We start from the raw sequence: 57,671 nt of genomic DNA on the forward strand, positions 1-57,671 counted from the left end.
CCTCATCCAGATCCGAACCCCGGAACAGCTCCCAAATGATCCTTTAATCACTGGAAAAGCCCGCCCGGGATGCGCGATAGTCACCCCGTGACGCAGGCAGGGGGGCCGGAGAGCGGGGGTGGGCGCCCGCTGTGGCGCGATCGCAACTTCAACGTCTTCTGGGTCTCCCAGACGCTCTCCGTCGCCGGGGACTCGTTCGCCTACATCGCCATCCCGCTGCTGGTGCTGAACGTGACCGGGTCGGTCGCGCAGATGGGCCTGCTGACCGGCGTGGCCGGTGCCGCGTCGGTCTTCGCCGGGGTCTTCGCCGGCATCCTGGCCGACCGGCTCGACCGGCGCACCCTGCTCATCTGCTGCGATCTCGCCCGTCTGGCGCTGTACGGGCTCATCCCGCTCGTCTGGGCGTTCGGCCCGCAGGTCTGGCTGCTGTACGTGGTGCTGCCGCTCAGCGAGGCGATCGGGATGGTCTTCCAGGTCACCTACGTGACCGCGGTGCGCAACCTGGTCGAGGGCGACCGCATCACCGAGGCGAACGGACGGCTCTACGCGACCGCGGCGGCGGCCGGTGTCGGCGGCCCGCTGCTCGCCGGCGTGGTCTCCGGGCAGTTCGGCCCGACCGCGGCGATCGCCATCAACGCGGCGAGCTTCGCGCTGTCGGCGGCGGGTCTGTACTTCGTCCGGTTCAGGCGGCCCGAGGCCGGCGCGGCGCCGCCGCGCCAGCGGCCCTGGCAGGAGATGCTGGCCGGTGCCCGGTTCCTCTGGCGGCACCCGGTGCTGCGTTCCCTGACGATCCTGCTCTCCTTCTTCATCTTCTTCACGCTCGGCATGACCGACGTGCTGATCTACCACCTGAAGCACGACCTGGGCCGCTCCGACGGCACCGTCGGCACGGTCCTCGCGGTCGCCGCGGTGGGCACGATCGCCGGGGCCGTGCTCGTGGCGCCCGTCCGCCGCAGGCTCGGTTTCGGCGTGACCTGGATCGGCGCCCTCGCGACGAGCGGGCTCGCGATGGCGGGCGTCGGACTCTCGGGCCGCGTCCCGGTGATCGCCGCCCTGATGGCCGTCTATCTCTGCGGCGTCAGCGTGGCCGGGATCTGCTCGATGTCCCTGCGCCAGCAGGTGACTCCCGACCATCTGCTGGGCCGCGTCACCTCGGCGTTCTGGACGATCCACTTCTCCCTGGGCCCGGTGGGCGCGGCCGTCCTGACCTGGGGCGCGGGCGGCTACGGCGTCACCGTGATCTGCCTGCTCGCGGGCACCGCCTGCCTCCTGCTCGCGACGGTCGCGCTCTTCACCCCCATCCGCCGGCCCGCCCCCGAACGCCCGGGGCCCGCCACCTCATGAGGCATGCTCCCCTCGACAGGGCGATCTCGCCCTGTCGAGGGGAGCGACGGATCAGCCGTTCGCCGCGGTGAACGCGGTCGCCCCGCCGACGAGCGGCAGCGTGACCGTGCTCTTCGTCGTGTCGAGGTGCAGCTTCGCCCCGGGGGTGGGCCGGATGGTGTACTCGTAGTCGCTCGACAGCAGCACGACGCCGATGCGGTGCCCCGCCGCGAACACGTAGTCGTGCGGCTGCATGTCGAAGTCGAGGCGGTACGGGCTGCCCGGCTTGACCGGCTCGGTCTTCGAGATCGACTTACGGTTCTGCGGGTCCGTCCAGCCGCGAGTGATGATCTTCGCCTTGCCGTTCTGGTCGTAGTCGACGAGCAGCGCCGTGACGTTGGCGGCCGGCTGGCCGAAGGACATCCGCAGTGACACCTGCGGCGTGCCGCTGAGCCGGACAGCGTCGGTCAGCGCCCCCGACTTGTAGGCCAGGCGGTTGGGGGACGTCACGGCGTCGGCGAGGGCCAGTGCCCGCTTCGAGGCGTCGTCGACGATCGTCTCGGTCACCGGCTTGCCCTGGCGGGTCTTGTCGGCGGTGAGGACACCGGCGGTGCCGTCCGTGCTGGGCGCGAGGTTGAGCTCGGTGTCCGCCGCGGCCGGTTCCGGCCACTCGGGGTATTCCACCAGCGTCCTGTTCTCGCGCTGGATCAGCGCCCGCTGGTCGTTCTCCACGCCGTTCTGCTGGCCCCACAGGTAACGGGTGAACCAGCGGTTGAGCACGTTGACGCTCGGGGAGCCGCCGTGCCCGCCCTGGTGCAGATAGATCTTGTGCGGCACTCCGCGCGCCTTGAGCGCCTCGTACCACTGCGCGGCGTGCTTGGTCTTGACGTTCCAGTCGTTGAGCCCGTGCGCGACCAGCGTCGCGGCGCGGACCTTGTCGACGTCGTTCAGGTAGTTGCGCTCGTCCCAGAAGGCGCTGTAGTCGCCGGTGACCCGGTCCTGCTCCTTGGCGAGCTCCTCGATGACGCTCCGGCACACCTGCCTGTCCGCGCGGGTGTAGACGTACTCCGCGAGCACGTCGGCGTCCTCGCCCTGGTAGCCGCCCGGCGCGACGACGGCGCCGTTCGCGCGGTAGTAGTCGTACCAGTTGGAGATCGCCGAGATCGGCACGATGGCCTCGAGACCCTCGACGCCGGTGCTCGCGACCGCGTTGGGCAGGGTGCCGTTGTACGACGTGCCGATCATGCCGACCTTGCCGGTCGTCCAGGTGGCGCTGACCTCTCTGCCCGCGGCGTCGTACGCCTTCGCGCGACCGTTCAGCCAGTCGACGACCGCTTTCGCGCCGATGGTCTCGTTGCGCCCACCGGTGGTGGGACAGCCGTCGGACTTACCGCTGCCCAGCGACTCGGCGTGTACCACCGCGAAACCGCGAGGCAGCCAGTTGGCCTCGTGGCTGGTGCTGATGACGGGCTGCGGCCCGGTGCCCGTGACGGCCTCGTCACCCCTGGCCGCCTCGGCCACGCCGGCGGCGGCGAGCCGCTCGTCGGCCGCCGGGTCCTTCACCGAACCACCGCGGTTCATCCAGCCCTTGCCCGGGCGGAGCGCCTCGTGGAGCTCGTGGTCGACGTTGTGGTTCGCGACCGCGTTGCCGCCCGCGTAGTAGGGGCTCACCTCGTACACGACGGGTGATTTCAGACCGGCGGTCTCCGTCTCCCGCAGCCGGGTGACCTCGGCGTGTACCCGGTCGTTCCGCCCGTCGCCGTCACTGTCGATCGAGGTCTCGACCCACATCTCCTCGCGGATCCAGTCGTTGCGGTTCGACGAGAACACCGGCTGGGCCATGCCGTCCACGAAGACCGGTCCGACGGAGGGGTCGGCGGCCGCGCCGACGGAGGCCGAGGGCGCCGCGACCCCGGCCAGGGTCATGGCGACGGCGAGACCCAACGCCGCCGCGCCACGACGCGTCGATCTCGAACTGCGGAGGTTGGCCGGCGCCCCAGGGCCCGTCGCCAGAGGTGGTACAGACATCAAAAACCTTCCAGAACGATCAGTTCGGGGCGGGAAAAAACCCCGACCAAAGTTCAAGGGACAGTAAAGACTGCCCCAAGAAGGCTTGATGTTATGGGTCGGAAGTACGAAATGTCTATGGATGAGCACCCTGTCTTGATCAGGATAATTTCGACATCTATCGAGCTAGATATTGGTGAATCGACCACCTCCGCGGAGACCAGGAACCGGGCGGCCCTGGAACATCGCAGGGCGCGCGGCGCACCCTTGAACCATCCACCAAGCGAGCGAGGCCCCGGTTCGGCAGGCCGTCGCCGCTTCCCGGGCTCAGACACGGGGTGGGCGGCACCCCCGATCATCGGATCGAGGATGCCGCCCACGGGATGGGGCGATCAGCCGCGCAGCCCTTTCAGGCATCCGTAGACGGCCACGGCCAGCACCGCCTGCGGGTCGGTCAGGTCTGTGCCGAACCTGTTCCAGACCTCGCTCACGGCACCGGTGGCGCACCTGCCCGCCTTCCACCACACCCACTCGCCGGCGGCCTTCGCCGCGTCGACGATCTGGCGCCAGAACCTCTTGACGAACGCCACGATCGCGCTCCAGGAGCGGGGGGCGTCCTGGAACTCCTCGTCGGGGAAGCGGTACTCGTCCTGCGGGTCGCTGCTCACCAGCGACATCGCCATGGAGCGGGCCGTCGCCTCCGAGACGCCCGCGGCCCGCGCCGCGGCCGCGAGCTCCCGGGAGAACGAGGTCGCGCCGGCGGGAGCGGGAGCGGCGGTGACCATCACCGCCGCCGCGATCACCGCCGCCACGATCCCGGTTACGCGCTTGAACATGAGATGCCCTTCCTGTCGCGTGAGGATCAGCGGGACATGTCGCCCCGCCGTCACACACCGTTCCGCGGGCCACTCACTCGACGGTCACTTCGCGATTACCCAGAGTCACACTTGACCTTCGCGGGAGCCTGTCACGCCAAACGATTGCCGCGCATTCAAGGCGCATTTGACGTACACCCCTGATCACGAGCGGCGATTTTATGATTACATTGAGTAATGGAAACGGGAGGCTCGGATCTCGAGTTCAGGATTCTGGGGCCGTTCGAGGTGCTGCGGGACGGCGTCCCGGTGCCGATCCGGGCGGCCAAGCTGCGGACGTTGCTCGTCTCGCTGTTGCTCGACGCCAACAAGACGGTCTCCGTCGAGACGTTGACGAACCATCTGTGGGGAGACGACCCGCCCGGAGGGGCGAGAAACACCCTGCAGAACTACGTGTTGCGGATCAGGCGCCTGCTGGGGTGCGCCGGGGACGAGGGTCCGCTGCTCACCTGCCCGCGAGGCTATCTGCTCAGGGTGGCCGACGACCGGCTCGACCTGCACCGCTTCGAGGCCCTCACCCTCCGTGCCAGGGCCGCCTTCGCCGCGGACGCGACGGAGCGGGCCGCCGCGCTGCTGGCCGAGGCCCTGGGGTTGTGGCGCGGGGAGCCACTGCAGGACGTGCCGTCCGAGACCCTGCGGCGGGAGGTCGCGCCCGTGCTGGCCGAACGCGGGCTGGACGCGCTCCAGTCCCGCATCGAGGCCGACCTCGCACTGGGCCGCCACGAGGAGGTGCTCGCCGAGTTGCGCCGACTGACCGCCGCGTATCCGCTCAGAGAGCGGTTCTGGGCGCAGCGGATGCTCGCGCTGTGCAGGTCGGGACGCCAGGCCGAGGCTCTGCGCTGCTACCAATCCCTCAGCGAGGTCCTCGCCGAGGAGCTCGGCGTCGACCCCGGCACTGAGGTGCGGAAACTGCACCAGCGGATTCTCGACGACGATCCCGCGCTCACCGCCAGGAGATCTTCCGGCAACCTCCCCGGCGAGATGACCACGTTCGTGGGCAGACAGCGGCAGCTCGACGACGCCGCGCGACTGCTGGAGACCAGCCGCCTGGTCACGCTGACCGGGGTGGGCGGAGTCGGCAAGACCCGGCTGGCGCTGCGACTGGCCGCGCAGGTGTCGCCCACCTTCCCGGGCGGAGCGTGGATCGCCGACCTCGCCCCGCTGACCGACCCCGCTCTGCTCGACCGGACCGTGGCCCAGGCTCTCGGAATCCGCGACCACTCCGCGCGCCCCTGCCTGGACATCCTCGTCGAGCACCTGAGCGACAGCAGGACACTGTTGGTGCTGGACAACTGCGAGCACCTGGTGAACGCCGCCGCGACGCTGGTGACCGCGCTCCTGCGCTCGGCGCCCGGTCTGCGGGTGCTCGCCACCAGCCGGCAGCGGCTCGGCGTCCAGGGCGAGCACGTCCTGCCGGTGCCGCCCCTCTCCGTACCGCCCACGACATCGGCGGACGCGGACGCCGAGCCGGCGCTGACCCACTACGAGGCGGTGAAACTGCTCGCCGACCGCGCCGCGGCCTCGGCACCGGACTTCCAGATCACGCGGCACAACCGCGACGTCGTCGCGCAGCTGTGCGGACGACTGGACGGCGTGCCACTCGCGATCGAGCTGGCCGCGGTCCGGCTGGGAACGCTCTCCGTCCAGGAGATACTCGACCGGCTGGACGACCGCTTCCGGCTGCTCGCCGACACCGACGCCGAGAACTCCCCACGCCACCACCGGACCCTGGGCGGCGTCGTCGACTGGAGCCACGACCTGTGCACCCAACACGAACGGCTGCTGTGGGCCCGGTTGTCGGTCTTCGCCGGTGAGTTCGACCTGGAGGCGGCCGAGGTGGTGTGCTCGGGGACGGGCATCGACCGCCACGACGTCCTCGACCTCCTCACGGGCCTGGCGAACAAGTCGATCCTCGTCGTGAACGGCCAGGACGGCAGGACGCGCTACAGCCTGCTGGAGACCATCCGCCGGTACGGCAGGCGGCGCCTGATCGACCTCGGCCAGGAGACCGTGATGCGGCGGCGTCACCGTGACCACTATCGGAGCACCGCCGCACAGGCCGCGGCCGACTGGTGCGGCCCTCACGAGGTCGGATGGCTGTCACGACTGCGGCAGGAGCTCCCCAACCTGCGGGCGGCGTTGGACTTCTGCCTCACCGAGCCCGGCGAGGCGAGGAGCGGTCTGGAGATCACCGTCAACCTCACCAGGACCCGGTTCTGGTTCTTCAACAGCACCATCGGCGAGGGCCGTCACTGGCTGGAGCGCGGGCTCGCGCTCTCCCCCCGCCGGCCGGATCCCCTCCAGGTCGGCGCGGTGGCCATGGTCGCCTGGATCGCCCTCTGCCAGGGCGACAGGCAGGGTGCCGACGCCTTCATGGCCCGCTGCCGCCGCCTCGCCGCACAGCTCCCCGACACCGACGTCCCCGCCGCCGTCACCTGCGTCGAGGGCGCCCACGCGATGCTCGTCCACGGCAGCCCTCGCTCCATCCCGCTGCTGGCGCAGGCGAGAGATCGGTTCCTCGCCGACGGCGCGATCGGTGACGCCCACATGGCCACCATGCTCTGGGCGATGGCCTGCGCCTTCCTCGGAGACCGGGAGCTCGCCGTCACCGCCGCCGAGGCCTACCTCGCCGACGCCGAGGCCCTCGGCGGGACCTGGGCCCACTCCTGGGCGCTGTGGGGCCTCGGTCTCGCCGAGTCGCGCCACGGCGACCCGGTACGGGCCGCCACCCTGTTCCGCGACTCGCTGCGCCGCCAGTACGACATCGACGACCGCTGGGGACCGGTTTGGGGCCTTGAGACACTCGCCTGGACCGTCGCCGCCACCGGCCGTCACGACCGTGCCGCCGAGCTACTCGGCGCCGCGCACCGGCTACGGCGTACGACCGGGGTGGCGCTCATCGGCCTGCGGCCGTTTCACGACGCCCACGCCGAGGCCGAACGGCTGATGAAGAACGCGCTCGGGGCGTGTGGATACTCCCTGGCCTTCGAACGGGGGGCGAGGAACACCGACGTCATCGGCCTCGCGTGCGCGCCCCCGTGACCCGCGGCTCCAGGGGTTGCCACAGGCTTGCGGGCCACGGGGGAATCGATTCTCGACGCCTCCCGGTCAGCGGGAGGCCAGGCCGGTGAGCAGGAGGGCGAGCCAGCGGGCGCGGACGGGCTCGGGCTGGTCGGTGGGAGCGGTGGAGAACAGCAGGTAAAGATCGTCCACGGTGAAGTCGCCACGCAGATCCCCCTTCGCCCGCGCGGCGTGGATGAGCTCACCCAGGGCACGGGTGGCGCGGACCTCGTCTTGCCGCGCGGCAGGATCGGTGGCGCCCAGGGTGCGGGCGGCGGCTTTGACGGCGTGGTCGTGGGCGGCGGCGTCGACCAGGCGGGTCAGGAAGCCGGTGATCTCCTCCAGGGCCGGTGAGCCGTCGTCGGCACGGCGCAGGGCGGCTTCGGCGTCGTCGGCGACCGCGCTGATCGAGGCGGCGACCACGGCGGCGACCAGGTCGGTCTTGGTCGGGAAGTGCTTGTACAGGGTGCCGACCGCGAACCCGGCGGCCGAGGCGATCTGTTCCATCGACACCTCTGGCCCGTGCGCGGTGATCTGCTCGTGCGCGGCCGCCATGATCTTGGCGCGGTTACGGACGGCGTCGGCGCGCTGCGGCCGTGACGAGGTCATGTGCTGCTCCCGGGAACGATTTGGCACAAAGTGAATTGTGCTTCACTATAGAAGGTGAAGCACAATTCACCTTACGGGAGGATCCTGTCATGACGAGCACGAAGAACAAGACGGCACTGGTGACCGGGGCGTCCTCGGGGATCGGCGAGGCCACCGCACTGAAACTGCTCCAGCTCGGCTACGACGTCTACGGCGCCGCGCGCCGCGTCGACCGGCTCAAGACACTCGCCGACCGCGGCGTCCGCCCCCTCGCCATGGACGTCACCGACACCGGCTCCATGACCTCCGGGATGGAGGAGATCATCGCAGCGACGGGCCGGATCGACGTGCTGGTCAACAACGCCGGCTACGGCTCCTACGGGGCGGTCGAGGACGTGCCCATGAAGGAGGCGCGCACCCAGTTCGACGTCAACGTGTTCGGCGCCATCGAACTCACCCGCCTGGTCCTGCCGCACATGCGCGCCCAACACTCGGGGACGATCGTGAACGTCACCTCCATGGGCGGCAAGATCCACACCCCGCTCGGCGGCTGGTACCACGGCACCAAGTTCGCCCTGGAGGCTCTCAGTGACTGCCTGCGCCTGGAGGTCAAGCCGTTCGGCATCGATGTGGTGGTCATCGAGCCCGGAGGCATCGCCACCGAATGGGGCGGCATCGCCGCCGAGAAGCTCAAAGAAGCCTCCGGGACGGGCCCGTACGGCGCGCAGGCCGCCGCCGTCTCGAAGTCACTCTCCTCCCCCGCCAACGCCCGCCGCAACTCCCCACCCACTGTGATCGCCGACACCGTCGCCAAAGCCGTCACCGCCCGCCGCCCCAAGACCCGCTACACCGCCGGATTCGGCGCCAAGCCCCTCATCCTCACCCGCCGGCTCCTGCCCGACCGCGCCTTCGACGCCCTCATCTCACGAGCCACCGGCCTGCCCCGCACCTGACCACCCATCCCCGGCGCACCGGAACGCGACAAGCGGCAAGTCCGCCGGCAGGCCCCGTCCCGGTCTCCCCTCTCAGCCTTTCCGGATCCGGTCGCGGCTCAGACGAGTCCGCCGTTGACCCGTAGCACCTGGCCGTTGACCCAGCGGGCGGGGCCGGCGAGGAAGGCCACCGCCTCGGCGATGTCCGCGGGCCGGCCCAGCCGTTCCAGCGGCGGCTGGGCGGCCAGCCTGGCGACGGTCTCCTCGTCCTTGCCCTCCAGAAAGAGATCGGTGGCGGTGGGCCCGGGGGCGACCGTGTTGACCGTGACGTCCCTGCCGCGCAGCTCGCGGGCGAGGATGAGGGTCAGTCCTTCGACGGCGCCCTTGGATGCGGCGTAGGCGCCGTAACCGGGAGAGGCCAGTCCGATCACCGAGGTGGAGAAGGTGATCAGCGCGCCGCCCTCGCGCAGCCTCCTGGCGGCCTGCTGGGCCACGGCGAAGGTGCCGCGTACGTTGACGCGGAGCACGCGGTCCAGCACGTCCAGGTCGAGTTCGGCGACCGGGGTGGGCGGATTCATGATCCCGGCGGCGTGCACGACGACGTCGACGCCGCCGAAGGTCCGCTCGGCCGTGTCGAAGAGCTCCGCGACCGCCCGCTCGTCACCGACGTCGGCTCGGACCGCGATCGCCCGGCCGCCCTCGTCGGCGACCTCCGCGACGACGGCCTTGCCCTCGGTGTCGTTGCTCGCGTAGTTGACCACGACCGCGTAGCCGTCGGCGGCGAGCCTGCCCACGACCTGGCGCCCGATGCCGCGTGAGCCTCCGGTGACGACGGCGACGCGGGCTGCTGTGCTGCTCATGATCGGTCACTCCTCCAAGAACTTATGTACACTATGTATATATATGAATGTAAACACAATGTCCATATATTCCATGGAGGTGGATGGTGACGCAGCAATCCCCCGCACCCGCGCGTCGCGGACGCGGACGCCGCCCGGCCGCCGAGGTGCGCCGCGAGATCCTGCGGGCGGCCGGCGAACTCCTGCTCACCGAGGGGATGGCCGCCTTCACCATCGAACGGGTCGCGGCGCTGGCGGGCGCGAGCAGGGTGACGCTCTACAAGTGGTGGCCGTCCAAGGGGGCGCTCGCGCTGGACGGCTACTTCGACGCCGTCGGCCCCACCCTGGCCTTCCCCGACACCGGCGACATCGCCGCCGACCTCACCGCGCAACTGCGAGCCTTCGTCCACCTGATGCGCGACACCCAGGCCGGGCGCGTGATGCCCGAGCTCGTCGGCCACGCCCAGACCGACCCCGAGCTGTCGGCGCTGCTCCGCGAACGCTACTCGGCACCGCGCAGAGCACTCGCCGTCGAAGCGCTGGAGCGCGCCAAGCGGCGCGGGCAGCTACGCGAGGACGTCGACCCCGAGGTGGTCGTCGACCAGCTCTGGGGCGCCTGCTACCACCGCCTCCTCATCCCCGACCAGCCTCTCACCGACGAGTTCGCCGAAGCCCTCGTCCGGAACCTGCTCGCCGGGATCGGCAGTGCCCGATAAAACGGCTTACGGGAAACATCAGACCGATAATGTACGTTTCGCGGCCTCGATAATGAGTCCAAGATCCCGGAGCGGCATGGGCGCTCTGACAGGCTGACCCGCCATCCGCAAGTGTGCGACAAGTGGGGGCCGCCAGGCTGGGCATCGGTCGCAGGCGGAAGAGGGGCATATGTTTGGGATCGTTCGCCCATGCAGGCACGGGATGTGCGGCGGGCTGTTCAAGGAGTGGATGGCGCACCTGTGCGGGCTCTGCCTGGCCCTGCGGGATGAGCACGGGCACGCCTCCCGGCTGGTGACCAACTACGACGGCCTGCTGGTGTCCGTGCTCACCGAGGCACAGGCCGCGGCCCCCTCCCCGTACCGGCGTGCGGCCGCCTGCGCGCTGCGCGGGTTCAAGGGCGCGGACGTCGCCCAGGCCGAGGGGGTACGGCTGGCCGCCGCGGTCTCGCTGATCCTGGCCGCGGGAAAGGTCAAAGACCACGTCGAGGACGGCGACGGCGTCTACGCCCGCCGGTTGGTGGCGGCCGGCGCGGGGCGGGTGGCCGCGCGCTGGTCGGCCGCCGGATCGGGTACGGCCGCCGCCCTCGGATTCGATCCCGCCCCGCTCCTGGCCGCGGTCGAGGAGCAGACCCGGCTGGAACGGCTGCCGAACCCGAGCCTGCTCCAGCTCACCGCCCCCACCGAGGCCGCGGTCGCCGCCGCCTTCGGGCACACCGCCGTACTGGCCGGCAAGCCGCACAACCGGGAGACCCTGCAGGAGGCCGGACGCTACTTCGGCCGCCTGGCACACCTGCTCGACGCCGTCGAGGACCTCGCCCGCGACCGCGACCACGGGGCCTACAACCCGCTGACGGCCTCGGGCACCGACCTGGCCGCCGCGCGGCGGCACTGCGACGACGCCGTGCACGGACTGCGCCTCGCGATGGCCGAGCTGGACCTGGAACGACGTCGCCTGGTCAACGCCCTGCTGGTCGCCGAGACCGGCCGTGCCGTCGACCGGATCTTCGCCGAGGCCGAGCGGGAGAGCCCCGAGGCCCCCTCTCGTGACCCGCACCTGAAGCCCGATCCCGGCGGGTTGCTGTCGCTGCTGTGCATGTCGGCGGCCTGCTGCACCTGCGGACTGTACCGGCCGCCGTGGGACGAGGACCGCTACCGGTCGTGCGGCGAGCGCTGCGACCCCACCGGCTGCGACGCCTGCGGGCAGTGTTGCAACGGCTGCTCCGGGTGCTGCGACTGCTGCGAGTGCTGCAACTGCGACTGCGGCTGACCGCACCGGCGAACTCGCCGGATCCACCTCACCGGTGGCGTCGTCGCTTTCCGACGCCTCCACCCGCTCGGCGACCCAGTCCGTTCCCGCCAGGGAGGCGAGCCGGATGAGCCACCGTACGAACTTTTCCGCCGCCGTGGAATCGAGCCCGAGGTTCTGGGCGGCGTAGGCGATGAGGTCGGTGCCGCACATCGGGACGTCTGCGGAGATGCCGCTCAGCAGCAGCCGGTGGTGAACATGCCGGTCCGCCGCGCGCTCCCCGGCGAGCAGCATGGTCAGCGTACGACGGGCCAGCTCGGCTTCCTCGTCGTGGATGAGAAGGTCCTCGGGCGACGGGCTCGACGCGGGAGACGACTCGGTGAAGAACGCCCCCCGCTCCAGGTGAACGGTCACGTTGACCTGGTAGAAGTCGGGCCGCAGCGCGCGGAGTCTCTCCAGCGCGGCGCGAAGCGAACGCACCGCGATGAGCGGGTCGAGTCCGTGACGACCGACGGGGATCTCGTAGGGGTCACGGGCACCGTTTCGCAACCGGGTCAGGGCGTCGACCAGCAACTCGAAGGCGACCTCGTCCTCACGCAGCGGCGAGGCCCACTTCGACGTCCTGAGATCCCGTTCCGGCTTGGCGGAGGCGCCACGGCTCACCGCGATCTCGCGCCGTACGCGTGCCTCCAGGCTCTTCAGCGGATGGTGAACGAGTTGGGCGCGGGCCGCGCGAAGCCCGGCCGGCTCCCCGGCGGTGGGACGCCCGCGAAGACGGCGGGCCGCGGGACCGACCTCTTCGGTGATCGCCTGGGGCGAGGTGAGCCATTCGACGATCAGCTTCATCTCACGCACCGGCTCACCGGACCGGGTCAGGAGCGGCGAGCCCGCCAGGGCCTCGTTCAACCTGGTGTGCACGCCGAGCAGGATCTCGTTGATCGTCACCTCGCACTCGTCACACCAGCGCGTCCTCCCTTCGACTCCGGCACAGTGCCCACCGTCGTGGCGAGCCCGGCGCAGCGGTCCGCGCGCGAGGTCACGCACGGCGGGAGCGACCAGGGCGGAGAAGGCGGGAAACGAGATCTCCGGGTGAGGGGAGGCGACGGCGGCGAGGTTCATCATGCGGCCCTTCCGAGGCGTGGCGGAAGAACGCGCCGTAAGACGCGTTCTCATCACATCGGCCTCGAAAACCGAGGCCCTCAGAAGGAGCGGTCATGAACCACTCAAGCTCGCGGGCATCGCCGTTGAACGGAAACCAGGCTGTCAGGAGGCGCGAAGAGGGTCAAGCGGTTTCCCGATACATGGCATCAAGCACGTTTATTACCGATTCATGGTGAACAATGAGTGCGTTGTCGTTTTCGGCCGGCCCTCCCAGCTCCCGCACCGCCCGCTGTAGCAGGTCCCGAACGTCCGCGTGGCCGCGCGCACGGTGCTCCCCGCGCTCTCGCTGGTCCAGGGCATGCCCCTGCAACGCCCCGTTCGCCCGCCTCCCGAGGTCCTTCAGGGCGGGACGCTCCTTGCACAGGCGTTTCCACGCCTCCCACCCGAAGAGCGCGGGACGCAGGGCCGCCACCGCGAGGTACGCGGCCAGCGCCGGGCGGTCACCCCACACCTCGACGACCAGCAGCAGCCGCCGCCGGGCGACGGTCGGCAACTCTCTTTCGCTCCAGCCGTCCTGCCTGGGGCCGAACAGGTCGTTCTCCAGCCTCGCCAGCGTGGGCAGCACCTCGCGCAGCGTGTCCGAGCCGCGCTCGATCAGGCGGCGGGCCGTGCGCAGGTCCAGCCGTCTGACGGCGTCGGCCGCCAGACCGGCCAGCACCCGGTCCGCGCCGAGACGCGCCACCACTGGCTGGCCGCTGCGCAGCTCGGACCGCCCTACCTGGCTGCGGACCAGCTCCGTCACCCAGAGCGGGCACGCGGCGGTCAGCGACCACTCCACCGCCGCCGCGATCATGCCGTAGTTCGTCAGCGGCAGCCCGGGGTTGAGCACCAGCACCACCTCGTCGACGTCGCGCAGGCTGCCGGAACCGGGCCGTCCGGTGGGGACCGCCTCGGATCGCAGCGCGGCGACCAGGGCGTCCCTGATCGAGCCGAGATCCTCCGAGACGATCTCGATCACCCACACATCCACGTCCGCCGCACCGTCGAAGGACGCGGCGAGCCGGCGGGCACGTTCCACGGTCTCGGCGCTGGCCAGCAGGCGCAGCCGCAACCTCCCCCGGTGCAGCAGCGACTCGCGCCGGGCGTGCAGCTCATTGAGGACCGTCGTCACCGCCAGCCAGTCCTCGCTCTCCCTGCCCTGCCGCTCCAGCCCGACGGCGAGCAGGCCGAGGACGTCGCCGCTGCCCAGCAAGGGCCAGCCGACCCTGCCCGTCTCGGCGACGAGTTTGACCCCGGGGTCGCCCCGCTCCCACTGGGCCGCCGCCTCCAGCAGGGTCGGCGGCAATGGCCCGGCGTCGAGGCGTTCCGGCTTCAGGTGCGCCCGATGGCTGGAAGCCGCCCGGTACAGCGAGGTGAGCTCGGCGTCTTTGATCATTCTGGCGCTGGCGCTGGTGATGTCGCTCATGACGGCGCGAGCCGTCGTCGCGATCCGCTCGGCCAGCCTGCCCTCCCCCTTGGCCCGATCGCCCAGGTCGGCGACGAGGTCTCCGATCTCCCGCTCGGTGTGCGGCGACAGGACCTTCCTGCCCCGTTCGTCTCTTTTCTCCTGCTCGACCTCGAACAACCTCCGGAGATGCTCGGCGAACCAGGCGCGGAACAGACCGTAGTCGGCGGCCTCTCCGCGGCCGAGCCGTTCGAAGAGCGCCGCCCGCACGGTGAGCCACGGCCGGGTGAAGTCATCGATCTTTCCCGGGGTGAGACCCGGCACCTCAGGGACCGAGGGGCGTTTCTTCAGTCTTCTGGCGGTTTCCGTGTCCCCGGCCTGCCTGGCCGCGAGCAGTTCCCAGAGCGTTCGGTTATCCGGGTCCACCTCGGCTAACGCGTCCCAGAACCGGTAGCGAAGCAGCCAGGACTCCAGATGCGCATCCATGTCCCGTGGCCGGTCCAGCGAGTACGGCCGACCCGGATCGTCGATGTGCACGATCCGAGCCGGACGGCGGGTCTCCAGAGCAGCGCACAGAGCGCCCGTGCTGAGCGCGAACGCCCCCGACCCGCAGGTGACCAGGATGTCCTCGGGATGACGCTCCGCCAGCCAGCGGCTCAGCGCCTTCGAGGTCTCCTTGAGCCGGGGAGCCTCGACCCGGACGACGAAGACAGCCTCCGGGTCGAAGCGCGCACCGCACAGTCCCGTCTCCGAGACGAGCCGCGCCCGGATCTCGTCGGCCCAACCGGCGAAGGTCTCGCCTCCGGAGCCGTACGTGTTGGTCGTGCCCAGCAGGACGACCATGGAGACCGGGAGGTCCGCCGCCGCCAGACCTTCGAAGATCTTCCGCAGCGGACGGCGGTCCTTGCCCGACGCGCCGGGATCGCCTTCGAAGTCGGGGGTGACCCCGGCGAGGTTCCGCTCCCCCGCGAACCCCAGATCCCCGCCGCCGATCGCGTGCACGAGCAGCGTGCCCTCGGTCTTGTTCACCAGCGTGTCCCTCTGCGTAGCAGGCGAAAAGGAACCAACCGGGTTAACGGTAAGTCATCTCCGATGGAACTCAGGGTGAAATCGTGAGATAAACAGCGATCAGCGGCGAATGTTGTCCATGGGATTTCTCACCCATCGGTCCGGTGGACGTGATCACGAGTGGTACTGAATGTCAGTACCGTTTCCTGCCACCGCTTTTCTGCCCTTTTTCTCCCCATTTGTAATGAGAGGCGCCTTTGCCGGTCCTATTTCCCTTCTTCGGCTGCTCGTCTTCCTTTTTGACCGGGTAGACGACCAGCGGCGTGGCGGCCTCGCCCGGAGCGGGCAGCGACCGTCCCCTGTCCGGGGCGATCCTCCTGCCCTCCGATCTCTCGTTCTCGGTGAACCACGCATAGTTGCCGCCGCGCGGATCCGGCGGCGCGGGAACGCCCTCCTGCACCCAGTCAGGGCGCGTACGGGGATAGTGCACCGGGAGTTTCGGATTACCACGCGCGACGGCGAGCATCGCGTCACGAACCTTCCTCAGGGAGTCCACGCCCTCGACCATCCGCTCGAACGTCTCCCTCGCACCGATCAGCCTCTTCACGCCGTCGGTGTCCGGAAGGGTGCCGGAAAGGCTCCGGTAGTGGTCCGCGTACTCCGCGCCGGAGTGCAGTTCGGTGCTCTCCTCGTCGATGTCGAGCCGTACGCTGCCGAACCCGAGCGGCCGGCCGAGCCCGAGCCGGTGGAAGTGCCCGGGCGGCAGGGTGAGCAGCCAGGCGAGCGCTCCCAGCTCGTGGTCGTCGAGATCGCGGACCTCGACGACGAACCTGAAGGTCGTGCCCGGCCGCACCCATCCCTTGATCGACCGGTTCTGCGTGTCACGCTGCTCGGTCTCCTTCGTCCGGTAGCGCTTTCCGTCGGGAGTCGGAGTGCCCTTGTCGTCGTACGGGGCGCGGGGGCGCCGGTATTCGCGGTAGTAGCCGTTGATCCGGACCTGCGTGGGGTCGTGTGTTCCCTGCCCCTCGCTCCAGTGATCTCGCCGGTTCAGCCCGGCGTGGTGCCAGTACACCTTCCGGCCGCGCAGTCCCTGACCGGGCCGATACAGCTTCTCCTTCGATGTCCCGTCCTTGATCGGCCGATCGGGCTCCTCCATCGACTCCGCGAGATAGAAACGTCCCTGCTGGGGCTTGGGCCGCCCCAGGATCGCCAGCGGAAGACCGTCGCCGCCGAACCGCTCCACCGCCTCGTCGGCGTCCTGCTCGCAGGTGACCGGACCGACGCGCAGCCGCCCACGGTAGGCCGAGGGCCGCACGCCCTTCCCGTCAGGTGCGACCCAGCCGAACACCCGATCTGCAGGGGAGAGCTCGCCGATGTGGGCGGCGGGGAGGAGCGACTCGTCCAGCAACTCGGCCGGGGAGGCGTGGTAGAGGTCCCGAGGGATCAGGACCGGGTAGAGCCGGTCGACGCGGCCTTCTTTCCTGAGACGGTCGGCGCAGTCCCTGTTACCACCGTCGCATTCGAGGCGGCCGGCGCAGCGCCGCTTAACGCGGTCATCGCACACGAGACGGGCATAGCAGAGCCTTCCACCCTTTATATCCTTCCTGCTCTCGTCGTGCAGGTGAGGGCTCCAGGCGAGTTGGCCGGGACCGTCGCCGATCCGCTCCCCCGGTCCCGCGATGCTTCCGTCGGGTCGCTCGCGGTCGTACAGTTCGGCGGGTTTGTGCGCCTTTCCGTAGTCGGCGATCAGGTCGTTCCACTGCTTCTCGATCTCGCTCCACGCCCTGGCCGGCGGAATCCTCCGCGGCTCCGGCCCGTCCAGATAAAACAGGCGCTCGGAGGTCTTTTTCTCGATGTTGGGGCCGGTGATGAAGGCGATCCCCTCCACCACCCGTTCCCCGTCCGCCACGACCAGCTTCTCGGGACCACCCTTACGGACGAATCGCACCACGCTGGTCGCCCCTCCCTTGCTCCTGATCACGGCTTGGAGCCGCTCCAGATGCCGGGGGGCTTCCTGGCCGTCACGGGGATAGACGCTCTCGCCGGAGTCACGGTCGTACATCTCCAGAGCCGCCTGCTCGAACCCGTACACCACCCCGCCGGATCCGACGAGCACGGGCACCATGCCCAGCGCGTAGTCCGCGCCACGACGGAAGCCCAGCCGCGTGTCATGTCCGTCGAAGACGCCGAACCGGGAGTTGGTGACGGCCTCGTACGCGGAGCGCAGCATGCCCTTGAGCGAGGTCGCGGCCAGATGGGGACGCCCCCCGCGCACCTGGACGGGATAGACCCGGTGGGCGTCCGCCCCCTCGGACAGCGCCATCGTGCGCGCGGTGTCCAGTAGGAGCAGCGGCGTCTCCACGATGAGCCTCACCCCGATCCTCCCGGTCCAACGGTCCGGGTGCAGCCGGTCCCTACCGGCCCCCCGCCCCGCCTCTCCGTCGAGCGGCGATCCGTTGCCGAGCGGCTCCGGCAGGTCTTTCCTGGGAAACGCCGGGACGAATGTGTAGGGATTAAGAAATTTCATGTCATCGCTCATCGCGCGTTCTCCTCCGGCGCGTACGGTTCGAATCCCATCAGGCGTTCCTCCGCGACATAGGCGTTGCCGTGCGTCTCGTCCGCGACGACGTACTCGCGGGCCACCAGCCGCACCCGGTGCTTCACCGGGGAAGGCGGCATGGGCACCGTCAGGGTGCCGATCCGGGCGGTGCGGAGCGTGACCCAGCCCGGCGCGGCGCCCTCCGCCTTCCCCGAGGCCCGTCCGGAGTCGCGCCCGCCCCGCGAAGCGGGCGCACCGGCCTCACCCCAGAGCAGGTAGTGGGCGTCCGGGGTCGCCACGGCGGACAGGGGGTCGACCGGTTCGTCGAAGAACGCGGGCAGCAGACTTTGATCCTCGGTCAGCAGGACCGCGTACCCGGCCTCCACCCAGCGCAGCTCCACCTTCGGGGTGAACACCCGCGCCTCGTAGACGCAGGACAGATCGACAGGACCGGCCGGGGTCACGCAGCCGTGCTCCTCGACCCGGGCCACGTGGTAGGCCGAGGGCGCGGTCAGCAGGGCGCATCCCCCCGCCAGTCCGGCCGCCTGGACCGCCCGTGGCAACGTGACGCCGACGGCCGCGCCGCCGTACAGGATGGTCATCGAAGTCCTTCCCGCGCGGGGGTCTCCACGAGCTCCCGCGCCAGGTAGTCGGTCCATGCCTGGGCGATGGCCGAGATCTCCGGGGAGCCCAGTGCCCCGGAGAGCGTGACCGGCTCAGGCCACGGGCCGCCGGTCAGGATGATCTCGGTGACGTCGATGTCGCCGAACCCCCGGTTGGTGAGGGCACCGAGTGGGATCCGCCCGGCGGCGAGATCCCTGAGAGTGAGCAGCAGCAGGGCGAGCGCGCTGTCGCGCTCGCTGTCGAGCCTGGTGAGGTCGATGGAGAGCCGGATCGGCTCCCAGTTCACCGCGTGCGGTTCCAACACGCTGAACAGGCGACCGTCGGCCGCTCCGCCGGTCCAGCGGTCGAGGGCGACGTGGTCGGCCTGCGCCATGCCCAGGTCCTCCAGCCGGTCGTGCACGGACTCGGTCAGCTCGGGGTGCCGGTCGTCCGCAGGTCCCTCGGCCCCGGTGACCTGGTCCCAGAGCGCTTCGGGGATGATCGTCTGGGCGATGCACTCCTCGGCGCGCACCGCGCCCGCCCGCCGGTCCGCGCCGTCGTCACGGGCCGAGCCGAACAGCGCCCGTACGGCGGGCAACTGGTCGAGTTGCGCCCTGAACACCGCGCTGTGCCTCCCCGCCGAAGCGTCGGGATCGGCGGAAGGCGCGTCGATTCCGCGCGCCGTGCGCTCCACCAGCTCGGAGTGGCCGCGCAACGCACCCTTGATCGATCCGCCCGGCAGCACCAGCGTGAGATGACGGCGATCGACGCGCGTGGTGAGCGGCAGAGTGTCGACGACCAGACCTGCCGAGCTCGCCCGGACCATCACCGGCGCCCTCGGACTCCACACCACGCGCACGTCGAGCAGTTCGCGCCGCGCCGGGAGCCCCGCGTCGCCCGACCGCAACGACGCCACCGACCGGACGCGAACAGGATCGTTCCTGAGGACCGCGAGCAGGCCCGCCGGCGAGTCGAACCGCTCCACGACCAGCTCGAACGGGTCGTCGAGCAGCCGCACCGCTCCCAAGCCCCTGCCCGTCGCCGCGCCGATCCGCACCTCCCCCGCGCACAGGGCCTCGATCAGGGCCCCCATCCTGGCCTCGTCGGCGGGACCGTCCTCGTCGGACTCGATGTCCATCTCCAGCCTGAGATGACACCCGGCGGGCACGACGGCCCTGCCGTACAGGAACTCCTGCGCCGCCGCACCGGTCGTCCGGTCGATGCCGACCGACTGCCGCAGCTCCAGGCGGGCCGGGTCCAGCGGGCTGGCAGGCAGGCCGCGATCGTCCAGCCTGGCGTCGGAGGTGATCAGGGCATCGGCGACGACCACCCGGCTGGCCCGGCCTTCGTCGTCCCTGCCCTTGGATACGAAGCCCCAGAGCGAGTCGAGGTCCGTGGACTCCGGATCGGCGCCGCGCGACCAGTTCCGCAGCACCCCGGCCAGCGTGGTCCCGGGGACGTAGAGACGTCCCAGACCGTCCACCGCGATCGGGAGCGGTTGCGAGGGGTCATGGCCGAGACCCCCGACATGCAGCGGCGACTCGGTGCGCAGCCAGCCGCGCGCCCGGACCCTGCTGGTCACGCGCCGTCCCACCCTGATGCTCATCTCGTGCTCCTCACCGTCGAGGCACCCTCACGACCGCGCCCCGCTTCACCACTAACGGGTACGAGACCGACGTCACCACCGATCTCATGACCGTTCTGTCCTGTCCTGGCACCGGCACCCGCGGCCTTGTCACGGCTGTGCGCTGCCAGGCACGCGGTGACCAGCACCCGTACCGCCTCGTCGCGGAGTTCGGCGCGCAACGTCGTGACGCCATCCGCCGTCACCGTCAGCTCCTCCTCGGGAAGGCCGAGCAGTGTCCAGATCGGGTCGGCGTCGACGAGCAGTGCGCGCAGCCGCTCCACCGCCTCATCGGGCCAGGCCGGTCTGCCGGCCCTGTTCCCTGCGAGTCGTTCCAGACGTCTCCCCGCCCGTCCGGAGGGGAGGTCATCGACGATCTCTCGTAGCGCGTTGAGCTGGGTGTTGGACACCCTGTCGGGAATGATCCGCCTCCGCGTCCCCCGGTTCCCCCTGATGCGTTCGCAGGCACGGTGGATCTCCGTCCGCCAGGCCGCCCGCTCGAAGATCCGCGCGTTCTCGTACCCTTCCTCGTTCGGCGCGATGGGCTGAGACGTCCCGGCCGCGACGTGCGGAACCGAAGAAGCGTCAGGCGAGCCGGTCCCGATGACACCGTCCGCGTCAGCGCCGAACTCCTGCCCGGAGGCGGCACCGGACCCCGTATCGGCCGAGTCGGAGGCCGCGACGGGCCGCAGCAGCAGGTCATGGTCGAACTCCACCTGCCCGAACCCCTCGGCCCTGCGCTCCCCCACCCCTGCGGCCCGCACCTCCGCGAGCACCTCCGGATCGATGGGCCCGCCGGTCACCGTGAAGGTGAGACAGCTCCCGGCGGCCAGCCCGTACAGGGTGGAGCGAGGCAGGCCCCAGCCCCGGTGCCAGCTCTCCGTCCGGTGGACGCCGAGCGCGACGCTCACCCGCCCGTCCCTCGGCTCGGTCACCGGAACCAGGCGTACCCCGGTGGCTCCGGCCGCGACCAGCGCCCGCTCCAGCGCTCGTCCGGCGTCGACGACCTCCGTACTGGGACGCAACCGCACATCACGGACCAGCAGGTCCGACAGCAGCCACACCCGGAGCAGGTCGCCCTCCGCACCGGGCCGCCGCCGGTCGGCGGCCGGACGCGCCTTCACCTCCACCTGCCCGTAGTCGTCCTTGGAGGAGCGGCCGACCCGCCACCGCCCGTCCAGCCGCCGTTCCCACCCCTCCTCAAGCATTCCCGCCCTGACCCGTACCTCGGCGCGGAGCACGGTCCCCGCGGCGAGCGCCCGATAGACGTAGACGCCGCCGATCTCCCTGATGGGTCGCTGCACCCTGTCATCGACGCTGTTGTGCATGCGCACCGTGAGCGCCGGGTTCACCACCTCGGGAAACCTCTCTCCCCCGGCGGTGACGTACCCGTCCCGGTACGGCTTGCCGGACGCCTCGGCCTCGGCCATCCGGTTGCCGACGATCGCCGTCCCGCCCTTCTCGTGGACGAGGACCCTGGGCACCGGCAAGGTCCGCCCGCCCTCCCCCGCCTTGGGGGTGGCGGCCGTGACCAACAGGTCCCCGGTACGGACCAGGGCGTGCGCGGCCCCGCCGAGCCGTCGGGCAACCTCCGGCATCAGGCACCAGCCGGGAAGGTGGGTCGCGCCCTGCACCACGTTGCCCATCACGGTGGCCGCGACGAGCACGGCCTCCCGCACCGTGATGACCAGCTCCGCGCGCTCCCAGCCCGACCGCGCCGTCCGGTCCGCGGGCACGGGCCGGTCGGCGACCGCGTACGGAGAGACCGACGGGGGCGCCTCAAGCTCGTCCGGCATCGTCCAGCCGGGAGCGAAGCCCTCCCCTTCGACGGTCATCCTGCACCGCCCCGCCCCCCGGCGCCGCTTGCCGCCGACGCTCTCCAGCAGCCGGGCCCCCGCGTCCAGCAGCGCGACGGCGACCTCCCGCTGGGCGTGGCTCAGCTCCGCGAACCCGTCGATCCGTCCCCGGCCCCTCAGCGTGACCCCGGCGCGGGCCATCTCCTCGAACCGCAGCATGTCCGCCCTGGCGGTGCCGGTACGGGCGTCGATCGCCACCCCCGCCTTGCGGAACGTCGTCGCCCTGGAGACCAGGGGCTTCTCCCGCAGCAGCTCGGCCAGCCTCTCGGGAAACCTGAGCGGTCCCTCGACGACGAGTGCGGCGGGCCGCAGCGCGCCCGTGGCCGTGGCGTACTGCCCGCCGAACAGAAATCCCAGCCAGTCGTGCCACACCCCGGCGGGCCCGCTGTCCAAGGCGTGCGCCGCCAGCTCGCAGGAGTCGCGCCAGACCCCGATCAGTGTCTTGGCCGGAACGATCGGCGCGGCGAGTGCCCGCGCACTCCTGTCCGCGTCCTTCTCGCCTCGGCGCACGGAACCCGTGTCTCGGCGGACGACACGATCCGCGTCCCGCTGGATGAGACGGTCGGTGTATCCCTGGATGCCCGTTCCGGTACCCACCCGCCAATCACTGATCATGAACAGCGAGATGTCGAACTCGCCGACCTCGCGCGTCTCCCGCACGTCACCGTCCCTCATTCCGTCTCACTCCCGGCCTTCTCGCTCCCGGCCGTGAGGAACTGCAGCGCCACCATCGCGTCCGGCAGCCCCGTCACGGCCCCCTTCCTGCCGTCCAGGTCATCGAGCCAGAGCGACCCGCCTTCCTTCTCCAGCAGCTTCAGCAGCACCTCCGTACGTTCGCGATCGCCCTCGAACCGGCGGCGCAGCAGCTCCAGCCTGGAAGTCGCGACCTCCGCCCCCAGGTGCAGTCCTTCACGCAGGTCGTGGGCGACGCCACGGGGGATGAGCAACTCCCCCGATTCGGGATCGCGCCGATTCAGCGCGCCGACCCGCCGCTCAAGGTCCTCCCAGCGCCGTCCCGACGCCCTATCCTCGGCGCTTCCCGCCCCCACCAGGTAGGGCGAGGCCGACCCACCGGCGCCGCCCGCCTGCCGGATCCGCCTCAGATCGGGGGCCGAACTCTCCAGCAGCACGGCGAACGCCAGCGCCGAACCCCACTCCTTGACCCGCTTGGCCTCGGTGTCGATCAGCTCCTCGGCCAGGTCGTAGGCGAAGTGGAACGGGTAGTTCCGCTTGACGATCGCCACCCCGGCACCCGCGCCCAGTCTCTTGAGACCCAGCTTGCCCAGCACCGGCGTGAGCCTCGCGTCCCTGGCCGTCTCCTCCTCGAACGCCTCCAGGTAGTGCCGGGTGAAGGGCAGCGCCACCTCGCCCTCGCACAGCACGGTTAGATCGTCACCACCGATCACCAGCGGCAACACCGCCGGAGGTACACCCTCAGCGGGGATCCCGGCACTGTTCCCGCTGGCGGTCCGGTCGGCGGTATCGCGGATGGTCTCACGGGCGGTGCGACGCAGCGCCTCCCTGAACGCCTTCTTCGCGCACTCGTCGGCGGCCTGGGAGACGCTTCTCAGCGTCTCCACATAGCCCCGATCGTCCCCGTCCGCGACGACTGCGTCCAAGCCCTTGAAGATCGCACCGAACCCGTTGCCGTCGGCGTGTACCACTCCGACCCAGGAAGCCTCCAGGCCCAGCCGATCGACGATCTCCCGCATCCTCCGCCGGCCGACGCCCCTGTCCGGCTTCCGCCGATCGAGCCAGGCGATCTCGGCCATCCTGTCGAGCGCGCCCGGACAGGCATCCAGCTTCGCCCTCGCAGCCGCCGACCTCGGCCTCGGCTGCTCCTCGCCCTCACGGCGGATCACCTCCGCCGGCAACCCGCTCGACCCGCAGTCCTCGACCGGTGGCAACCGCAGAAACCTCGCCTGCGGCCCAGGCCGTGACTCCCGTACGGCGGCCAGCTCCTTCCGTACCCCGCCCATCTTCTTGGCCAGCGTGCCCGGCTCGTACTCGACCACCACACCGCAGACATCCAGGCCCGGCGCGTGAAGCAGCGCGAGGATGGTCAGCTCGGTCACCAGCCGCCGCCCGGCCTCCCTATCCTTGGTCAGCACGATGACCCCGCCCGCCCCCGCGACCACCAGCTCCGCGTCATGGGTGTCGAGCCGCCAGGTCTCCCTTTCGAAACCGGGAAAAGCCTTCTCCAACGCCTTGTCGGCCCAGGTTCCGTCCACCCGGGTGATCAGGTCGGATGCGCCGACGATCTCCTGCCGCTTGTTGGAGGAGAAGATGTATCGCTGATTACCCGCCGTATTGATCACGACGACGTACATGACTCTCCTTGTCTCGTCTGAACGAATCTCTTGGGGTGCGTCTCTTGGAAGGCACCCCTTATGAGCGCGTCCCGTCACGACGCACCCCGTCATGGCGCGTCTCGTACGGATGCGGAACCACCCGTACCTCGTGGCCGATCAGCCAGCCCAGCGCGAAGGCGACACTGGCCGGAGCGGTGATGAACAACCGGGTGCGCAGCTCGGCATACCGTGGGTGAGCCACCATCCAGGCTCGCCAGGCGGCGTAGACGTGCCGGACGACCAGCTCGAAGTCGGCGGCCGTCTCGGGAAGGTTGGACGGCCCGCCGTCGATGACCAGTGCCGCACGGCACCGCTCCCATCGCCCGCCGGTGTCCGCGCAGCCATCGGCCGCGGCCCGCAACGCCTGGGCGACCATCATCGGATTGTCCGCCAGGTGCACCACGAGGGCGACCGCCCTTCCCTCGGCGTCCCCCTCGAAGTCAGGCTCCTCGACCACCCTCGCCAGCTTCGCCGCCCGCACCGCCTCCGCCGAGGTCAGCGGATCCTTCAACCGGCTGCTGATCCTCACCGACGGAAAGAAGTCCGACTGCGCCCGCTCCGACCGCTGCGGCAGCACCGGCCCGGCACCCCCGCCGAACTCATCCGGCCCCGCTACGGAACTCCCACCGAGTTCGTCAGACTCCGCTACGGATCGCTTCAATCCGAGATCAGGGCTGATCCCCCTCAGATCCCGTTGCACGTTGAACTTGAACTTCGCCCCCAGGTCGAAGGCGTCGGGCAGCCCGGCGTTGACGTAGAGCGACACCGGCGTGGACGGGTCCGACTCCGACAGCTCGGTCAGCCGCGCGCTCACCAACTCGTAGGCCAGCTCAAGCGCATCCTCGCGGGCCTCCCGCGCGGCGACCCTGGTGACCGGATCGGCGCCGGGCACCGCCACCTCGATCTCCCGCCGTACGACGAAGCAGGAATCGTGACCACGCCGAGCGTGATTGACGGCAGCGCTGACCCACTGATCACTCCACGGCCCCCGCCAGTTCTCCCTCGGCAGGGCGATCACGATGCCCACACCCCTGCTGCGCTGCTGCCACAGGTTGATACCGGTGAACACCGCCGCCGCAGCCACGCAGAGCACCGTCAGGAACCATTTCTGGTCCCCCATCCACCCCTTGATCACATCCGGCACGGTCCCCGCGGCCACCGCGGCCGCCACACCCGCCAGCGCCGCCACCGACCACCCCGACGCCCCTTCCCACAGCGCCCTCGCCCGACCACTCCCACCCCGAGAAAGCCGCATCCGCCCTCCTCCCCATCGTGTTTTCCCTTCACCCATCTACAGATGGACGAAGAGAAAACCCCTGGTGGGAGCGATGAGGATTGGGAGTGAGCGGGTCAGGCGCGTCCGAGATCCGGGGTTCCGACCCCTCTCAGGGGCGATGAGGACCTCCGTCTCCGGACAACCCCGGCATGTTCCGCATATTGTTGCGACCCCTCGCAGGGGCGATGAGGACGCCTTACACGCTGCAAGCGTACGGCGCAGAGCTGCGTTGCGACCCCTCGCAGGGGCGATGAGGACGCCGATTCTTGCCCTTCTGGCCGACGTTTTGTTGTCGTTGCGACCCCTCGCAGGGGCGATGAGGACCGGACCCGTGAAACTGATCCTGGAAGTCGCGAAAGGGTTGCGACCCCTCGCAGGGGCGATGAGGACCCCCTGCGATCGTGGCTGGCCTGGTGCGCCCTGTCGGAAGTTGCGACCCCTCGCAGGGGCGATGAGGACCGGCGGTCGTCGGCCTTGCCCGTGGCATCCTCATCTTGTTGCGACCCCTCGCAGGGGCGATGAGGACTCGCAGTTGAAGACGTCCCCCAGCCGGAACAGCTTGTTGCGACCCCTCGCAGGGGCGATGAGGACATGCACAACGGCCGCGAAACCCCCGCCGGGGAGATCCTGTTGCGACCCCTCGCAGGGGCGATGAGGACAAGTGACATGAGCACCGACATCGGATTCAGTGACGCGTTGCGACCCCTCGCAGGGGCGATGAGGACCCCAAGGTAAAGCCCCAGGTCAGCGACCTGTTTACCGGGATGATTCAGCGCTGTTTTGCAGTGAACCTCCGGTAGTGCAGAAAACCCAGGAGGTCTGCTGCAAAACCGTGTGATCACCATGATGCCACGGCGCCTGCAAGATGTCCCTCACCCCTTCAGGAGCGAAGAAGATGGGTACGGCGCGGTCGAACACCTGACATGAAGTTTTTATTGATGAGGATCTGCGATCTCAATGATGTGCAGCGGGTCGTCAAAGGCACGAGCCGCCTCGCGCCAATGAGACTTGTTCAGGGTGAGGATCGGACAGACCGAAGAGTCAGCCAGGGCAGCGACATGGGCATCGCCCCAGTCGAGCCCCGTCCGGTTGATCACAGATGCCACAGCGATCCCATGCTCGGGTTCGCGCGGCCCCGCCACGGTGATCTGCTGCATCGTCGCGATGCCAAGCAAGAGGTCAGCGGCATCCTTCGAGGCGGAGTCGAGCGAGGCACCGGTCATTGCCAGAACGGACATGACCATCGGCTGTCCCTCGGCGTCGAAACGAGCGACCATTTCCAGCAGTGCGTTGTCTCCGCGAGCCAGTTCAATCAAGATCTCAGTATCGAGGATGAGCGGGGGCAGGGTCACCGCGCGGCCTCGTCGGAAAAACCTGGCACGTCTTTGAGTTGCTGCTTGACATGCGCCATCATGCGGTCGACGCGTCCGTGATCAACCGTCTCCCGTGCCCGGCTCACATGCACCTGCAGGAGCGCCTTGCGTCGCCGCTCTTCACGCACGCGTGCGGCGAGGGCGTCGTTCACGTAGGACGACAAGATCAGATCACCGTCACCAAGAGAGTCTTTCACGTAGTCGACAAGGTCAGGGTCAAGAGTGACCGGGACCCTGATACGAGGGCGGCTGCTCATGGGCCACATGCTAATACCGCCAGGCCATGTCGGATGGCTAGTTGCGACCCCTCTCAGGGGCGATGAGGACAGGCCGACCAGCTGGGTGGGCAGATGCAAGGCAATGTTGCGACCCCTCGCAGGGGCGATGAGGGCGCGAGGAACAGCTCGTGGAGCTGGGCGGCGCCTTCAGGTTGCGACCCCTCTCAGGGGCGATGAGGGCGACGTCGCTGTCGGCTGGCGGGCAGTGGGAGGCCGGGTTGCGACCCCTCTCAGGGGCGATGAGGGCCCCAAGGTAAAGCCTGAGGTCAGAGCCCTGTTTTCCCAACGGTTTCAGCGCTGTTTCGCAGTGAACCTCCGGCAGTGCAGAAAACCCGGGAGGTCTGCTGCAAAACAGAGTGATCACCATGATGCCACGGTGTCTGCGAGGCGTCCTGTTTTGTGGTGGAGGTGGTGATCGTCGTGTTCACTGCGGACGTGACAGCGCGGAAGGAGTGTATGGGTTCCGTTGCGGACATCGTGATGATCAAAGGGCGGGGTCGCTGGCAGGTGACGGCATGAGAATGGTGCTCCGCTTCGAGCCCAGGGCAGCGTTTTAGCCGTCCCGGTCGTGTTCAACTGCGGCAGAGAGATCCGTCAGTAGGAGGCGGGCTGAGCGGCGGCCCAGGCGGAGGAGGGGTGGGCAGGTCAGGCGAGTTCCCGCGAGGGTGGGGAGGGCGAAGGCGATGGCCTTGGCGGGGGTGTTGGCGATGAAGGTCGTGGTGGCGTAAGCGCGACAATGCCCCTGGGAGAGTTCGCGGACCAGGATCAGCCCTCGGCCGCTCTCGGCGAACAGGTCCAGGGCGGTCTGCGGCCGGGAGTGGTCAAGGACTGCGGGAATCCACCCCAGATCGGGGTCACTGTCGACGACCTCGCACCAGGTCGGGACACCGGCCAGATTGAAAAGACGGAGCTCGTACGGCGGACGGGCATGCCTTTCGCAGTTGGCGGCGAGCTCGGCCACGATTATCTCCGCGTCGGTGACGTCCCCATCGAGTACGCCGCACTCCTGGAGCGCCTGGCGTACGACCGCGCGTGCCTGGCGAGGGGCGGAGCCCGGATACAGGATCGCCACCAACATGCTGACGTCGGCGCGGGCGTCTCCTGAGAGGGCTCCTCCGGTGGCGAGCCCCTGGAAGAGAACTGCCGAACGGTTGGCGCGGTCGCCGGTCGGGCTCGCCGGGTCGTGGGGAGTTGGCCGCATGTGTGCACTCCATCGCTTTCGGTGACTGTGTCCAGCAGGAAACGTCACCTGATGGATCCGACACAGGCCCAAGCGTCGGCGTTTCCACACCCGGCGCGAGACGCCGAAAGGAAAGATCCCTCCGACTCACCCTCATGGGCGACCTTGCCAGCTGGTCGTTTCCTGGTCGTTTTGAAGGACGAACGGAGATCGAGAGGCACACTCGTTGACAATAAGTTGACGACTCGTAACCCTGGGTGACGGAGGGTGTTATGGACGATGTGGATCAGAATGCGGGACGCCCGGAGTTGGTACGAGCCCGTAAGCGGATGGGAATGAGCCAGGATCAGATCTCGGCGGCGCTGTGGGTGTCGTCGACGACGTGGAGCCGCTGGGAGCGGGGCCATCAGGACATCCGCCCGGTGTATCGGGCACGGATGGCCGAGGTGTTCGGGGTGGACGCGGCCGAGGTCGAGCGATGGATCGAGGGCACGGATCCGGTCGATACGGAAGCCTGGCTGCTGCCGGACTTCAGCGACCTGTCGCTCGGGGCTACCGTCGAGGCCGCCGGACGACTGTGGAGGTGCGACGTGGACCCGGACCGCCGTCACATACTGGCCGCACTACCGTTCGTGCCCGCCGCGCTGGGCGGATGGCTTTCGGAGTGGAGCTACGGCACCCCCATCGCCTCAGTGGCCTATCAGGGGTCCGGCTCAGCCGTGGGACTCTCCGATGTCCGACGGATCACAGAGACGCGGCAGGCGTTCAGTCAGATGGACCACCGCTTCGGGGCCGGGATGATCCGTCCGGCGGTGGTGGACTATCTCTATGGCACTGTGGAGCCGCTGCTGCGCGGCCGTTACAACGATCAGGTCGGGGCCGCGCTGATGACAGCTGCGGCGGGGATGACCTTGCAGGCGGGCTGGACCGCTTTCGACCTGGGACATCACGGCCAGGCCCAGCACTACTTCGGCCAAGCACTCAAACTGGCCAAGGCTGGCAACGACTCACTAACGGGCGCCTGGATATTGACCACCATGACAATCCAGGCGATCTACCTGGAGCAGCCCGCCTGGGCGGTACGACTCGCCCGGGCCACTGTGGACACCGCCCAGCGGGCCCAGGCTCCGCCGCGCGTCATGGCCCAACTATTGAGCAGAGAAGCCTGGGCGACGGCCCTCCAGGTCAAGATGAGCGAGGCAGGCGACGGTCACGGCGTCAAACGAGTTGAGCAACTCCTCGGCGAGGTCGAGCGGCTCTACGCCCAGGGCAGCAGCGACCGCGATCCGTCCTGGACTGAGTGGTACGAGTCAACCGAACCCGTCGCCGAGGCAGGTATCTGCTGGTCCCTCATCGGCGACCACCGACGCTCTGTTGATTGCGTGGAGACCGTCCTGCGTGAGTACGGCGAACGCCGCTTCCGTTCAGCCCAGCTCAGCCGGGTCAGCGTCGCTGACGCTTACCTGGGCCTGGGCGAAATCGAACAGGCCGTGGACTCCGTACGAACCGCCATCCCGATGGCCAGATCGTTGGCCTCCCCTCGCCTACTCGGCCGCATCCGCAAGTTCTCCGACCGCCTGGAACCGTACGCCACAACCATCCGGGTCAAAGAGTTCCGCGCCTACCTGAACAGCGAACTCACCTCCTGAATGTTTTCTCAAAAACACCGTTGTGATCCCCCTCATGGGCGATGAGGACCTGTTCGCCGCGTTCCGCGCGATGGAGGGCGCCACGTTGCGACCCCTCTCAAGGGCGATGAGGACGATACGCCGACTGTGCCCACGCGCAAGCGGATTACGCGTTGCGACCCCTCTCAAGGGCGATGAGGACTACCCACGAGCACCAAGAGCCACCGCCAAATATGTTGCGACCCCTCTCAGGGGCGATGAGGACCCCGCCCGCGCCTCCGCAGGAGCCGGAGACGCCGGTGTTGCGACCCCTCTCAGGGGCGATGAGGACCCGTCTACACGCGCCCCGAGCACGCCCCCGACTACGCGTTGCGACCCCTCTCAGGGGCGATGAGGACGCCGACGTCGCGCGGAGGACCGGCTACCCCGTGATGTTGCGACCCCTCTCAGGGGCGATGAGGACTCGTTTCGGTTCATCGGCACAACCCTCGTGGCAGCCATGTTGCGACCCCTCTCAGGGGCGATGAGGACCTGCCTGCCTCCGCCGATTCCGCGATCTTCCTTCCGCGTTGCGACCCCTCTCAGGGGCGATGAGGACCAGGGACGGGAAGCGGGTTTGCCTGGGGTTCGACCAGGTTGCGACCCCTCTCAGGGGCGATGAGGACCCGTCCAGCACATCGCCAACCGGCACCCGGACTTGTTGCGACCCCTCTCAGGGGCGATGAGGACCCGGGCCGCTCGCCCGTTCTTCAACGCCGGTGTGCTGTTGCGACCCCTCTCAGGGGCGATGAGGACGCCAAGGTAAAGGCGCAGGTCAGTGACCTGTTTTCCGAGGGGTTTCAGCGCTGTTTTGCAGTGAACCTCCGGTAGTGCAGAAAACCCGGGAGGTCTGCTGCAAAAACATGATCAAAACATCTCGGTTCTGGCGTGCGCCTGATGCTGCATGCAGACTAACCCGATCTTTCCCTCGAAGACCACGATTCCGTGACCTCATCTGCACTCCACCCCGTTGACCAGCGCGGACACGGACCAGAGCGCTTCGTCCATCTGTAGTAGGTACAAGCCGAAACAGATCGGAGGAACGCGGTGAGGGTGCGGATCGAGGTCGCCACGGCGGCTACCGAGCTCGCGTGGACCAAGGTGCTCGCGCCTGGACGGTCCCTGGTGTACGACCTGCTCGCCCGGGAGGCGCCGGAGGTCGGGAAGCGATTCCACGGTGAGGGGGCCGGGCCGTACGGGATGGTGCCGCTGGGACACGGGGCGCCGGTGTTCCCGCAGGCGACGCGGCGGCGGGGGGCGTACGCCGTGGGTGGGAAGGGGTGGGTGGAGCTGGGCAGCCCGCTCTTCGAGGTGGTGACCGTGCTGGCCCAGGGGGTGAAGCGGCGTGAGCTGCTGGACTGGGGCGGGGCGGCGTTCCGGGTGCTGAACGTCGTGGCCGTGGAGCCTCCGGGGTTCGAGTCGGGGCGGGGCCGGTTCAGGACGAGTACGCCGGTGGTGATGAAGGGCACCGGCCGCGAGGAGTCAGGGCAGCGAACCACCCGGCAGGCGTGGCTGCTGCCGACCGACCCGGAGTTCCCGGTGTTCTTCCAGCGCAACCTGCGGCGCAAGGCCGAGACCCTGGGCCTGGATCCCGAGGTGTCGCTGACGGAGATCTCCTGGGTGGGGGCGAAGCGTTCCTTCACGGTGGGTCAGGGTGCGAAGCCGGGTGCTCCGATCGAGGTGGAGCTGGCCGGGCCGCCGGAGACGCTCCAGGCGATCTGGAGCTGGGGCCTGGGCCAGGCCAACTCGGCCGGCTTCGGCTGGATCGCCGCGTGAGCGAAACGGTCGGTGTCATAAGCGAGCCGCATCAGCGCGTAGAACCAGGCTGGCACGTGGACGGAAGCGACGACGAGCAGGCGCGGCCGGTGCTGACCGCCCATCCGCTCCAGCGCGTCGGCGCCTACGCGCTGGCGTTGCTCGGCGAGGCGTCGTCGCCGGAGAAGCTCACTCCCAAGATGTTCGGAGACGCGGTGGACAGGGTCACCGAGGACGCCGTCACCGCGGCCCTGGTCCGTGACACGAAGAGCGACCGGGGTTTCTGGCTCAAGTCGAGTCTGTCCTTCTTTCCGAACTCCAAGATGAACCACCTCAGCAACGCGAAGAAGGACAAGGGCACCATCGAAGGTGCCGTGCGGGCCTGGCGGACGCGGCCCGAGGAGAAGACCTGGCCGACGGCGGCGTGTGTGCTGTGCGGGCGTGGCGCGGTGGGGTTCTTCGGGAAGGTGAATGTGCCGCTGGCCGAGAGCGACCTCTACCGCAACAACACGCCGCGCGGACATACGGGAATGGCGCTGTGCTGGCCGTGCCTGTGCAGTTTCTACGCCCTGCCGTACGGCTGTCGCCTGACGGGTGGGCCGTCGATCGCCCTGCACAGCTGGGACGAGCGGTTCATGGTGCGGACGCTGTCGCGGCGGGTGGAGCGCAATCGGCAGTTCATAGCTCTGGGCAGGGCCGACCCCCAAGGGGTTCCCGCACGGGAGGTGCTGGCGCTGCAGGCTCTGCGGCACCACGAGGACCGCCTGACGGCGGGGGTGGATCTGCTGGTCTTCGGCAACAACAACCGGGGCCAAACGCTGGAGATCCAGTCGATGGAGCAGCCCGTCGCCGAGTGGCTGCGGCGCTCGTCGCGGCCTCTGCGTAGGCGTGGCTTTCCGGCTCTGCTGCGTGCGCATGCCACGGCCGACAGGCCGGGCGTCGTCGGGCTGGCCCGTAACGCCTTCCGGTCGCCGGAGCGGATCGCCGGAGCCTGCGGCCGGTATCTGGCCGCGCGGCTGGACCGGGGCGTGATCGGTGACGACACGGCCGACCTGGCCGAACTGTGCTTCTCCCTAGTGATCGAGGTGATGCGGATGAACCAGAACGAGGTAGACGAGGTCAAGGCGGCCGGGGCGCAGGTGGCGGCCTGGTTGAACGCCGAGAACTCCGCGGGGCAGCTCCGGCGGTTCAACGCGACGTTGAAGGAGCAGAAGCAGATGCGGCACTGGCTGATGCGCCGCAACATCGACGCCCTGCTCGACGCAGAAAGCGGGATCGACGGCCCGCTGATCACCGAGAACCAGTTCCGGCTGCTGTTCGACCCCGAGGTGGAGGACGCCTGGTTCCACCGGCAGTTGCTCCTCGTCTCGGTGGTCCAGCGGCTTCACGAGCTGAAGTTCAACCCCGGGGACCGGGCCGAGGTCGCCGCCGAGATGGCGACCGAGGAGAAGGACCACCCCGAGGACATCGAGTACATGAAGGACGAAGCATGAGCTACCTGGTAGGAAAGATCGTTCTGGATGTGGTGGCCGGGGCGCCGAACAACGGCCTGGGCGAGGACAACGTCGCCAGGGTGAAGCAGTTGCGCGTCGGGCGTAACACCCATCCGTACGTCTCAGCGCAGGCGTTCCGCTACTGGGTGCGCGACTCGCTGCCCGCTTCCGAGCCGTCCTCGCCGGTGATCCGGTCGGGCAGCGGTCAGAAGCAGCAGGCGTACACCAACGGCCGTCCCGATCTCTACCTCGACGACGATCTGTTCGGCTACATGGTCGCGGTCAAGGGTGACAAGACCAAGACCTGCCAGCGGGATACGGTGCTGGCCACCGGGACCTTCGTCTCGGTGGTCCCGCGCCGACCCGAGCGGGACTTCGGCACGATGAGCCGGGGCTTCGGTGCCAGGGAGAACCCAGTGCTGCACGGTCACGAGTTCTACAGCGCGGAGCTCGCCGGAGACGTACTGCTGGACCTGCCGAGGGTCGGTGTCTTCGAGACCGACGGGACCGGGGTGAAGGTCGCCCTCCCGGAACCGGCCGCGAAGGAGGCTCAGGACAACGGCGCGGAGCCGGTCGTCTTCAGGGGGTCCTCGGCGCTGCGGCTGGGAATCGCCGAGCGGCGCCGCCGGGCCTCGTTGCTGCTGCGGACGCTGACGGCGGTACGCGGGGGTGCCAAGCAGTCGATGCACTACGGGGATCGCACCCCGGCGCTGATTCTGCTCGCGCCGGTGAAGGGCGGCGTCAATCCCTTCACGCGGGTGCTGGGGGTCCGGGGCGAGCGGGCTCGGTTCGACGCGGGCGTGTTGCGCGCCGAGATCGAGGCGTGGGCCGACGAGTTGGACGGCCCTGTGCTGCTGGGCTGGGCTCCGGGGTTCCTCGGCGAGCAGCGTGACCAGGTGCGCGCCGAACTCGCCGACCTGATCACCGCGGGAAGCCTCGTCGTCGACCATCCCCGGGGGCTGCTGGGCGGCCTGGCCGAGCAGATCGAACGCGGCGAGCGAGACGCCTGGTTCGAGGACCCCAAGGTATGACGGCCAATTCGCGGGAGGCTCTGGAAGTCACGGTGACCGCGCCGATCGCCTCCTTCCGCAATCCGCTGTACGCGGGAGTCCAGGTGGCGCTGCCCTGCCCTCCCCCTGCGACGGTGGGCGGCATGCTCGCGGCCGCGACCGGAGGCTGGGAGGCCGTCGACGAGCGAACCCGGTTCGCGATGGCGTTCCACGCCCGTGGCATGGGGAGTGACCTGGAGACCTATCACCCACTGGACGCCACCGGCAAGAAGGCCGATTCGACCCCTCGGGAGCGCGGGTTCCTCGCCGATGTGACGCTGACGGTGTGGCTCACCGAGGACGTCGAGTTGTGGGAGCGCAGGCTGCGCAGGCCGGTGTGGCCGTTGCGGCTGGGCAGGAGCCAGGATCTGGTCGGACTGGCGACCCGGCGTGTCGCGCTGCTACCCGGTCCCGGCCGCCAGGGCTCCGCCCTCCTGCCCTCGACGATCACCCCGCCACCGGTCGGAACCCTGCTGCGGCTGCCGACCTCGGTCTCGCTCGACCGCCACCGGACGCGCTGGGACGGCTACCACTTCGACACCTCCGGACGGAGTGACCTCATGGTCACCTGCGACTGGGCGGACGAAGAGGGCCAGGCGGTGGCGCTTCTCCCCCCGGTTCATCCCGGCCGGCTCGCGACCGTGGAGGCGTGATCGTGGCCCTGGAGAGAATGCTCGCCAAGAGCGCGCCGAAGGAGAGGCTCACCGCTCACCTCGCCGCCACGCTCGCGGGCGCCGTCGCGCTGCGGCGGCGGGTGGGGCGGGTCGCCCTGCTGGACGAGGTCACCGACGGGATGTTCTGGCCCACGGTCTGCCTGGCCGCGCTGTGTCATGACGCCGGGAAGATCCCGGACGGCTTCCAGGCGATGCTCAACGGTGTCACCAGATCATGGGGAGAGCGGCACGAGGTCGTCTCGCTGGGTTTCCTGCCCGGTCTGATCGACGACGAGCGTCTGCTGCTCTGGGTGGCCGCCGGTGTCGCCACCCATCACCGCTCGCTGGAGGGCGGGCGCGGTTCGCTCAGCCTGGCGTACGGCGGCGCCGGCGAGGAGGAGTGGCGGGAGCGATTCCAGCCGATTCCGGGGGACGTGGCCGTCGAGCTCGCCGACTGGCTCGCCTCCACCGCGAGGGCGGCGGGGCTGCCCGTCATACCCTCGCCTGCGCAGGAGCCGGATGTCGTCGGCGAGGCCCTGCGGATGTTCGCCCGGCTGCTGGACGAGTGGGAGCTTCCCGCAGAACCGGACCGGGGACTTGCGGCGGTGCTGGTGCAGGGGTCCGTCACGCTGGCCGACCATGTCTCCTCAGCTCACGGAACGTTCCACACACGTCAGCCTTTCGACGCCGCCTTCCGGCCGTTGCTGGAGAAGGCGTTCGCCGAGAAGGGCCACACCCTGCGTCCCCACCAGGTGGAGGCGGCCGCGGTGGACGGCCATCTGTTGCTGCGGGCGCCGACCGGCTCGGGCAAGACCGAGGCCGGGCTGCTGTGGGCGGCGGCGCAGACCGTCGCGATCGCCGGGGAGACGGGCGGTGTGCCGAGGGTCTTCTTCACCCTGCCGTACCTTGCCTCGATCAACGCGATGACCGAGCGGCTGGGCGGCCTGCTGAGAGACGGCACGCTGGTGGGGGTGATGCACTCGCGAGCCGCCTCCTACCACCTCGCGACCGCCATCTGCCCGCAGGACGGTGAGGACGAGCAGGCAGAGGCCGCGCGGAAGGCCGTCTCCCGGGCAGCGGCGACCCGGCTTTTCCGGGAGACCGTACGGGTGGGCACGCCGTACCAGATCCTGCGGGGCGTGCTCGCCGGTCCCGCGCACTCGGGAACGTTGATCGACGCGGCGAACTCGGTGTTCGTGCTGGACGAGCTGCACGCCTACGATCCTCGGCGGCTCGGCTACATCCTGGCGACAGCCCGGCTGTGGGAGCGGCTCGGCGGGCGGATCGCCGTATTGTCGGCCACGCTGCCGGACGCGTTGATCCACCTGTTCCGTCAGGCGCTGGAGCAGGATGCTCACTCGGTCCAGGCCGCGACCGAGGGTGCTCCGCTGCGTCACCGCCTCTCGCTGCGTGAGAGGCATCTGACCGACCCTGACTCCGTCGAGGAGATCAAAGACCGGCTCGCGGACGGCGCATCGGTGCTGGTGGTGGCGAACAACGTGGCCGACGCCCAGCACCTGTTCGCCGAACTGGCACCGGAGGTGGACGAGGAGGCCGCGTTCCTGCTGCACTCGCGGTTCCGGCGGATGGACCGGACCGTACTGGAGAAGGGGATCGGCGACCGTTTCGGCGTCGGCCGCCCACGGTTGCCGGGGCTGGTGGTCGCCACCCAGGTCGTCGAGGTGAGCCTGGACGTGGACTTCGACTGCCTGTTCACCTCGTCGGCACCGCTGGAGGCCCTGCTGCAGCGGTTCGGTCGGGTCAACCGGGTCGCGGCCCGGCCACCCGCCGATGTGGTCGTCCACCCGGCGACCTTCGCTCCCCGGCGCAGGGGCGGCGAGGAGGAGTACGCCGACGGCGTCTATCCCCGCCCTCCGGTCGAGGTGGGCTGGGACATCCTCGCCCGCCACGACGGCGACAAGGTCGACGAGGGGCACGCACGCGCCTGGCTGGACGAGGTGTACGACACGGCATGGGGACAAGAATGGTCCGCCGAAGTGCTGAGAAACCAGACGAGATTCACCGAGGCGTTTCTCGGCTTCGCCCACCCCTTCGTCAGCCGGGACGAGCTGACCGAGCTGTTCGACGAGTTGTTCGACGGCACGGAGGCGGTCCTCGCCCAGGACCGCGACGCCTACGAGGCGGATCTTCGCCAGGTGACCGGTGACAGGGCGGCCGGACGCCTGCTGGCCGAGCGCTACCTGATCCCGCTGCCGCACTGGGGCGCTCCCCTCACCTCGTGGGAGAAGAGACTGGGCCTGCGGATCGTCAACGCCGACTACGACGAGCGGCTGGGCCTGGGCGAGATCCACGGCCCGGCCGCCCAGGTCTACCAGGCGGGTGAGGTGCTGTGATCGGCGCCGAGGACGTGGGCGGCGTCCACGTCAAATACCTCTACCACTGCCGACGCCAGCTGTGGCTGTACGCACGCGGGATCCGCCCCGAGCACCTGAGCGCGACCGTCCAGCTGGGCGAAGCCGTCCACGAGACCTCCTACACCCGTAGCTCCCCCATCGATCTCGGTGCCGCGCAACTGGATCATCTCGACGGCGCGGCCTGGGTGCACGAGGTCAAGTCGTCCGCCAAACCCAGCAGGGCCGACGAGGCCCAGGCGATGCACTACTGCTACCGCTTGCACGCCATCGGCATCGCCGCCCAGGGCGGCGTCCTGCACTATCCCAAGACCCGCCGTACCAAACGGCTGCCGTACACCCCCCAGGCCGCCGAACAGGCCGAGGCCGACATCGCCGAAGTCCTGGAGGTGGTCTCCGCGACCACCTCCCCGCCCCTCCTCGCCCGGTCGGGCTGCCGGGGCTGCTCCTACACCGACTACTGCTGGAACGAGTAAATGCCGACTGCCGCCCGGACCTACTGGCTCACCACACCCTGCCGGATCCGCCGCAAGGACCAGTCACTGCGGATCGAGCGGGTCGACGGCTCCCCCGTGCACATCCCCATCACCGACGTCCGCGACATCGTGGCCTGCGACTCCGTCGATCTCAACACCGCCGTGATCAGCCTGCTCAACCAGCACCGGGTCAACGTCCACTTTCTCAGCCACTACGGCGACTACGCCGGTTCGCTGCTGACCTCCGACACCAGCACCTCGGGCCAGACCGTCATCGCCCAGGCCCGGCTCGCCGACGACCCCGCGGCCTCCCTCGTCATCGCTCGCGCGATCGTGGCGAGCACCGCGGCGAACGTACGGCGGGTGATCGACCGCAAGCTGCTGTCCCGGCCAATGTCGGTGCTGGAATCCTCCATCGCAAAGGCGACGACGCGCGAGGAGCTGATGGGCATCGAGGGCACCTTCCGCCGCTCGGCCTGGGCCGTCCTGGACACCCGGCTCCCCGAATGGTTGCGGCTGAACGGCCGCAGCCGCCGGCCACCGCTCAACGCCGGGAACGCCTTCATCGGCTATGTCAACGGGATCACCTACTCACGACTGCTGTCGGCGGTGCGGCTCACCCCGCTGCATTCGGGGGTGGCGTTCCTGCACAGCAACATGGAACGCCAGCGTCACTCGCTGGTCCTGGATCTCGCCGAGGTGTTCAAACCGCTGTTCGCCGAACGGCTGCTGCTCCGGCTCGCCGGGCGAGGCCAACTCAAACCCGCCCACTTCGACGTCGGCAGCAACCAGGCGATGCTGAGCGACTCCGGCCGCAAACTCGTCGTGCAGACCGTACGCGATGAATTGTCGGTGACCGTCCAGCACCGCACCCTCGGCCGCAACGTCGCCTACGACGAGCTGCTCTACCTCGAAGCCCTCCAGCTCACCCGTACCTGCCTGGAGGGCACCCCGTACAAGCCGTTCAAGATCTGGTGGTAAGGCCGCGTGTACGTCGTGGTGGTCTACGACACCCTAGCCAAACGCAACGCCGCCATCCTGCGACTGTGCCGGCAGTATCTGCACCACGTGCAGCGAAGCGTCTTCGAAGGCGCGCTGAGCCCGGCACAACTACGCCGGTTCCGGCACGAGGTCGAGGGGGTGATCGACGCCGGATACGACAGCGTCCTCGTCTTCAGCTTCCCGCCCGGCACCACACCCCAACGTCAAGAATGGGGCATCGCCCAACCCGCCCCCAGCGACATCCTGTAATCTCCGTGCCATCGCGGTGATCACACCTTTTTGCAGCAGACCCCCCGGGTTTCCTGCACGACCGGAGGTTCACTGCAAAACAGCCCCGAACCCCATCGGCAAACAGGCTACTGACCTGGGACTTTACCTTGGGGTCCTCATCGCCCCTGAGAGGGGTCGCAACTCGATCATGTCGGGGTCGCTGGCCGAGTTAGGTTGTCCTCATCGCCCCTGAGAGGGGTCGCAACGCATAGACGTCTCTGACCTGAGGGATCTCGGTTTCAAGTCCTCATCGCCCCTGAGAGGGGTCGCAACCGGTGCGGATGCCCTCCAGCTTGGGCATGAGGTGGTGTCCTCATCGCCCCTGAGAGGGGTCGCAACACAAGGCGCCGATGGACGCGCCGGAGGAGTTGTGCCGGTCCTCATCGCCCCTGAGAGGGGTCGCAACGCGAGGGCATTCACACCTCCCGCTGGAAAATCTCCCCGTCCTCATCGCCCCTGAGAGGGGTCGCAACTTGCGATCTTGGGGGTGGTCCGGAGGGCCAGGACGAGTCCTCATCGCCCCTGAGAGGGGTCGCAACCGGCGTAGCCAGTGCGCGGGGCCGTCCGGGTTGGTCGTGTCCTCATCGCCCCTGAGAGGGGTCGCAACCCAGTGGGGACCGCCCGGCCGTGTGGTTATTCCTCCGGTCCTCATCGCCCCTGAGAGGGGTCGCAACAGCCAGAAGGCTCAGAATCCGGGTGCTGTCCTCCTCGTCCTCATCGCCCCTGAGAGGGGTCGCAACTTTCAGGTCACCACCGATGATGGCGTGACCCCGGTCCTCATCGCCCCTGAGAGGGGTCGCAACCCGTACCGCTCGACCTTCCGGCCGAGGTCATCCTTTTCGTCCTCATCGCCCCTGAGAGGGGTTGCAACGTCAGCTCTACGGGGGTGGTGTTGATCATGGTCGCGTCCTCATCGTCCCTACGAGGGGTCACAACCGGTGTTGGATGGCGCGTTGGCAGGTGCTGACGTCAAAGTCCTCATCGCCCCTATGCGTCGCAACGCCCCTGATCTTGGTTCACTGGGGAGGCCGGGCGGGGCGCCCGAGAGTGGCCTTCGGATCTCCGTTGCCTAAGTATTTCATTGTCTAGATTTGTAGCTATTTGGGCTGTTTGGAGCTTATGTCGGGTATATCGGTAAGAGTTCGCTTTCACAGCGGATCGTATTTCGCGTGAAACCGGAAGGGGGCATGGGTCATGACGAGACCCGCAAGCCTGGAACATCACCCCGATCTCATCGAGATGCGGGAGAGGTACGAACGAGCGGGCTCCAGTTCGGTGGCCCAGGCCATCGAAGGACTGGGCCTTCTGGCGGGCCTGTATCTGGCGATCTCACCCTGGGTGGTCGGCTTCAACGGCCTGTCCAGGCTCTCCGTGAGCAACCTCGTCACCGGTATCGCGGTCGCCGCGCTGGCCCTGGCCTTCGCGTCCGCCTACGGCCGGACCTACGGGGTCAGCTGGGTCGCCCCGGTGATCGGAATCTGGACCATCATCGCTCCCTGGATCACCGGCTCGGCGACGAGGGGCAGCATCTGGAACAACGTCGTCACCGGCATCGTCATCCTCCTGCTCGGTCTGGGAGCGGTGGCGATGGGCACCAAGAAGATGGCCGGAATGTCACACAAGGGAAGCATGTCCCATCGAGGAGACAGCTCCCACAGGACGGACATGCCCGGTCGAACGGACATGCCCAACCGGCCGGACTACCCCAACAGGCCCGACTATCCCAACAGGCCATAGACAGATAGATGTGAGGTCAGCGCGACGGGCGCTCAACCCGGCCAGGGACCGGGTTGAGAGCGCCGTCTCCCGCTAAGCCCGGCCCCGGCCGGGCTTCCGTCGTCTTCGGGGCATCCGTCCTCCGCCACGGACCCCGCCAGGAAGACGGGAGCCCGCCGGGAAGGCCGGGGGGACGGTTCATTCGAACAGGGTGTGCCGCTCACCGCGTCGGCGCCTGCGGGCGATCCTGATCCCGACCACCACGATGTCCACCACCGCGACGGCCGCCAGGACGGCGAGGGCCACGGTGATCAGGGTGAATCCGCCCTGAGCCGCGAACACCGCCAGAACCGTGCAGACCACCAGGCCGAAGATCGCCAGAACGAGCCGCAGGTTCAGCGCGCTCTTCGGGTGGTCGTGCGTACCTGGCTGCTCCTTCATGGGACCACCTCCAGAGCGATGTCGATCCCCCACCTGCTCATATCTATGCGGGGGTATCTTTCAGCCCCTACCCAGGACAACATCCCTCACCATCCACGGCACCAGAGCTCGCCGAGAGGGCGCGGCCCCTGGCTCGATGACCGTTTTCCGGCGGTCACGAAAGCCGCCCGGAACGCGGAAAGACCTCCGCGGGTGGAATCCACCCGCGGAGGTCTTTCCGCGTACTCGCCGTCGAACCGTACCCGAGAGTCCGGGACCCAGAGGTCCGGGACCCGAGGGACCGGCTAGTAGATCGGGCGTGAGGAGGAGCGCAGCCGCTCCAGGGCCTCGGCGAGGATCTGCGCGCCATCCTTGTCGCTGCGGCGTTCCTTCACGTACGCGAGGTGCGTCTTGTAAGGCTCGTTACGCGGCGGGGCGGGCGGGTTCGCCTCGTCCTGACCGGCGGGGAGACCACACCGGGGGCAGTCCCAGAACTCGGGGACGGCCGCGTCGCTGGCGAAACTGGGGCGCGTCTCGTGCATGTTCGCGCACCAGAAAGGCACCCGCACACGGGGGGCCGCCTCGCCGCGCTCCGCCTCCCCCATCGGGCCGGCACCGACACGGCTGCCACGGATCGCGTTGCCACTACCCACGGATGAACTCCTTGCTCGATGGCCCCGCCGCTTGGGGATGCGGGGACTGAACCACTGTCACGCCTGTCGAAGCCAGGTCAGGGCCGCAGAAGCAGGCCCAGCGCGATGATGCAGACGAACCAGACGACACCGGTGATGACGGTGAGCCTGTCAAGGTTGCGCTCCACCACCGAGGAGCCTCCGAACGACGACGAGAAACCGCCACCGAACAGATCCGAGAGGCCACCGCCCTTGCCCTTGTGGAGCAGGACGAGCAGCATCATCAGCAAGCTCGACAGGATGAGGGCGATGGAGATTCCGATTGTCACCGTTGACCTGTTCCCTATGTGCGCGTGACCCGCGTCCGGGCACGACCCTTGTGTACGCCGATGGCGTGACGATTCAAACCTGCTCTAAGAGGGTATGACGTGCTGTCAAGTCGCACCCACCGAATGGCTCAGTCAGTTCGACAATTCGCCAAAACGGCAAATCTTGACGAACTCCCCGGGATCGAGGCTCGCGCCACCGATCAGGGCACCGTCGACATCAGGCTGCGCCATGATGCCCGCGATGTTGTCAGACTTGACCGACCCACCGTAAAGGATACGGACACCGGCGGCCACTTCTGCGTCGTACAGCTCGGCGAGTCGCGCCCGGAGTGCCCCGCAGACCTCCTGCGCGTCGTCCGGGGTGGCCACCTCGCCGGTGCCGATCGCCCACACCGGCTCGTAGGCGAGCACGATGGAGGCGACCTGCTCGGCGCTCACCTTGCGGAGCGCGCCGTCGAGCTGCGCGACGCTGTGGGCCACCTGGTCGCCCGCCCTGCGCACCTCCAGGCCCTCCCCCACGCACAGGATGGGGGTGAGCGAGTGGCGGTAGGCCGCCTGCACCTTGGCGTTGACGACGTCGTCGTCCTCGCGGTGATACTGGCGGCGCTCCGAGTGACCGGCGAGCACGAAGGTGCAGCCGATCTTGGAGAGCATCGCCCCGGAGACCTCGCCGGTGTAGGCGCCGCCGTCGTGCTGTGACAGGTCCTGCGCGCCGTAGACGATCCGCAGCTTGTCGCCGTCCACCAGGGTCTGCACGCTGCGCAGGTCGGTGAACGGCGGCAGCACGGCCACCTCGACCCGGTCGAAGTCCTTGTCGTTCAGCGCGAAGGCGAGCTTCTGAGTGTGCGCGATGGCCTCAAGGTGGTTGAGGTTCATCTTCCAGTTGCCGGCCATGAGCGGCTTACGAGGTGTGCTCATCGTTCGCTCACCACTCCTTGTTCACTGGGCGGGCGGCGTCGGTCGTCGACCGGCCGCTCCGCTCGTCGCGTGCGTTCACTTTCTACCGCTCCAGCGCCACGAGTCCGGGGAGGGTCTTGCCCTCCAGGTATTCGAGGCTGGCACCGCCACCGGTGGAGATGTGGGAGAACCCGTCCTCCGCCAGGCCGAGCCTGCGCACGGCCGCGGCCGAGTCTCCACCGCCGACGACGGTGAAGGCCTCAGAGGCGATCAACGCCTCGGCGACCGCGCGAGTTCCCCCGGAGAAGGCCTCGAACTCGAAGACGCCCATCGGGCCGTTCCAGAACACCGTCCTGGCGTCGGCCAGCTTGCCCGCGAACAGCTCGCGGGTGCGCGGGCCGATGTCGAGCCCCTCGCGGTCGGCCGGGATCGCGGTGGCGTCGACCACCTCGTACTCGGCGTCCTCGGCGAACTCCACGGCCGCGAGCACGTCGACCGGCAGGACGATCTCGACCTCGCGCTTGCGCGCCTCGTCGAGGAAGCCCCGCACCTTGTCGAGCTGGTCCTCCTGGAGCAGTGACCTGCCGACCTCGTAGCCCTGGGCCTTGAGGAAGGTGTAGGCCATGCCGCCGCCGATGAGGAGCCGGTCGACCTTGGTGAGCAGGTTGCCGATCACGCCGAGCTTGTCGGAGACCTTGGCGCCGCCGAGCACCACGGCGTACGGCCGTTCGGTCTCGTCGGTCAGCTTCCTGAGCACCTCGACCTCGGCCAGGACGAGCCGGCCCGCGGCGTGCGGCAGCAGACCGGGCACGTCGTAGACGCTGGCGTGCTTGCGGTGCACCGCGCCGAAGCCGTCGCCCACGTAGACGTCGGCGAAGGCGGCGAGCTTGGCGGCGAAGGCGGCCCGCTCCTCGTCGTCCTTGGACTCCTCGCCCGCCTCGAAGCGCAGATTCTCCAGCAGGGCCACCTGGCCGTCCTGGAGGGCCTCCACGACGGCCTGGGCGGACTCGCCGACCACGTCGGTCGCGAAGGCGACGTCGGCACCCAGGAGCTCACCCAGCCGCTTGGCGACCGGGGCGAGGGAGTATTCCGGGTTCGGCTTGCCCTTGGGGCGTCCCAGGTGCGCGACGACGACCACGCGGGCCCCTCGGCCCGCGAGCTCCTTGATCGTCGGCACCGAGGCGCGGATGCGGCCGTCGTCGGTGATGACGTCCCCCTCCAGGGGGACGTTGAGGTCGGCGCGCACCAGGACGCGCCGACCGTCCACGTCGAACTCGGAGATGTCCTTCATCAGAGGTCGGCGCCGACCAGCTCGATGAGGTCGGCGAGGCGGTTGGAGTAACCCCACTCGTTGTCGTACCAGCCGACGACCTTGACCTGGTTGCCGATCACCTTGGTGAGGGGCGCGTCGAAGATGCAGGACGCCGGGTCGGTCACGATGTCGGCGGAGACGATCGGGTCCTCGTTGTAGCTGAGGTAGCCCTTGAGCTCGCCCTCGGCCGCGGCCTTGATCGCGGCGTTGACCTCCTCGACGGTGGTCTCACGGCCGACCTCGACGGTGAGGTCGGTGGCCGAGCCCGTGGGGATCGGCACGCGCAGCGCGTAGCCGTCGAGCTTGCCCTTGAGGTCGGGCAGCACCAGGCCGATGGCCTTGGCGGCGCCGGTCGAGGTCGGCACGATGTTGATCGCGGCGGCGCGGGCGCGGCGCAGGTCGCTGTGCGGGGCGTCCTGCAGGTTCTGGTCCTGCGTGTAGGCGTGGATCGTGGTCATCAGACCCTTCTCGATACCGAAGGTGTCGTTGAGGACCTTGGCCATCGGCGCCAGGCAGTTGGTGGTGCAGGAGGCGTTGGAGATGACCGTGTGGTTCGCCGGGTCGTACTTGTCGTGGTTGACGCCCATCACGACGGTGACGTCCTCGTTCTTGGCCGGAGCCGAGATGATGACCTTCTTGGCGCCGTTCTCGGCGTGCACGCGGGCCTTGTTGGCGTCGGTGAAGAAGCCGGTCGACTCGACGACGACGTCCACGCCCAGGTCGCCCCAGGGCAGCTTGGCCGGGTCGCGCTCGGCGAACGCCTTGATGGTCTTGCCGTCGACGATGATCTCGTCGGCGGTGCTCTTAACCTCGTACGGCAGACGGCCGAGGATGCTGTCGTACTTCAGCAGGTGCGCGAGCGTGGCGTTGTCGGTCAGGTCGTTGACCGCCACGATCTCGATGTCCTTGCCGCTGGCAGCGACCGCGCGCCAGAAGTTGCGGCCGATGCGGCCAAATCCGTTGACGCCTACGCGGATGGTCACGGTGCCGATCTCCTCGTACGTCGATGCGCCGGTCTCTCGGATCCGGCGACTTGATGCGGGCTGAAACCTCAACCACGAACCTTATCGGACCCAAATTGGCCTAGACCACTTGAGGGGGTGCCCCGTTATTCGCTAACCCACGAACAGGTATCGCACCATTCAAGTAAAGTGCCCGACTCGTCACTACAAACACCCCAACCCCCAGGAGAATCTGCTGTGACAGATAACGACCCACACCTGGCGAACGGCCTCCTACCAGGCATTATCACCGGCCTGCTGGGCACCGCCGTCGGCGCCGGGGCCTACGGCGCGCTCATCGCCTTCAGCGGATACGAGATCGGCTTCGCCGCCATCGGCGTCGGTCTCCTCGTCGGCCTCGCCATGATCGCGGTCAAGCCGACCAGCCCGGTGCTGCCGCCGCTCGCCGCCTTCTTCTCCCTCGCCGGCGCCGCGCTCGGCCAGATCGTCGGATCCACCATCGCCTGGGCGCAGGTGTCCGGCGAGGACTACGGCCCCGCCCTCGCCCGGGTGCTCGACGCCTTCCCCGAGCTCCTGCGCCAGGACCCCATCTCGCTGCTGTTCTGGGTGGTCGCCGCCTACGCGGGCTTCAGCTTCGTGAACAGGCGCGTCAAGGCGGCCCGGGAGGCCCACGACGCCCGCGCCGCCTCGTCCGTCTCGCAGCCGGACGAGGCCGCCGACCACACGAACTACTTCGAGCCCAGGAAGCAGCCCTGAGCCACGGGCCATCCGGCCGAACGACCGCTGCCGGTGGTGCGATCCCGACGACGCCCTAAGGGGCCAGCATGTCGACGGTGAGATTGGCCTCGGTGTTGGGAACGCCGATGTCCTGGGCCCGCTTGTCGGCCATGGCCAGCAGGCGGCGGATACGACCGGCGATGGCGTCCTTGGTCAGGGGCGGGTCGGCGAGCTGACCCAGCTCCTCCAGGGACGCCTGCTTGTGCTCCACCCTCAGTCGACCGGCGATCACCAGATGCTCGGGGGCCTCCTCCCCGAGGATCTCCAGGGCACGCTGGACCCTCGCCCCCGCCGCGACCGCGGCACGGGCCGAACGGCGCAGGTTGGCGTCGTCGAAGTTGGCGAGCCGGTTCGCCGTCGCGCGGACCTCGCGGCGCATCCGCCGCTCCTCCCAGGCGAGCACGCTGTCGTGGGCGCCCAGCCTGGTCAGCAGCGCGCCGATTGCGTCGCCGTCGCGGACCACCACCCGGTCGACGCCGCGCACCTCCCTCGCCTTGGCGTGGATCTTCAACCTCCGCGCGGACCCGACCAGCGCGAGCGCCGCCTCGGGCCCCGGGCAGGTGACCTCGAGCGACATCGAACGCCCCGGCTCGGTCAGCGAGCCGTGCGCCAGGAACGCCCCCCGCCAGGCCGCCTCGGCGTCACAGGTCGCCCCCGCGACGACCTGGCGGGGCAGGCCCCTGACCGGGCGCCCGTGGTTGTCGATCAGACCGGTCTGGCGGGCGAGCGCCTCCCCGTCGCGGTAGACCCGCACGAGGTAGCGCGAGCCCTTGCGCAGCCCGGCCGGGGCCAGGACGAGCACCTCGGCCTTGTGCCCGAAGACCTCGCCGATGTCCTTGATCAGCCGCCGAGCGGTGACGTTGGTGTCAAGCTCGGCCTCGATCACGATCCGGCCGCTCACCAGGTGCAACCCGCTCGCGAACCGCAGCAGCGTCGACACCTCGGCCTTACGGCAGCAAGGCTTCAGGATCGGCAGCCTGCTCAGCTCGTCCTTGACCACACCTGTCATCGCCATGCGTGTTCGTCCTCCCCCATACAGACCCCTTGCGACCCGAGATAAATCGGGCTCACAGAAGTTTCTCGCACTCCTGAGCACCGCTGACCAGGATCAACGCTTCTCACGGAAAATCTCGTCCAGGACGGAGGCAAGACGTTGTGCATCGTGTCGCGGGGAGCCGTCCTCGTCCGCCACGGAGGCGAGGACCAGCCTCCCCCCGAGGTCGGCCGCGGCCTTGTCCAGCTCATCACGGTCGTCGATCACCCCGGTGTCGGCGACGACGACGTCGATCTCCAGGGAAGGCGCGTGCTCGCGCAGCACCTCCAGGTGCTTCTGGGGGGAGAATCCGTCGGTCTCCCCCGCCTGCGGGGCGAGGTTCAGCGCGACCAGACGACGGGCGCGGGTGGCGTGCAGCGCCTCGGCCAGCTCGGGCACCTTCAGGTGCGGCAGCACGCTGGTGAACCAGGAACCGGGGCCGAACACCACCCAGTCGGCGTCCAGGACCGCACGGACGGCCTCGGGGCACGCCGGCGGGTCCTCAGGAAGCAGCGAGATGGCCCGGACCCTGCCGGGCGTGAGCGCGCAGGCCACCTGACCTCGCACCGTGCTCACCTCGCCGTCCAGCTCGACCTCGGCGGCGATGTCGAGCGGCACCGAGGCCATCGGCAGCACCCGCCCGTGCGCGCCGAGCAGCCGCCCGAGCCAGTCGAGGCCCGACACCGTGTCGCCGAGCCGCTCCCACAGCGCCACGATCAGCAGGTTGCCGATCGCGTGGCCGTGCAGGTCGCCCTCGCTGCGGAAGCGGTGCTGGACGACCTCGCTCCAGGTGCGCCCCCACTCGTCGTCACCGCACAGGGCCGCCAGGGCCATCCTCAAATCCCCCGGGGGGAGCACACCGAGCTCACGGCGAAGACGGCCGCTGGAGCCCCCGTCGTCGGCGACGGTCACCACCGCCGTCAGCCGGGAGGTGACCCTCCGCAGCGCCGACAACGAGGCGTACAGCCCGTGTCCCCCACCCAGCGCGACGACCTTGAGACCTTCATTCACTCCCGGCCCACATCCCGATGGCTCACCTGCACCTCCATGCCACCCCTGTCGCGCAGCCGCCCGCCGATCTGCTCGGCCATGGCGACGCTGCGGTGCTTGCCGCCGGTGCAGCCAACGGCGAGCGTGGCATAGCTCTTGCCCTCGCGGGTGTAGCCGGAGGCGATGATGGTGAACACCTCCTCGTAGGCGTCGAGGAGCTCCTTCGCACCCGCTTGGTTGAGAACGTACTCCCGTACGGGAGCGTCCAGTCCGTTCATCGGGCGGAGTTCGGGGACCCAGTGGGGATTGGGCAGGAACCGGCAGTCGACGACCAGGTCGGCGTCGACGGGCAGGCCGTACTTGTAGCCGAAGGAGACGACGTTGACCCGCAGCCCTGGACGGTCCTCGCCGCCGAAGAAGGCGACGATCTTCCCGCGGAGCTCGTGGACGTTGAGGTTGGAGGTGTCGATCACCAGGTCGGCGTTCGCCCGCACCTCGCGCAGTATGCCGCGTTCGCGGGCGATCCCGTCGACCAGGCGGCCGTCCCCCTGCAGCGGGTGCGGGCGGCGGACGTTCTCGAACCTGCGGACCAGTTCCTCGTCACTCGCCTCCAGGAACACCACGCGCACGGCGACGCCGCGCCCCTCCAGCTCCTCGATCGCGCTGTTGAGGTCGCTGGTGAAGGCGAGGCTGCGCACGTCGACCACCGCGGCCACCTTGTCGGCGGCCAGCTTGACCCGCCCCGCCTCCTCGGCCATGGCGAACAGCAACCCGGGCGGCAGGTTGTCGATGACAAACCACCCCAGGTCCTCCAGGGCCTTGGCGGCGGTGCTCCGCCCCGCCCCCGACATTCCGGTGACGAGGACGAACGCGGACTCTCTTTCGCTCATGGGTTCTGCCCCTTCAAGGCCGACACGATCGTCTCGGCCGTCGAGGGGCCGATCCCGGGAACCTCGCAGATCTGTGCCGCGGTCGCCTCCCGCAGCCGCTTCACCGATCCGAAATGCTTGATCAACGCCTGCCTGCGGGCCGGGCCGAGACCGGGAACCTCGTCCAGAGCGCTTTCCTTGACACTCTTCGACCGTTTGGATCGATGGTAGGTGATGGCGAAGCGGTGGGCTTCGTCGCGTACTCGCTGGAGCAGGTAAAGGGCCTCGCTGGAGCGGGCGAGGATCACCGGCAGGTCCTCGCCGGGCAGCCAGACCTCCTCCAGCCGCTTGGCCAGCCCGCACACCGCCACGTCGTCCACGCCCAGCTCGTCGAGCGCCCTGCGGGCCGCCGCGGCCTGGGCGGGACCTCCGTCGACGACGACGAGGTTGGGCGGGTAGGCGAACTTGCGCGGTTTGCCGGTCTCCGGGTCGATGCCCGGTGACGTGCGGGCCGACGGCCCATCGCCCGCGCCCGGCCCTCCGCTTACGCCCTCGGCCGCTTCCTCGGCGGGGCCTGCGGGATCGGCCCCGGTGCCCGCGTCGAGCTCCCCGGTGGCCGAGCGCTCCTCCAGGTAGCGCTTGAACCGGCGGGAGATCACCTCGTGGATGGAGGCGACATCGCCCTCGGTGGAGCGTACGGAGAACCTGCGGTATTCGCTCTTGCGTGCCAGGCCGTCCTCGAAGACCACCATGGAGGCCACCACGTCGGTGCCCTGAATGTGGGAGACGTCGTAGCACTCGATGCGGAGCGGCACCTGGTCCAGGTCGAGGGCGTCGGCGACCTCCTGCAGCGCCCTGCTGCGCGCGGTCAGATCGCTGGCCCGCCTCAGCTTGTGCTGCTTCAGGGACTCGACGGCGTTGCGCTCGACGGTCTCCATCAGCGATCTCTTGTCGCCGCGCTGGGGGACCCTGATCTCCACCCGCGCCCCGCGGTGCTCGCCGAGCAGCTCGGTGACCGCTGCGGCGTCGGGGGGCAGGACCGGGACCAGCACCTCCCTGGGCAACGCCTCGGCGGCCGCCTCGCCGTACATCTGCAGCAGGAACTGCTCGACCAGCTCGCCCGGCGCGGCCTCCTCGACCTTGTCGACCACCCAGCCGCGCTGCCCCCTGATCCGCCCGCCGCGGACGTAGAACACCTGGACGGCGGCCTCCAGCGGATCCTCCGCGAGGGCGACCACGTCGCAGTCGGTGTTGTCTCCGAGGACCACGGCCTGCTTCTCCATCGCCTGCCGCAGCGCCTGGATGTCGTCGCGCAGCCTGGCGGCCCGCTCGTACTCCTGCTCGACGGCGGCCTCGCGCATCTCGCGCTCCAGCCGCTTGACGAACCGGCCGGTGTTGCCCGCCATGAACTCGCAGAAGTCGTCGGCCAGCGCCCGGTGCTCCTCGGCCGTGACCCGGCTCACGCAGGGGGCCGAGCACTTGTCGATGTATCCGAGCAGGCAGGGGCGGCCGATCTGCGCCGCCCGTTTGAAGACCCCGCCCGAGCAGCTCCTGATCGGGAAGACCCGCAGCAGCAGGTCGACGGTCTCCCTGATCGCCCAGGCGTGGGAGTAGGGGCCGAAGTAGCGGGTGCCCTTGCGCTTGGCACCGCGCAGCACCTGGACCCGGGGGAACTCCTCCCCCATGGTGACCGCGAGGTAGGGGTAGGACTTGTCGTCGCGGTATTTGACGTTGAACCGCGGGTCGTACTCCTTGATCCAGGAGTATTCGAGCTGGAGCGCCTCGACCTCGGTGCCGACGACCGTCCAGTCGACGTCCACGGCGGTGGTGAGCATGGTCTGGGTGCGCGGATGCAGGCCCGCGAAGTCGGCGAAGTAGGAGTTGAGCCGCTGGCGCAGGCTTTTGGCCTTGCCGACATAGATGACCCGGCCTTCCGCGTCCTTGAACCGGTAGACGCCGGGGGACTCGGGGATGGACCCCGGCTTCGGCCGGAAACTCACCTGACCACCCACAGATCTCGCCACACTGAAAGCCTATCGGCCCGGACCGACAGGTTTCCTTAGAGCTTTCCGCGCGACCCCGCTGCCCGAATTCCCTCGCCCCTCCGCCGAACCTCCTGCACAGTCCCTGCCCGGACCTCCTCTCGACCGGCGCCGAGCCTTCCGCCCGCAGCCGGTTCACCGCCCGCGTCGCCGCCTCGGGGTCGACCGCCTCACAGCCTCCCACCGAGCGGATCGACGGAACGGGCCGTGGCCAGGTCCCCGCCCGGGACCGGGCCACGGCCTCATGCGACGCCCGTCGCCTCCTGCAGGTGCTTCTGGCCGTACGAGAACCGCCGTGTGAGACGCCCGCCACCGCCGGGACGTTCCCCGGTGGTGGGCTCGCGGCGGTCAGGAATCAGGCGAGGACGATGGAGTCGCCGTCCACCTTGATCGCCTTCTCCTCCAGCGGGTCGGTGGCCGGGCCGTTCGCCACGGAACCATCGGTGATCTTGAACTTGCTGCCGTGGCAGGGGCAGTCGATGGTGTCGCCCTCGATCTTGTCGACGTCGCACCCCTGGTGGGTGCAGACGGAGCTGAACGCCTTGAACTCGCCCGCGGCCGGCTGGGTGATCACGATCTTCTGGTCCTTGAAGATCTTGCCGCCTCCCTCGGGGATGTCCGCGGTCTTGGCCAGGGCGTTCGCGGAGCCGCCCGAGTCGGCGCCCGCGCTCGTCTCGGCCGCCTCCGGCGCCTGCGACGCGGAGGTCGCGGAGGTGTCCCCGCCGCTCTCCGCCGGCTCCCCGTAGCCTCCGCACGCGGTCAGCACCGCGGCCATCCCGGCCCCGCCGGCGCTGAATATCACCGTACGACGTGTCGTCTCAGTCATCTATATCCTCCAGAATCATCATCTTCAGGTACGGCTCGCACCCCGATGACGGTTCAGCTTGCCGCACATCGTGTCAGGGGACTGTGAAGAATTACTCCCTCGGCCCTCTTCACGGACTAACCGGAGAACCCTCGCCAAACCCTCATCACGGGCCTCGGCCCCGGCGAACCAGGCCCGGCCCGGCGGATCCGCGCCTCCCCGGAGGAGAGGTCGGCGCGAACCGTCAGAGCACGATGATCCCGTCGCCCTCGACCTTCAGCGCGTACTGGACCAGCGGCGCCTCCGCCGGGCCCTTGAGACATTCTCCGGAGTCGACCGCGAACTCGCTGCCGTGACAGGGGCAGCGGATGACGCCGTCCCCGATCCTGCCGACCGCGCACCCCCGGTGCGGGCAGCTCGCCGTGAACGCCCTGAACACCCCCGAGGCCGGCTGGGTGATGACGATCTTCCACTTGGTGATCACCTTGCCGCCGCCCACCGGGATGTCGGCGGTCCGTGCGATCACCTTCCCCTTGATCCCCGGCGGCACGATGGCGGCGGCGGACTCCCCGCTCGCGCACCCCGCCAGCGCCGCACCGCACGCCACGGCCCCCGCGGCGGCGATCACCTGCCTGCGCGCGGGCATGGCGGAGGTTTCCTGCATGCTCATCGCGGCCCTTCTCGCAATGTCATCCCCGATCGGAACCGGGCTCCCTCGTCCAGGGTATTGACGGGGGAGCCCGGTCCCGAATCCGGCCCTCAGCTGCCGAGGATCTTGCGCAGGAAGCGGCCGGTGTGGCTCTCGTCGACGAGGGCGACCTCCTCGGGCGTCCCGGTGGCGAGCACGCTACCGCCCCGCGAGCCGCCTTCGGGCCCCATGTCGATCAGCCAGTCGGCGGTCTTGATCACGTCGAGGTTGTGCTCGATGACGATGACCGTGTTGCCCCCGTCGACGAGCTTGCCCAGGACGCCCAGCAGCCTGCGGATGTCCTCGAAGTGCAGGCCGGTGGTGGGCTCGTCGAGCACGTAGATCGTGCGGCCGGTGGAGCGGCGCTGCAGCTCCGAGGCGAGCTTGACGCGCTGGGCCTCACCGCCGGACAGGGTCGTGGCGGGCTGGCCGAGCCTGACGTATCCCAGGCCGACGTCGTTGAGCGTCTTGAGGTAGCGCTTGATCGCCGGAATGGAGTCGAAGAAGTCCAGGGCCTCCTCGATCGGCATGTCGAGCACCTCGGAGATCGTCTTGCCCTTGTAGTGGACCTCCAGGGTCTCCCGGTTGTAGCGCGCCCCGTGGCAGACCTCGCAGGGCACGTAGACGTCCGGCAGGAAGTTCATCTCGATCTTGAGGGTGCCGTCTCCCGAGCAGGCCTCACACCGGCCGCCCTTGACGTTGAAGCTGAAACGGCCCTTCTGGTAGCCGCGGACCTTGGCCTCTGTGGTCTGCGCGAACAGGTCGCGGACCTTGTCGAAGACGCCGGTGTAGGTCGCCGGGTTGGACCGGGGCGTGCGGCCGATCGCCGACTGGTCGACGTGCACGACCTTGTCGACCAGATCCATCCCGTTGACCCGCGCGTGGCGGCCGGGGACGGTGCGCGCGCCGTTCAGCTCCTTGGCGAGCGCGTTGTAGAGGATGTCGTTGACCAGGGTGGACTTGCCGGAACCCGAGACCCCGGTGACCGCGGTCAACAACCCGAGCGGGAACTCCACGTCGACGCCCTTGAGGTTGTGCTCACGGGCGCCCTTCACGGTGATCTGCCGCTTCCTGTCGCGCTTGCGGCGGGTGGCGGGGATCGCGATCGTCCTGCGCCCCGACAGATAGGCGCCGGTCATCGAGTCTTCCGAGGCGAGCAGGTCGGCCACGGTGCCGGAGACGACGACCTGGCCGCCGTGCTCCCCCGCCCCGGGGCCGATGTCGACCACCCAGTCGGCGGCGGCGATGGTGTCCTCGTCGTGCTCGACCACGATGAGCGTGTTGCCCATGTCGCGCAGCCTGATCAGGGTCTCCAGCAGCCGCTGGTTGTCACGCTGGTGCAGGCCGATGGAGGGCTCGTCCAGCACGTACAGCACCCCGACCAGTCCCGAGCCGATCTGGGTGGCGAGCCGGATGCGCTGTGCCTCGCCACCGGCGAGGGTGCCGGAGGCCCGGTCCATGGTGAGGTAGTCGAGGCCCACGTCGAGCAGGAAGCCCATCCGGGCGTTGATCTCCTTGACCACCCGCTCGGCGATGTGCATGTCGCGCTCCGAGAGCTTCAGCCCCGCCAGGAACGTCGCGCAGTCGCCGATCGACATCGACGAGACGTCGGCGATCGAGCGGCCGTCGACCGTGACGGCCAGCGAGACCGGCTTGAGCCTCGCCCCCTTGCAGGCCGGGCACGGGATCTCCCGCATGTAGCCTTCGTACTTCTCGCGCATGCCGTCGCTGTCGGACTCGCCGTGGCGGCGCTGCACCCAGGGGATGACCCCCTCGAAGGTGGTGTAGTAGGAGCGCTGGCGGCCGTAGCGGTTGCTGTAGCGGACGTGGACCTGCTCGTCGTGGCCGTACAGCAGGGCCTTCTGCGCCTTCTTGGGGAGCCGCTCCCACGGGGTGTCGAGGCCGAACCCCATGGTCAGGCCGAGCGCCTCGACGAGGCGCTCGAAGTAGTCGCTGGTGTGGCCCCCGGCCCACGGCGAGAGCGCGCCCTCGCCCAGCGGCCTCTCCGGGTCGGGCACGATCAGGTCGGGGTCGACCTCCATCCGGACGCCCAGGCCCGTGCACTCGGGACAGGCGCCGAAGGGGGAGTTGAACGAGAACGAGCGGGGCTCGAGCTCCTCGAACGACAGGTCGTCGTAGGGGCAGTAGAGGTGCTCGGAGTAGAAACGCTCGCGGTTGGGGTCGTCCTCGGGCAGGTCGACGAACTCCAGGGTGATCGTCCCGCCCGACAGGCCCAGGGCGGTCTCCACCGAGCCGGTCAGCCGGCTGGCCGCGCCCTCCTTCACCGCCAGACGGTCGACGATCACCTCGATGTCGTGCTTTTCCTGCTTCTTCAGCGTCGGCGGCTCGTCCAGGCGGACCACGGTGCCGTCGACGCGGGCGCGGGCGAACCCCTTGGCCTGGAGCTGGCTGAACAGCTCGGCGTACTCGCCCTTGCGGCCGCGGACCACCGGGGCGAGCACCTGGAAGCGGGTGCCCTCCTGCAGCTCCATCACCCGGTCGACGATCTGCTCGGGGCTCTGCCTCGCGATCGCCCGCCCGCACTGCGGGCAGTGCGGCTTGCCGATGCGCGCCCACAGCAGGCGCAGGTAGTCGTACACCTCGGTGATCGTGCCGACGGTGGAACGGGGGTTGCGGCTCGTCGACTTCTGGTCGATCGACACCGCGGGTGAGAGTCCTTCGATGAAGTCGACGTCGGGCTTGTCCATCTGCCCGAGGAACTGCCGCGCGTACGCCGACAGCGACTCGACGTAGCGGCGCTGACCTTCGGCGAAGATCGTGTCGAAGGCCAGGCTTGACTTGCCCGAGCCGGACAGCCCGGTGAAGACGATCAGAGCGTCTCGCGGAAGGTCCAGCGAGACGTCCTTGAGGTTGTGTTCACGTGCACCACGCACGATGAGGCGGTCAGCCACAGCAGTCCCGACGTCGTTGGTAGAGGGTTGGAAGTAGTCGCGGGAAGACTAGCGAGAGGGGCCGACAATTTTCCGGACCGGCGTTCGGAGTCTTTCCTGACCGGCGTCCGGGGTCGTTTTCCCGCCCCCTCCAGAGTACGGTCTCCCCCCGGATATGGCAGGTGGCCCACGATTTCAACGACGTGAACACCCCCCTTATGCCCCGTCCGGCCCGCCGGGCGCGATGATGATGGTGACGAGGGCGGAGCGCGTGCCGCCCCGCCTTCCCGCGACCCCGTCCGAGGAGAATCCGTGACGTACACCGGTGACGTGCAGGTCGGCGGCCCCGCCGACCTGCGCGAACTGCCCGCCCTGACGATCGCCAAACTGGCCGTCGGCCCGTTCGACAACAACGCCTACCTGATCCGGTGCACCCAGACCGGCGACGGCGCCCTCATCGACGCCGCCGCCGAACCCGACCGTCTGCTCGAACTCATCGGCGACCAGCCGATCAGCAAGATCGTCACCACCCACCAGCACGGCGACCACTGGCAGGCCCTGGAGGAGGTCGCCAGGGCGACCGGCGCCTCGGTGATCGCCCATCCGCTCGACGCGGGGGCACTGCCGGTGCCGGTGGATCTGGAGGTGGAGGACGGCGACGGGGTCACCGTCGGTGTGGTCAGCCTGGAGGTGATCCACCTGCGCGGGCACACCCCCGGTTCGATCGCCCTGTACTACCCCGGCCACCTGTTCACCGGCGACTCGCTCTTCCCCGGCGGCGTCGGCAACACCAACAAGGATCCCGAGCGGTTCGCCCAACTCTTCGCCGATGTGTCGGAGCGGATCTTCGACAGGCTGCCGGACGACACCTGGGTCTACCCGGGCCACGGCAAGGACACCACGCTCGGCGCCGAGCGCCCCTCCCTGCCCGAGTGGCGCGAACGCGGCTGGTGACCTCCCGCCTCATTCCCTCCCCCTGCGTCGCCTGACGCGGGCATGGCAGGCCGGGGCAACCCCTCGGCGCCGCCCGGGCACGGTCGGTGACCGCTCTCGGAACGCCAGGACCGACACCCGCCCGCCGGGGGGGGAAGGCCGTTCCCGCTCCCCCGCGCACGTCATCGAGGCGGTCCGGTTCGCGGAAGCACGGTGGGAAGGCGGTAGGTTCCCACCGGGCTCGCGGACATCAGCCGCCGAAGACCCGGAGGATCCGATCCGCGGCCTTGGAAGGATCCTCCACCCGCTCGACCAGATCGCCCCATGACCAGCGGTAGAACCAGCCCTCGGCGAGCGGTACGCAGTCGAGGGTCTCGTTGAACATCGCCGCCTCGGGATCGGTGACCCGCAACGACGGCGGGCTCCGCCTGAGCGTCACGTTCATGCCTCTCAGCTCCAGCTCGCGAGCGAGCATGCCGAGGAAATAGGTGCGTGTGTGCTCGTGCGGCTCGGTTGCCATGAGGCAATTGAACGCACCCGCGCCGGGCGGGGAAAGCGGATCGGGACATTCCAGGGCGAGAACGGGTCGCGGCATGGGATGTCCGCGACCATCGCCCCACCGCCCGGGTGAACACACTCCGGGCGGCCTCAGGCCAGGCCTCAGCCGACTCCGGCGGACGCCTTGCGCTGCTCCTTGCGCTTCTCCCGCTTGAACATCAGAACCCGCAGCGGGATCGCCGCCACGATCGTCATCTGCATGACGGCACCGACTTTGATCAGCGTGTCGCCGCCCGCCAGGCCCGCGACCCAGATGGTGAGGCAGGCGACGTTGATCATCATCCAGGCGAGCACGGCGGCGGCGAGGTTGCCCTTGGGCTTGGGGTATTCGATCCGGCTCACCATGAGGTACGCCACACCGAAGACCGGCAGGATCGTCCAGACCGACGGGGGGAAGAGCAGCACGACCGAGACCACGGTCATCGCCCCCATCGGGATGGGCAACCCCATGAAGTCACCGCTCTTGGTCTTCACCGAGGCGAAGCGCGCGAGCCGGATGACGCCGGCCAGCAGCACCGACGACGCCGCGGCCATCACCAGCAGAAAGGGGATCTGCTGGTTGAACCCCGCCCAGATGACCACCATGAAGGCCGGCGCGAAGCCGAAACTGATCACATCGGCGAGGTTGTCCAGCTCGGCGCCCATCGCCGAGGCGCGGAACTTCCTCGCCACCAGGCCGTCGAACAGGTCGCAGGTGGCGCCGATCAGCAGGAGCACCACGGCGGTGCCGAAGAACCGGGGGTCCGCCGCGAAGGGCTTGGCCTCCTGCAGCGAGCTGATGGCCGACCAGGCGAGCACGCAGACCGCGAGGAAGCCGCAGAGGGCGTTGCCCAGGGAGAGGGAGTCCGCGGCCGACAGGCG

Annotated in this window: 46 protein-coding genes and 4 CRISPR repeat arrays (1 of these 50 cut by a window edge); of the genes, 17 read left to right on the forward strand and 29 right to left on the reverse strand. The window is 69.2% G+C overall.

Annotated features, from left to right (window positions below; translation table 11 throughout):
• The first annotated feature begins 87 nt into the window (after positions 1-87).
• The gene (locus AB0B96_RS09410; protein WP_362897345.1) at positions 88-1,344 is read left to right on the forward strand and encodes an MFS transporter; all 1,257 of its coding nucleotides are present in this window, start codon (positions 88-90) and stop codon (positions 1,342-1,344) included.
• Between the two features lie 51 nt (positions 1,345-1,395).
• On the opposite strand, the gene AB0B96_RS09415 is transcribed toward AB0B96_RS09410, so the two are convergent.
• A complete protein-coding gene (locus tag AB0B96_RS09415) occupies positions 1,396-3,351 on the reverse strand; it encodes a Xaa-Pro dipeptidyl-peptidase (RefSeq protein ID WP_362897346.1) in 1,956 nt (651 codons plus the stop codon).
• A gap of 371 nt (positions 3,352-3,722) precedes the next feature.
• A complete protein-coding gene (locus AB0B96_RS09420) occupies positions 3,723-4,166 on the reverse strand; it encodes a hypothetical protein (RefSeq protein WP_350947775.1) in 444 nt (147 codons plus the stop codon).
• A 216-nt stretch (positions 4,167-4,382) separates the two neighbouring features.
• Between AB0B96_RS09420 and AB0B96_RS09425 the strand changes: the two genes are divergently transcribed.
• Positions 4,383-7,247, forward strand: a complete 2,865-nt coding sequence (locus AB0B96_RS09425) for a BTAD domain-containing putative transcriptional regulator (RefSeq protein ID WP_362897347.1) — start codon at positions 4,383-4,385, stop codon at positions 7,245-7,247.
• Positions 7,248-7,313: 66 nt separating this feature from the next.
• Here the strand turns inward: AB0B96_RS09425 and AB0B96_RS09430 are convergent, their stop codons facing one another.
• Positions 7,314-7,874 (reverse strand): helix-turn-helix domain-containing protein, encoded by a 561-nt coding sequence (locus tag AB0B96_RS09430; protein WP_362897348.1) that lies wholly within the window; start codon positions 7,872-7,874, stop codon positions 7,314-7,316.
• An 89-nt stretch (positions 7,875-7,963) separates the two neighbouring features.
• On the opposite strand from AB0B96_RS09430, the gene AB0B96_RS09435 reads away from it, so the two are divergent.
• Entirely contained in the window at positions 7,964-8,806 is an 843-nt protein-coding gene (locus AB0B96_RS09435; protein WP_362897349.1) for an oxidoreductase, read from the forward strand.
• A gap of 98 nt (positions 8,807-8,904) precedes the next feature.
• Here the strand turns inward: AB0B96_RS09435 and AB0B96_RS09440 are convergent, their stop codons facing one another.
• Positions 8,905-9,645, reverse strand: a complete 741-nt coding sequence (locus AB0B96_RS09440; RefSeq protein ID WP_362897350.1) for an SDR family oxidoreductase — start codon at positions 9,643-9,645, stop codon at positions 8,905-8,907.
• An 83-nt stretch (positions 9,646-9,728) separates the two neighbouring features.
• Between AB0B96_RS09440 and AB0B96_RS09445 the strand changes: the two genes are divergently transcribed.
• Both AB0B96_RS09445 and AB0B96_RS09450 read left to right on the forward strand, forming a co-directional pair.
• Positions 9,729-10,340, forward strand: coding sequence for a TetR/AcrR family transcriptional regulator (locus AB0B96_RS09445; protein WP_362897351.1), 612 nt, complete (start codon positions 9,729-9,731; stop codon positions 10,338-10,340).
• A gap of 169 nt (positions 10,341-10,509) precedes the next feature.
• A complete protein-coding gene (locus AB0B96_RS09450) occupies positions 10,510-11,607 on the forward strand; it encodes a DUF5685 family protein (RefSeq protein ID WP_362897352.1) in 1,098 nt (365 codons plus the stop codon).
• Positions 11,608-12,868: 1,261 nt separating this feature from the next.
• Here the strand turns inward: AB0B96_RS09450 and AB0B96_RS09455 are convergent.
• The 10 genes from AB0B96_RS09455 to AB0B96_RS09500 form a co-directional block, all read right to left on the reverse strand.
• A complete protein-coding gene (locus AB0B96_RS09455; protein ID WP_362897353.1) occupies positions 12,869-15,160 on the reverse strand; it encodes a hypothetical protein in 2,292 nt (763 codons plus the stop codon).
• Positions 15,161-15,332: 172 nt separating this feature from the next.
• Positions 15,333-17,678: a TIGR03986 family CRISPR-associated RAMP protein gene (locus AB0B96_RS09460; protein WP_362897354.1), complete on the reverse strand. Its 2,346-nt coding sequence runs from the start codon at positions 17,676-17,678 to the stop codon at positions 15,333-15,335.
• Positions 17,675-18,280: a CRISPR-associated protein Csx19 gene (csx19, locus tag AB0B96_RS09465; protein ID WP_362897355.1), complete on the reverse strand. Its 606-nt coding sequence runs from the start codon at positions 18,278-18,280 to the stop codon at positions 17,675-17,677. The genes AB0B96_RS09460 and csx19 overlap by 4 nt, the downstream gene beginning before the upstream one ends.
• Positions 18,277-19,887, reverse strand: coding sequence for an RAMP superfamily CRISPR-associated protein (locus tag AB0B96_RS09470; protein ID WP_362897356.1), 1,611 nt, complete (start codon positions 19,885-19,887; stop codon positions 18,277-18,279). Before AB0B96_RS09470 ends, csx19 begins: the two co-directional genes overlap by 4 nt.
• Positions 19,884-22,436 (reverse strand): RAMP superfamily CRISPR-associated protein, encoded by a 2,553-nt coding sequence (locus AB0B96_RS09475; RefSeq protein ID WP_362897357.1) that lies wholly within the window; start codon positions 22,434-22,436, stop codon positions 19,884-19,886. Before AB0B96_RS09475 ends, AB0B96_RS09470 begins: the two co-directional genes overlap by 4 nt.
• A complete protein-coding gene (locus AB0B96_RS09480) occupies positions 22,433-24,091 on the reverse strand; it encodes a hypothetical protein (protein ID WP_362897358.1) in 1,659 nt (552 codons plus the stop codon). Before AB0B96_RS09480 ends, AB0B96_RS09475 begins: the two co-directional genes overlap by 4 nt.
• Before the next feature lie 58 nt (positions 24,092-24,149).
• Positions 24,150-25,367: a hypothetical protein gene (locus tag AB0B96_RS09485; protein WP_362897359.1), complete on the reverse strand. Its 1,218-nt coding sequence runs from the start codon at positions 25,365-25,367 to the stop codon at positions 24,150-24,152.
• Between the two features lie 51 nt (positions 25,368-25,418).
• Positions 25,419-26,113: a CRISPR direct-repeat array (repeat unit 30 nt; unit sequence GTTGCGACCCCTCGCAGGGGCGATGAGGAC).
• Between the two features lie 207 nt (positions 26,114-26,320).
• The gene (locus AB0B96_RS09490; protein WP_362897360.1) at positions 26,321-26,740 is read right to left on the reverse strand and encodes a hypothetical protein; all 420 of its coding nucleotides are present in this window, start codon (positions 26,738-26,740) and stop codon (positions 26,321-26,323) included.
• Positions 26,737-27,018 (reverse strand): hypothetical protein, encoded by a 282-nt coding sequence (locus AB0B96_RS09495; RefSeq protein ID WP_362897361.1) that lies wholly within the window; start codon positions 27,016-27,018, stop codon positions 26,737-26,739. The genes AB0B96_RS09490 and AB0B96_RS09495 overlap by 4 nt, the downstream gene beginning before the upstream one ends.
• A gap of 40 nt (positions 27,019-27,058) precedes the next feature.
• A CRISPR array of direct repeats spans positions 27,059-27,286; the repeat unit is 30 nt; unit sequence GTTGCGACCCCTCTCAGGGGCGATGAGGGC.
• A 306-nt stretch (positions 27,287-27,592) separates the two neighbouring features.
• The gene (locus AB0B96_RS09500; protein WP_362897362.1) at positions 27,593-28,240 is read right to left on the reverse strand and encodes an ATP-binding protein; all 648 of its coding nucleotides are present in this window, start codon (positions 28,238-28,240) and stop codon (positions 27,593-27,595) included.
• Between the two features lie 251 nt (positions 28,241-28,491).
• On the opposite strand from AB0B96_RS09500, the gene AB0B96_RS09505 reads away from it, so the two are divergent.
• From AB0B96_RS09505 to AB0B96_RS09550, 10 genes are all read left to right on the forward strand, one after another.
• Positions 28,492-29,868, forward strand: a complete 1,377-nt coding sequence (locus tag AB0B96_RS09505) for a helix-turn-helix transcriptional regulator (RefSeq protein ID WP_362897363.1) — start codon at positions 28,492-28,494, stop codon at positions 29,866-29,868.
• Positions 29,869-29,887: 19 nt separating this feature from the next.
• Positions 29,888-30,642: direct repeats of the CRISPR family, unit length 30 nt; unit sequence GTTGCGACCCCTCTCAGGGGCGATGAGGAC.
• 291 nt (positions 30,643-30,933) lie between these two features.
• Positions 30,934-31,662: a CRISPR-associated endoribonuclease Cas6 gene (locus AB0B96_RS09510; RefSeq protein ID WP_362897364.1), complete on the forward strand. Its 729-nt coding sequence runs from the start codon at positions 30,934-30,936 to the stop codon at positions 31,660-31,662.
• A gap of 56 nt (positions 31,663-31,718) precedes the next feature.
• Positions 31,719-33,134, forward strand: a complete 1,416-nt coding sequence (locus AB0B96_RS09515) for a hypothetical protein (protein ID WP_362897365.1) — start codon at positions 31,719-31,721, stop codon at positions 33,132-33,134.
• Positions 33,131-34,165, forward strand: a complete 1,035-nt coding sequence (gene cas7i, locus AB0B96_RS09520; protein ID WP_362897366.1) for a type I-B CRISPR-associated protein Cas7/Cst2/DevR — start codon at positions 33,131-33,133, stop codon at positions 34,163-34,165. The genes AB0B96_RS09515 and cas7i overlap by 4 nt, the downstream gene beginning before the upstream one ends.
• A complete protein-coding gene (gene cas5 / locus AB0B96_RS09525; RefSeq protein ID WP_362897367.1) occupies positions 34,162-34,836 on the forward strand; it encodes a CRISPR-associated protein Cas5 in 675 nt (224 codons plus the stop codon). Before cas7i ends, cas5 begins: the two co-directional genes overlap by 4 nt.
• Positions 34,837-34,838: 2 nt before the next feature.
• Positions 34,839-37,190 carry a CRISPR-associated helicase Cas3' gene (cas3, locus tag AB0B96_RS09530; RefSeq protein WP_362897368.1) on the forward strand — a complete coding sequence of 784 codons (2,352 nt, stop codon included), beginning with the start codon at positions 34,839-34,841 and terminating at the stop codon, positions 37,188-37,190.
• Complete coding sequence (locus AB0B96_RS09535; RefSeq protein WP_362897369.1) at positions 37,187-37,684, forward strand: CRISPR-associated protein Cas4; 498 nt, start codon at positions 37,187-37,189, stop codon at positions 37,682-37,684. Before cas3 ends, AB0B96_RS09535 begins: the two co-directional genes overlap by 4 nt.
• Complete coding sequence (gene cas1, locus AB0B96_RS09540) at positions 37,685-38,665, forward strand: CRISPR-associated endonuclease Cas1 (protein WP_362897370.1); 981 nt, start codon at positions 37,685-37,687, stop codon at positions 38,663-38,665. It abuts the gene before it with no gap.
• A 6-nt stretch (positions 38,666-38,671) separates the two neighbouring features.
• Positions 38,672-38,935 (forward strand): CRISPR-associated endonuclease Cas2, encoded by a 264-nt coding sequence (gene cas2, locus AB0B96_RS09545; RefSeq protein ID WP_362897371.1) that lies wholly within the window; start codon positions 38,672-38,674, stop codon positions 38,933-38,935.
• A 133-nt stretch (positions 38,936-39,068) separates the two neighbouring features.
• A CRISPR array of direct repeats spans positions 39,069-39,960; the repeat unit is 30 nt; unit sequence GTCCTCATCGCCCCTGAGAGGGGTCGCAAC.
• Between the two features lie 190 nt (positions 39,961-40,150).
• The gene (locus AB0B96_RS09550) at positions 40,151-40,693 is read left to right on the forward strand and encodes an SPW repeat protein (protein WP_350947780.1); all 543 of its coding nucleotides are present in this window, start codon (positions 40,151-40,153) and stop codon (positions 40,691-40,693) included.
• Between the two features lie 177 nt (positions 40,694-40,870).
• Here AB0B96_RS09550 and AB0B96_RS09555 read toward each other — a convergent pair whose 3' ends face one another.
• The 6 genes from AB0B96_RS09555 to gap form a co-directional block, all read right to left on the reverse strand.
• Positions 40,871-41,113 carry a DUF6343 family protein gene (locus tag AB0B96_RS09555; protein ID WP_362897372.1) on the reverse strand — a complete coding sequence of 81 codons (243 nt, stop codon included), beginning with the start codon at positions 41,111-41,113 and terminating at the stop codon, positions 40,871-40,873.
• Between the two features lie 284 nt (positions 41,114-41,397).
• The gene (locus tag AB0B96_RS09560; protein ID WP_012892502.1) at positions 41,398-41,745 is read right to left on the reverse strand and encodes an RNA polymerase-binding protein RbpA; all 348 of its coding nucleotides are present in this window, start codon (positions 41,743-41,745) and stop codon (positions 41,398-41,400) included.
• Between the two features lie 77 nt (positions 41,746-41,822).
• Positions 41,823-42,053: a preprotein translocase subunit SecG gene (gene secG / locus AB0B96_RS09565; protein WP_030905020.1), complete on the reverse strand. Its 231-nt coding sequence runs from the start codon at positions 42,051-42,053 to the stop codon at positions 41,823-41,825.
• 132 nt (positions 42,054-42,185) lie between these two features.
• Positions 42,186-42,971, reverse strand: coding sequence for a triose-phosphate isomerase (tpiA, locus tag AB0B96_RS09570; protein WP_362897373.1), 786 nt, complete (start codon positions 42,969-42,971; stop codon positions 42,186-42,188).
• An 82-nt stretch (positions 42,972-43,053) separates the two neighbouring features.
• Entirely contained in the window at positions 43,054-44,241 is a 1,188-nt protein-coding gene (locus AB0B96_RS09575; protein ID WP_362897374.1) for a phosphoglycerate kinase, read from the reverse strand.
• On the reverse strand, positions 44,241-45,245 hold the full coding sequence (gap, locus tag AB0B96_RS09580; protein WP_350947784.1) for a type I glyceraldehyde-3-phosphate dehydrogenase: 1,005 nt from the start codon (positions 45,243-45,245) through the stop codon (positions 44,241-44,243). The genes AB0B96_RS09575 and gap overlap by 1 nt, the downstream gene beginning before the upstream one ends.
• A 216-nt stretch (positions 45,246-45,461) precedes the next feature.
• Here gap and AB0B96_RS09585 point away from each other — a divergent pair, with 216 nt between their 5' ends.
• Complete coding sequence (locus AB0B96_RS09585) at positions 45,462-45,980, forward strand: hypothetical protein (protein ID WP_362897375.1); 519 nt, start codon at positions 45,462-45,464, stop codon at positions 45,978-45,980.
• Positions 45,981-46,035: 55 nt separating this feature from the next.
• Here the strand turns inward: AB0B96_RS09585 and whiA are convergent, their stop codons facing one another.
• The 7 genes from whiA to uvrA form a co-directional block, all read right to left on the reverse strand.
• A complete protein-coding gene (whiA, locus tag AB0B96_RS09590) occupies positions 46,036-47,016 on the reverse strand; it encodes a DNA-binding protein WhiA (protein ID WP_350947786.1) in 981 nt (326 codons plus the stop codon).
• Positions 47,017-47,109: 93 nt separating this feature from the next.
• Entirely contained in the window at positions 47,110-48,045 is a 936-nt protein-coding gene (gene yvcK, locus AB0B96_RS09595; RefSeq protein WP_362897376.1) for a uridine diphosphate-N-acetylglucosamine-binding protein YvcK, read from the reverse strand.
• Positions 48,042-48,914, reverse strand: coding sequence for an RNase adapter RapZ (gene rapZ, locus AB0B96_RS09600; protein ID WP_350947788.1), 873 nt, complete (start codon positions 48,912-48,914; stop codon positions 48,042-48,044). Before rapZ ends, yvcK begins: the two co-directional genes overlap by 4 nt.
• Positions 48,911-50,905 carry an excinuclease ABC subunit UvrC gene (gene uvrC / locus AB0B96_RS09605; protein WP_362897397.1) on the reverse strand — a complete coding sequence of 665 codons (1,995 nt, stop codon included), beginning with the start codon at positions 50,903-50,905 and terminating at the stop codon, positions 48,911-48,913. Before uvrC ends, rapZ begins: the two co-directional genes overlap by 4 nt.
• Positions 50,906-51,290: 385 nt before the next feature.
• Positions 51,291-51,761, reverse strand: a complete 471-nt coding sequence (locus AB0B96_RS09610; protein WP_362897377.1) for a Rieske (2Fe-2S) protein — start codon at positions 51,759-51,761, stop codon at positions 51,291-51,293.
• 223 nt (positions 51,762-51,984) lie between these two features.
• Complete coding sequence (locus AB0B96_RS09615) at positions 51,985-52,410, reverse strand: Rieske (2Fe-2S) protein (RefSeq protein WP_350947790.1); 426 nt, start codon at positions 52,408-52,410, stop codon at positions 51,985-51,987.
• Positions 52,411-52,499: 89 nt separating this feature from the next.
• Complete coding sequence (gene uvrA / locus AB0B96_RS09620) at positions 52,500-55,340, reverse strand: excinuclease ABC subunit UvrA (protein WP_362897378.1); 2,841 nt, start codon at positions 55,338-55,340, stop codon at positions 52,500-52,502.
• 291 nt (positions 55,341-55,631) lie between these two features.
• Between uvrA and AB0B96_RS09625 the strand changes: the two genes are divergently transcribed.
• On the forward strand, positions 55,632-56,273 hold the full coding sequence (locus tag AB0B96_RS09625; protein ID WP_362897379.1) for an MBL fold metallo-hydrolase: 642 nt from the start codon (positions 55,632-55,634) through the stop codon (positions 56,271-56,273).
• A 229-nt stretch (positions 56,274-56,502) separates the two neighbouring features.
• Here AB0B96_RS09625 and AB0B96_RS09630 read toward each other — a convergent pair whose 3' ends face one another.
• Both AB0B96_RS09630 and pssA read right to left on the reverse strand, forming a co-directional pair.
• Positions 56,503-56,772 (reverse strand): hypothetical protein, encoded by a 270-nt coding sequence (locus AB0B96_RS09630; protein WP_350947793.1) that lies wholly within the window; start codon positions 56,770-56,772, stop codon positions 56,503-56,505.
• A 140-nt stretch (positions 56,773-56,912) separates the two neighbouring features.
• Positions 56,913-57,671: the 3' portion of a CDP-diacylglycerol--serine O-phosphatidyltransferase gene (gene pssA, locus AB0B96_RS09635; protein WP_350947794.1), read on the reverse strand. 75 nt of this gene lie beyond the right edge of the window; 759 of the gene's 834 nt are visible here — the last part of the coding sequence; the start codon falls outside the window, past its right edge; it ends in the stop codon at positions 56,913-56,915.

The organism is Streptosporangium sp. NPDC049046, assembly GCF_040649155.1.
In the GTDB taxonomy this organism is placed as follows: Bacteria; Actinomycetota; Actinomycetes; order Streptosporangiales; family Streptosporangiaceae; genus Streptosporangium.

What these genes read in the sequence shown, in the direction of transcription:
- AB0B96_RS09435 (WP_362897349.1), top strand. Translation starts at nt 7,964, where the DNA reads ATGACGAGCACGAAGAACAAGACGGCACTGGTGACCGGGGCGTCCTCG.
- AB0B96_RS09420 (WP_350947775.1), bottom strand. Translation starts at nt 4,166, where the DNA reads ATGTTCAAGCGCGTAACCGGGATCGTGGCGGCGGTGATCGCGGCGGCG.
- AB0B96_RS09555 (WP_362897372.1), bottom strand. Translation starts at nt 41,113, where the DNA reads ATGAAGGAGCAGCCAGGTACGCACGACCACCCGAAGAGCGCGCTGAAC.
- cas1 (WP_362897370.1), top strand. Translation starts at nt 37,685, where the DNA reads ATGCCGACTGCCGCCCGGACCTACTGGCTCACCACACCCTGCCGGATC.
- AB0B96_RS09575 (WP_362897374.1), bottom strand. Translation starts at nt 44,241, where the DNA reads ATGAAGGACATCTCCGAGTTCGACGTGGACGGTCGGCGCGTCCTGGTG.
- AB0B96_RS09430 (WP_362897348.1), bottom strand. Translation starts at nt 7,874, where the DNA reads ATGACCTCGTCACGGCCGCAGCGCGCCGACGCCGTCCGTAACCGCGCC.
- AB0B96_RS09445 (WP_362897351.1), top strand. Translation starts at nt 9,729, where the DNA reads ATGGTGACGCAGCAATCCCCCGCACCCGCGCGTCGCGGACGCGGACGC.
- AB0B96_RS09415 (WP_362897346.1), bottom strand. Translation starts at nt 3,351, where the DNA reads ATGTCTGTACCACCTCTGGCGACGGGCCCTGGGGCGCCGGCCAACCTC.
- AB0B96_RS09505 (WP_362897363.1), top strand. Translation starts at nt 28,492, where the DNA reads ATGGACGATGTGGATCAGAATGCGGGACGCCCGGAGTTGGTACGAGCC.
- AB0B96_RS09460 (WP_362897354.1), bottom strand. Translation starts at nt 17,678, where the DNA reads ATGAGCGATGACATGAAATTTCTTAATCCCTACACATTCGTCCCGGCG.
- AB0B96_RS09610 (WP_362897377.1), bottom strand. Translation starts at nt 51,761, where the DNA reads ATGACTGAGACGACACGTCGTACGGTGATATTCAGCGCCGGCGGGGCC.
- csx19 (WP_362897355.1), bottom strand. Translation starts at nt 18,280, where the DNA reads ATGACCATCCTGTACGGCGGCGCGGCCGTCGGCGTCACGTTGCCACGG.
- AB0B96_RS09500 (WP_362897362.1), bottom strand. Translation starts at nt 28,240, where the DNA reads ATGCGGCCAACTCCCCACGACCCGGCGAGCCCGACCGGCGACCGCGCC.
- cas5 (WP_362897367.1), top strand. Translation starts at nt 34,162, where the DNA reads ATGACGGCCAATTCGCGGGAGGCTCTGGAAGTCACGGTGACCGCGCCG.
- AB0B96_RS09440 (WP_362897350.1), bottom strand. Translation starts at nt 9,645, where the DNA reads ATGAGCAGCACAGCAGCCCGCGTCGCCGTCGTCACCGGAGGCTCACGC.
- rapZ (WP_350947788.1), bottom strand. Translation starts at nt 48,914, where the DNA reads ATGAGCGAAAGAGAGTCCGCGTTCGTCCTCGTCACCGGAATGTCGGGG.
- AB0B96_RS09480 (WP_362897358.1), bottom strand. Translation starts at nt 24,091, where the DNA reads ATGTACGTCGTCGTGATCAATACGGCGGGTAATCAGCGATACATCTTC.
- cas7i (WP_362897366.1), top strand. Translation starts at nt 33,131, where the DNA reads ATGAGCTACCTGGTAGGAAAGATCGTTCTGGATGTGGTGGCCGGGGCG.
- AB0B96_RS09550 (WP_350947780.1), top strand. Translation starts at nt 40,151, where the DNA reads ATGACGAGACCCGCAAGCCTGGAACATCACCCCGATCTCATCGAGATG.
- whiA (WP_350947786.1), bottom strand. Translation starts at nt 47,016, where the DNA reads ATGGCGATGACAGGTGTGGTCAAGGACGAGCTGAGCAGGCTGCCGATC.
- AB0B96_RS09450 (WP_362897352.1), top strand. Translation starts at nt 10,510, where the DNA reads ATGTTTGGGATCGTTCGCCCATGCAGGCACGGGATGTGCGGCGGGCTG.
- AB0B96_RS09470 (WP_362897356.1), bottom strand. Translation starts at nt 19,887, where the DNA reads ATGAGCATCAGGGTGGGACGGCGCGTGACCAGCAGGGTCCGGGCGCGC.
- AB0B96_RS09630 (WP_350947793.1), bottom strand. Translation starts at nt 56,772, where the DNA reads ATGGCAACCGAGCCGCACGAGCACACACGCACCTATTTCCTCGGCATG.
- AB0B96_RS09495 (WP_362897361.1), bottom strand. Translation starts at nt 27,018, where the DNA reads ATGAGCAGCCGCCCTCGTATCAGGGTCCCGGTCACTCTTGACCCTGAC.
- AB0B96_RS09485 (WP_362897359.1), bottom strand. Translation starts at nt 25,367, where the DNA reads ATGCGGCTTTCTCGGGGTGGGAGTGGTCGGGCGAGGGCGCTGTGGGAA.
- tpiA (WP_362897373.1), bottom strand. Translation starts at nt 42,971, where the DNA reads ATGAGCACACCTCGTAAGCCGCTCATGGCCGGCAACTGGAAGATGAAC.
- AB0B96_RS09425 (WP_362897347.1), top strand. Translation starts at nt 4,383, where the DNA reads ATGGAAACGGGAGGCTCGGATCTCGAGTTCAGGATTCTGGGGCCGTTC.
- AB0B96_RS09475 (WP_362897357.1), bottom strand. Translation starts at nt 22,436, where the DNA reads ATGAGGGACGGTGACGTGCGGGAGACGCGCGAGGTCGGCGAGTTCGAC.
- AB0B96_RS09615 (WP_350947790.1), bottom strand. Translation starts at nt 52,410, where the DNA reads ATGAGCATGCAGGAAACCTCCGCCATGCCCGCGCGCAGGCAGGTGATC.